Below are 55,301 nucleotides of genomic sequence, written 5' to 3' on the forward strand. Positions count from 1 at the left end.
TCGGCGGCGCTGATCCGGGACCGGCGCTCGGCATCCAGCGACAGGATCTGCGGCGAGGCCGGGGGCAGGTTGCGCAGGCCCAGGGCCGCGTCGAAGGCTGCGGGGTTCTCGCGGATGGCGCGGATGTCGTGCATGACGGTTCCTCATCAGGTTCACGCGGCCCCAGATAGCGCAAGCCCAGGCAGGGCGAAAGCCTTCAGGCTCGCGCCCGCTCCAGCATGGCCCGCAGGACCGGAAAGAACCGCTCGGCGCCCGGATAGCCCTCGAACCGCGTCACCTCCAGCCCGTCCCGCAGCAGGATGAAGCTGGGCGTCAGCCAGGGCTTGCGATCCAGCGCCAGCCCGTCGGGATAGGGCCCGTCCACATCGACCATCATCAGCGGGGCGGCCCGGCCCTCGGGGTGACGGGCATAGACCGGCCCGATATCGCGGTCCCAGGCGGCGCAATGGACGCAGCCCCGGCGCCGCACCATCATCAGCCGCAGCCCGTCCCCGGCCCGCGCCGGTCCCGCCAGCCCCGCCGCGATGGCGGCCAACAGGGTTCGTCGTGTCAGCATCGGCCCTCCGTCGCGGCGGACCCTAGCGTTCGCCCAAGGCTGCGGCAAGCGCGTCATGCGCGGTTCTTTCGTGGACAAAGATCCACGGGGGTTGACGGTCGGCGCGCCATCGGTCCAAGACCGACCGGCGACGGGGCAGTCGGCCCCTGCGGTCACGGGCGGGAACGCATGGATGATCTGACCACGGCCCTGGTCCAGGGCGACCGGCGCGCCCTGTCGCGCGCCATCACGCTGATCGAAAGCACGCGCGCCGACCACCGGGCCCGGGCGCTTGCGCTGCTGTCGGACCTGCCCGGCCGCCAGGCGCTGCGCATCGGGCTGTCGGGTACGCCGGGGGTGGGCAAGTCCACCTTCATCGAGGCGTTCGGCAAGATGCTGACCGGGCAGGGGCTTCGCGTCGCGGTCCTGGCGGTCGACCCCAGCTCGGTCCGCTCGGGCGGCTCCATCCTGGGCGACAAGACCCGGATGGAGACGCTGGCGCGCGACCCCATGGCCTTCATCCGCCCCTCGCCCTCGCGCGCGGAACTGGGCGGCGTCGGCCGCCGCACGCGCGAGACGGTGCGCCTGTGCGAGGCGGCGGGCTTCGACGTGGTGCTGATCGAGACCGTGGGCGTCGGGCAGTCCGAGACCCTGGTGGCCGAGATGTCGGACCTGTTCATCCTGTTGCTGGCCCCGGCCGGCGGCGACGAATTGCAGGGCGTCAAGCGCGGCATCATGGAGATCGCCGACATCATCCTGGTCAACAAGGCCGACGGCGCGCTTCACGACACCGCGCTGCGCACCGTGGCCGATTACGCCGGCGCGCTGCGGCTGATGCGCAAGCGGCCCTACGACCCCGAGGGGTTTCCCCAGGCGCTGCCCGTCTCGGCCCAGACGGGGCTGGGGCTGGACACGGCCTGGGCGCGGATGACCGCTCTGGCCGACTGGCGGCGCGACCACGGCCATTTCGCTGCGCGGCGGGCCGAACAGGCGCGGCACTGGTCCTGGCGGACGTGCGCGCGGGCCTGCTGGCGCGGCTGGAACAGCCCGAGGTCCGCGACCGGCTGCGGCGCGCGGGCGACGCCGTCGCGCGGGGCGAAAGCGACCCCAATGCGGCGGCGGCGGATGTGCTGGACTGGCTGCGGACCTTCGATGCCTGCCCCGGCGCCGATCCCGCCGTGCGGGACGGGGCAGGGGCGGCAAGGAATCGGGGCGAAAAGGCTTGACCTTGGGCCTGGCTGCGTTTATTCCCCCGCAGACAGAATTCCGGGCGCTGCCACGCGGCGCCCTTTCATATTGCGGGCGACCGCTCAAACGAATCGAAGGAACAAGATCATGTCGCGCGTTTGCGAACTGACCGGCAAGGGCCCGATGAGCGGCAACAACGTGTCCCACGCCAACAACAAGACCCGCCGCCGGTTTCTGCCCAACCTGAACGAGGTCTCGCTGATCTCAGACAAGCTGGGCCGCACCTACCAGCTGCGCATCTCGGCCGCTGCCCTGCGCTCGGTGGACCACCGCGGGGGCCTCGACGCCTTCCTGGCGAAAGCCCGCGACGAGGAGCTGTCGGACCGCGCCCTGAAGATCAAGCGCGAGCTGGCCAAGGCCTGATCCGCGCCGGATCGCCGGGCCGACCGATTCGCGGTCCCGGGGGATTCCTGCAAAGCCCTGCCATTCGGCGGGGCTTTTGGCATTTCGGGCGGTGTCAGCCGCCCGCCGCCTGCCGCTTGCGCTGGACCTGGGCCAGCAGCGCCTCGACCTGGGGCCCCAGGGCTTCGACCACCAGCCGCACGCCGTCGGCCGAGGCGTGGACGCCGTCCCCTTGCATCATGCGCGGCAGTTCGGACTGTGGCAGCGAGAAAAGCGGCATATAAAGATTGTCATAGACCAGCGTGCCATGCCTTTGCGCCAGCCTTGGCCACAGCTCGGCCCAGGCGCGGCGCCGGGCCTCGTCCCGGTCGGGCTTGGCGATGCCCACCAGCAGCACGGGCCGACCCCCCTGTGTGGCCGCCGTCAGGATGGCGTCCAGGTTGTCCTCGGCCCCGGCCACGCCCAGGTCATAGAGCAGGTCGTTGCCCCCCAGTTCCACCATCACCGCGTCGGGGTCGTGGCGCGCCAGCGACCGTTCGATGCGGGCGCGGCCGCCCGCCGTGGTGTCGCCCGACAGGCCCCCGTTCAGCACCACCACGTCATGGCCGCGCGCGTCCAGCCAGGCCTGCAGGCGCGGCACCAGTCCGTCGGCCTGTTTCAGCCCGTAGCCTGCGGTCAGGCTGTCGCCAAAGGCCAAAAGTCGGATCTGTTCGGCCTGGGCGGCAAGGGGGGCTGCGGTCATGGCAAGAAGCAGGGCAAGGGCACGGAACGGCATGGAGGATAACCTTGGCAATCGTCAGGACAAGCGACACGGGTGTCGCGCCGGCATCCTAGCAGTGTGCCCGGCGCCGGGGACATGGACGCTGCGTCACAAGGCTTTGGACGGCGCTGCTGCCCGTATTCTGGACAGCGGGGCGTGGCAGGATTGCCGCCCTGTGCCCCCGTCACGGCGCTTTGAGTTGATTGCCCGCGACCAAGGCGTTACCGGCTGGGATGACATGCCCGAAGCCAGGACAAGATGATGAACCGCCGCCAGATGCTGATGCTTTCCGCCTCGCTCGCCGTTGCGCCTTCGCTGCTGCTGGCGCAACAGCAGGCCACCCCCGTCGCCGCCCAGGCCGAGACCCGGCGCGACCCCTATGCCCCGACCGAGGTGGCGATCCGCCCCGATTTCGAGGTGGGCAGCATCGTCGTCGTGTCCAAGGATTTCTTCCTTTATCACGTCGTGGCCCCCGGCCGGGCGATTCGCTACGGCGTCGCCGTGGGCAAGGACGAACTGGTCTGGAAGGGCCGCGCCACCGTGGGCCGCAAGACCGAATGGCCCAGCTGGAGGCCCACCCCCGCGATGATCAAGCGCAAGCCCCAGCAATACGGCAAATGGGCCGACGGGATGCCGGGCGGCCCGACGAACCCCCTGGGTGCGCGGGCGCTTTATCTTTACGACGCCAAGGGCAACGACACCTCGATCCGCATCCACGGCACGACCGAGCCGAACTCGATCGGGCGCGCGGTGTCGAACGGCTGCCTGCGCATGCGCAACGAGGCGGTGATGGACCTGTACGAACAGGTCCCGGTCGGCACCCCCGTCTACGTCTACTGATTGGACATCCGGCTGACATCGCTGTCGGATCCGGCGCTGGCCGGGTTCGACACCATCATCGACGGCCGCTCTCCCTCGGAATATGCCGAGGATCACCTGCCGGGCGCTGTCAGCCTGCCGGTGCTGTCGGACGACGAACGGGCCCGGGTCGGCACGATCTACAAGCAGGTTTCCCCCTTTGACGCGCGCAAGCTGGGCGGCGCGCTGGTCGCGGCCAATGTGGCGCGCCACATCGCAGGGCCGCTCTCGGGTCACGGCGGCGGCTGGCGGCCGCTGATCTATTGCTGGCGCGGCGGGCAGCGGTCCGGCGCCTTCGCCACCATCCTGGGCCAGATCGGCTGGCGTGTCGGCCGGATCGAAGGCGGCTACAAGGCCTGGCGCGCGCTGGTGGTCGCGCGCGTCACGGCGCCGGTCCGCTCGCCCGTGGTGGTGCTGGACGGCAATACCGGCAGCGCCAAGACCGAGATCCTGCACCGCCTTGCCGCCCGCGGCCATCAGGTCATCGACCTGGAGGGGCTGGCGAACCATCGCGGCAGCCTGTTCGGCGCCATGCCCGGCGGGCAGCCCGGCCAGAAGCTGTTCGAGGGCCGGCTGGCCATGGCGCTCGAGGCGCTGGACCCTGCGCGCCCCGTGCTGGTCGAGGCCGAAAGTTCGCGCATCGGCGACCTGAACCTGCCGCGCGGCATCTGGCAGGCCATCATCGCCGCCCCGCGCATCCGGCTTGCCGTCGCGGTCGAGGCTCGCGCCGCCTATACCGCGCAAAGCTATGCCGAGGCCGCCGCCGACCCCGAGCGCGTGGCCGGCATCGTGAACAGCCTGCGCCCGGTCCACCCCGCCGAGCGGATCGAGGGCTGGCTGCGTCTGGTCGATGCCCGCGACTGGGCGGGGCTTTCCGCCGCGCTGATGCGCGACCATTACGATCCGCGCTATGACCGGCACCGTGCCCGCCACGACGACGGCCGCGGCCGGGTGGTGGCGCTTGAGGGTCTGGACGATCTGGACGCGGCGGCGGATCGGGTCGAGGCGGCCCTGGCCGGGCTCGACTGGCAGCCCGGCGCCGGCGGCGCGGCCGGTGCCTCCGGCGGGGATATTTAGACACGAAAGAAGCGCGGGGATCAGGCGCTGTCGCGCAGAAAGCGCCGCAGCACCCGTTCCAGCTTGGCCGCGCCCAGGGGGGCCATGGCCTTGGTGTGGTCGTGGCTGATCGCTTCGTCCGACAGTCCCGCCCCCATGTTCGTGATGACCGAGATCGCCGCGCAGCGCAGACCCAGGAAGCGGGCCAGGATCACCTCGGGGACCGTGGACATGCCGACCGCATCGGCGCCCAACACCCGGGCGGCCCGGATCTCGGCCGGGGTTTCGAAGCTGGGGCCCGAAAACCAGCAATAAACCCCTTCGGGCAGGTCCAGCCCCTCGGCGCCGGCCGCCGCCATCAGCGCGTGGCGCAGGCCAGGGTCGTGGGCGTCGGTCATCGGGACGAAGCGGGCCTCGCTGGGCTCGCCGATCAGGGGGTTGGTGCCGGCGAAGGCGATGTGGTCGGACAGCAGCATCAGCGATCCGGGCGGCAGGTCGGGCCGCAGGCTGCCGGCCGCGTTCGTCAGGATCAGGCGCGGGCATCCCAGCGCCTTCAGGACCTCGAGCGCCGGGCGCATCGCATCGGCGCGGCCCGTTTCGTAGTAATGCGCCCGCCCGCCCAGGACGGCGACGCGACGGCCCTCCAGCCGGCCGATGGCCAGCCGCGGCACATGGCCCGAGACGCCGGCCTGCGGAAAGCCCGGCAGGTCGGCATAGGGGATCGCCACGCCTTCGACCGCCGCCGACAGGTGCCCCAGGCCCGACCCCAGGATCAGCCCGAATTCCGGCGCCTCCGCGCCCGCGCGGTCGCGGATCAGGCGGACAAGCTCAGCGTTCCTTGACATAGGGCTCTCCTCCGGCGCGGGGCGGGATGGCGCGGCCGACAAAGCCTGCCAGGATGATGACGGTCAGGATATAGGGCAGCGCAGTCATGAACATCGACGGGATGGTGACGATCCCCAGGTCCAGGTTCGGATAGCGGTTCGCCACCGCCTCCATCAGCCCGAACAGGAAGGTGGCGCCAAGCGCGCCCCAGGGCCGCCACTTGGCAAAGATCAGCGCCGCCAGCGCGATGAAGCCGCGCCCGGCCGTCATCTCCTTGACGAAGCCGGCCGAGATGGCGGTGGCCAGATAGGCGCCCGCGATGCCGCAGAGCACGCCGCAGATCATCACGGCGCCGTAGCGCAGCCGCGTGACCGACACGCCGGCGGTGTCGACCGAGGCCGGGTTTTCGCCGACCGCCCGCAGGCGCAGGCCAAAGCGCGTGCGGTAAAGCACCCACCAGGTCAGCGCACGATCGCAAGCCCCAGATAGACCAGGACCGAATGGCCCGAGATGAGGTCGGCGTAGATGCGCCCGACCACCGGTACCGGCCGCAGCGCCTCGGCGAAGGGCAGGGTAATCTCCGTGAACCGCGCGGTGCCGTCAAGCGACGGGGTGCGCCCACCAAGCGCAAAGATCCTTTGCCCCAGCAGCACCGTCAACCCCGAGGCCAGGAAGTTGATCGCCACGCCCGAGATCAGCTGATTGCCCCGGAAGGTGATCGAGGCGAGCCCGTGGATCAGCGACAGCACCAGCGACCCTGCGATGCCCGCCGCCAGCCCTGCCCAGGCGCTGCCCGTCGCATAGGCGACCGAGCCCGAGGCAAAGGCCGCCATCAGCATCTTGCCCTCCAGCCCGATGTCGAACACGCCCGCCCGTTCGGAATAAAGCCCCGCCAGGCAGGCCAGCAGCAGGGGCACCATCAGCCGCACGGCGCTGTCGAGGATCTGGATGACCGTCGGGAAATCCATCACGCCCCTCCGCGCCTGCGGGCGAACAGCCGTTCCAGCGGCATTCGCACCATGTTGTCCAAGGCCCCGGTGAACAGGATCACCAGCGCCTGGATGACCACGATCAACTCGCGCGGGATGGTGGTCCACAGCGCCAGCTCGCCCCCGCCCTGGTACAGGAACCCGAACAGCAGCGCCGCCAGGGCCACGCCCAGGGGGTGGTTGCGCCCCATCAGGGCCACCGCGATGCCGATGAAGCCCGCGCCCTCGACCGCGTTCAGCACCAGCCGCTCGGCCTCGCCCATGACGGTGTTGACGGCCATCAGCCCGGCCAGCGCGCCCGAGATCACCATGGCCATGACCGTGATCCGCAGCGGAGAGATGCCGGCGTAAAGCGCTGCGGGCTCGGACCGGCCGAAGGCCCGGATCTCATAGCCCAGCCGCGTGCGCCAGATCAGCAGCCAGACCAGGACGCAGGCGGCCAGCGCGATGAAGAAGGTGACGTTCGCCGGCGTGTTCTTGCCCCAGGTCACGCCCAGAGCCAGCGCCATGTCCGACAGCTTCGGCAGATGCACGGCCGCCGGAAAGCTGGCCGAGGCGGGGTCCATGCTGCCCACCGGGCGCAGCACATTGACCAGCACATAGTTCAGCACCGCCGCCGCGATGAAGTTGAACATGATCGTGGTGATGACGACATGGCTGCCGCGCCGGGCCTGCAGCCAGGCGGGGATCAGCGCCCAAAGCGCGCCGAACCCCGCCGCCCCGACCATCGCGGCGGGCAGGGCCAGGGCCCAATGCGGCCAGGGCAGGGCCAGGACCACCAGCGTGACGCCCAAGCCTCCCATCGCCGCCTGGCCCTCGCCGCCGATGTTGAACAGGCCGGCGTGGTAGGCGACCGAGACGGCAAGCCCCGTGAAGATGAAGTTCGTCGCGTAATACAGGGTAAAGCCCCAGCCATAGCTGGACCCCAGCGCGCCTTCGACCATGACCTTCAGCGCCTCGGTCGGGCTTTCGCCGATCGCCAGGATCACCAGTGCCGAGATCGCGAAGGCCAGCGCCAGCGAGATCAGCGGCGTCAGGATCACGTCGGCCCATCGCGGCATCCGCTCCATCAGCGCGCCTCCACCGGCTTTCGCCGTTTTCCAAATACCCCCGCCGGAGGCGTGCGACCGCGCATCAGGCGACCCCCTCGGGTGCGGCGCCGGGCGCGGCCGCCGGCGGGATCGCGGCTTCGGGTGGCACCACCGCGGGATCGACGCCCGCCATCAGGCAGCCCAGATCGCCGGTCGTGGCCTCGTCCGGCCGGCGCTCGCCCATGATGCGGCCGTCGAACATCACCGCGATGCGATCCGACAGCGCCAGGATCTCGTCCAGCTCGACCGAGACCAGCAGCACCGCCCGGCCCGCGTCGCGCAGCGCCACGATGCGCTTGTGGATGAATTCGATGGCGCCGATGTCGACGCCGCGGGTGGGCTGCCCGATCAGCAGCAGGTCGGGGTCGCGCTCGACCTCGCGCGCGACGACGATCTTCTGCTGGTTCCCGCCCGAGAAGTTCGCGCCGCCAGGTCCGGGTCGGGCGGGCGCACGTCGAAGCGCTTGATCTTGCCCTGCGCATCGGCGCGGATCGCGGCCTCGTCCATCAGCCAGCCCCGGTTGTATTCCGGCGCGTCGTGATAGCCGAAGGCCACGTTTTCCCAGGCCGAGAACTCCAGGATCAACCCCTCGGCCTGGCGGTCCTCGGGGACATGGCCGATGCCGGCGTGCCGCCGCGCGCGCGCGTCCGACCCCGCCAGCGGCAGCACCCGGCCGTTCAGCCGGACCTCGCCCGAAAGCCGCGCGCCGGCTTCGGGATAGCCGCCGAGGATCTCCAGCAGCTGGGTCTGGCCATTGCCGGCGACGCCGGCCAGCCCCAGGATCTCGCCGGCGCGGATGGTCAGGTCGATGCCGCGCAGCCGCTCGACGCCCTGGGCATCGACCATGCGCAGGCCGCGCACCTCCAGCACGGGCGCGCCGGGGCGGGCGGGGCCTTGTCGACGCGCAGCAGCACCTTGCGCCCGACCATCAGCTCGGCCAGCGCGGCCGGGCTCGTCTCGGCGGCCGGCCGAGGCCACCATCTCGCCGCGCCGCATCACGCTGACATTGTCGGTGATCTCCATGATCTCGCGCAGCTTGTGGGTGATCAGGATGATGGTCTTGCCCTCGTCCCGCAGGCCCCGCAGGATGCGGAACAGGTGGTCGGCCTCGGCCGGCGTCAGGACGCCCGTGGGCTCGTCCAGGATCAGGATGTCGGCCTGGCGATACAGCGCCTTCAGGATCTCGACCCGCTGCTGGTGGCCGACCGACAGGTCCTCGACCAGCGCGTCGGGATCGACCTGCAGTTCGTATTCCCGCGCCAGCCGCTGCAATTCGCCGCGCGCCCGCGCCAGCGAGGGGCGCAGCAGGGCGCCGTCCTCGGCCCCCAGGATGACGTTTTCCAGCACGGTGAAATTCTGGACCAGCTTGAAATGCTGGAACACCATGCCGATGCCCGCGCGTATCGCCGCCTGGCTGTCGGCGATGGCGACGGGCTTGCCGCCGATCAGGATCTCGCCCGCGTCTGGGCGATAGAACCCGTAAAGGATCGACATCAGCGTCGATTTTCCGGCGCCGTTCTCGCCGATCATGCCGTGGATGGTGCCGCGCGGCACGCTGAGGTCGATGCCCTTGTTCGCCTGAACCGGGCCGAAGGCCTTGGAAATCCCCCGGAGTTCGATGGCCGGGGGCTCCGGCGCCGCCATCACTGCACCGGGCAGGTGTTGTCGGTCATGTAGTCGTGCACCGCGATCGAGCCGTCGACGATGCCCTTGCTGGCGGCCTCGACAGCCTCGGTCATCTCGGGCGTGACCAGGGGCTTGTTGTTGTCGTCCATCGCCACCGACACCCCGCCCGAGGCCAGGTCCATCAGCTTGCGCCCGGGGGCGAGGTCGGCGCCGGCCTTGAACGCCTCGTAGACCGCGTTGTCCACGCCCTTGACCATCGAGGTCAGCACCTTGCCCGGATGCAGCGCGTTCTGGTTGCTGTCCACGCCGATCGACAGGATGCCGCCGTCGGCCGCCGCCTGCAGCACGCCGATGCCGGTCGCGCCCGCCGCGGCATAGATCACGTCCGCCCCCTGCGAGATCGCGCCTTGACCAGCTCGCCGCCCTTGACCGGATCGTTCCAGGCTGCGGGCGTGGTGCCGGCATAGTTCACGATCAGCGTGCCGTCGGGCCGCGCGGCCTTGAAGCCCTGGGCATAGCCGCATTCGAACTTGTGGATCAGCGGAATGTCCATGCCTCCGATAAAGCCGACGGTGCCCGATTTCGAGGCCTTGGCCGCCATCACCCCCGCCAGATACGAGCCCTGCTCCTCGGAGAACTCGATCGACTGCACGTTGGGCTGGTCCACGCTGGCGTCGATGATGACGAATTTCGTGTCGGGATAGTCGGGCGCGACCTTGGACAGCACCTCGCCAAAGGCAAAGCCGGTCATCACGATGGGATTGGCCCCGGTTTCGGACAGCCGGCGCAGCGCCTGTTCGCGCATCGCCTCGGACTGCATCTCCAGTTCCTTGTAGCTGCCGCCCGTCTCGGCCTTCCAGCGTTCGGCGCCGTTATAGGCCGCCTCGTTGAAGGATTTGTCGAATTTCCCGCCCAGGTCGAAGATCAGCGCCGGATCGGCCAGTGCCCCCAGCGGCATCAGGGTCAGGCAGGCGCTGGCCAGCAGCGATTTCATCAGGGACATTGTTCGAACCTCAACCTGTTGCGGGCGATTCAGCCCGGGATCCAGGGGATTAGGGCGCATGGGCCCTGGTCCGTCAACCGGCTACAGCGCCCGGTCCATCAGGATCGCGTCGATGCCGGGCGCGTAATAACCCCGCCGCCGTCCCGCCTCGGCCCAGCCCTCGCTGCGGTAAAGCGCAAGCGCGGCCGGATTGTCGGACGCCACCTCAAGAAAGGCGCGTCCGGCGCCGCGCTCGCGCGACCTTGCGTAAAACCCGGCCAGCAGCGCGCGCGCCAGTCCCTGGCGGCGGGTCTCGGGGGCGACGGCCAGGGTCAGAAGCTCGGCCTCGTCGGCGACGGCGCGGCCGATCAGGAAGCCTTGCGGCAGGTCGATCAGGAAATTCGGCGGGCTGTCCAGCAGCCCCTCGATCTCGGTCGCGGACCAGGGGCGGGGGTGGGCGGCAAAGCAGCGCGCATGCAGTGCGGCCAGGGCTGCGGGGGTCATGCCAGGATGACCGGCCCCCGGTCGCGCGCGGGGGCGGCATCGGCGGGGCGCAGATAGATCGGCGCGGGCCGGGGCAGGCCGGGCTGGTCGCGCCGGGCCAGGGCGATGCGGGCGATGGCCACCGCCGGCGGGTGGCGCTGCAGCAGGATCGGGGGCCCGGGCGGCAGCATGTGCAGCGGCCCCTGCGCCGGCCGGTCAGCGGCGTCCCTGGGCCCGAAGTCCTGCCAGATCACCTCGCCCGCGCGGGCGGGCAGGGCGACGCGGCAGGGGCGCGGCAGGTCCAGGGCGGCGGCCTCGGTTGCGCTGACACCCACGGCGGGGATGCGCAGCGACAGCGCCAGGCCGCGCGCGGCGGCCACCGCGATGCGGACGCCGGTGAAATTGCCCGGGCCGGTGCCGACGCCCACGACCGACAGGTCGCGCCAGTCCACGCCCGCCTCGGCCAGCAGTTCGGCCAGCAACGGGAACAGCCGCTCGGCCTGGCCCTTGGCCATGTCCTCGTGCCGGGCGGCCAGGATGCGGGTGCCGCTGACCAAAGCGGCCGCGCAATGCGCGGCCGATGTGTCGAACCCCAGGGCCAGGCCGTCAGCCAACGGGCCGGACCTCGGTCACTTCGGGGATATAGTGGCGCAGCAGGTTCTCGATCCCCATCTTCAGCGTCAGGGTCGAGGACGGGCAGCCGGCGCAGGCGCCCTGCATGTGCAGATAGACCACACCGCGGTCGAAGCCGTGAAAGGTGATGTCGCCGCCGTCCTGGGCCACGGCCGGGCGTACGCGGGTGTCCAGCAGTTCCTTGATCTGCTCGACGATGCCGGCGTCGGGACCGGCCTGATCGTTATGGGCGCTTTGGGCCACGCCCTCGATCGCCGGGGCCCCGGACTGGTAATGTTCCATGATCGCGCCCAGGACCGACGGCTTGAGGTGGTCCCAGACGGCGCTGTCGGCCTTGGTGACGGTCACGAAGTCCGAGCCCAGGAAAACCCCCGTGACGCCCGGCACGGCAAAGATGCGGCGCGCCAGCGGGCTGGCGGCGGCGGTGCCGGCCTCGGTGAAATCGGCGGTCCCGCTGCCCAGAACGGTTTCGCCCGGAAGGAACTTCAGCGTGGCGGGGTTCGGGGTGGTTTCGGTCTGGATGAACATGGAGGCACTCCTTTGCCGGGGATATGGGGACCCGAGGGGGGGCAAGTCAAGGGAGAGCCCCGCGCCGCGGCCCCTTAAGCCGGAGGGTGGGCGGCGATGATCCAGAAGACCGCCAGGTTCAGCGCCGCGTGGCCCAGGGCACCCGCGCCCGCGCTGCCGGAACTGAGCCGCGCCCCCATCGCGGGCACGGCCAGCAGGGCCGCGGCCAGCAGCATGTTCACGTTGTTGCAGGCATGGGCGATGCGCGCCTGTCCCGCCATCGGCGCCAGGTGCCACAGCACGAACAGCCCCAGCGGCGCCAGCGCGCGGCCCCAGTCGCCCCGGCCCAGGCCTGGGATCAGCGCGCCGCGCCAGAACCCTTCCTCGAGAAAGCCGTTCAGCAGCGCCGAGGCGACGACCGCCGCCATGACCAGCGGGGAAAGCCGGTCCAGGCAGTCCCGCCCCATCCACAGGGCAAGCCCCAGCAGCGCCGCGAAACCCAGGACCGTCCAGCGTGCCGGCCTGCCGATGCGCCAGGGCCAGCGCCCGCGCCAGACCAGCGCCGCGATCAGCAGCAGCCAGTAGACGCCCATCCCGATCAGATAGCCCGTCAACGGATGCCGGGTCAGCGACAGCAGGTGGAACAGCCCGGCCATGGGCGGGATCAGCGCCAGCGCGATCCAGCCCAGTCGGCGGTCCATCAGGTGATCTTTTCCAGCCGCTCGCGCGAGATGTCGCCCGGCACGATGGTGATGGGGCAGGGCAGCGTCGCCACCTCGCGCATCAGGCGCGTGACCAGCGGCCCCGGCCCCGAACTGTCGGCCGAGGCGGCCAGCACCACGATGCCGATTTCCGGGTCGTCGCCGATCTGGGCCAGAAGCTCGGTCGCGGGCTCGCCCTCGCGGATGACCAGCTCGGGCTCGACCCCGGGGCGGTCGCGCATCCATTTGGCAAAGACCTCGAAATGGGCCTGGATGCGTTCATAGGCCTCGGCCCGCATGACCTCGGCCACGCCCATGCCATGCTGGATTTCCGAGGCGGGGATGACGGCCAGCACCTGCACCCCGCCGCCCGTCTTGGCCGCGCGCATGGCGGCAAAGCGGATGGCGTTCAGACATTCGCGGGTGTCGTCCAGAACGACCAGGGATTTCCGCATGTTTCAGGCGACCGGCTGCAAGGATGATGGGCAAAGACTGGCCGAAAGGACACGGTCGCGCAAGTCCGTTGCGCTTTGCCCCTTGCGTTCGTTCCCATTTTCGCCCCGCTATGCTAGGGCAAAAAACAAGGCACACAGGCAAAAGCGCGGGAATCCCATTGTGACCATTCACCAGGATTGGGACAAAGCCGACCGCCGTGACCTCGCTTCGGTCCCCGGGTTCGAGCTTGCCTGGATCGCCCGCGAACCGGATTCGGGCCGGATCGGCATGACGCCGGGCAAGCGGGTCTTCGACATCGTGCTGGCGCTGGTGCTGCTGGTGCCGCTGTCGGTGGTGATGGTGGTGGTGGCGGCGGTGCTGCTGCTGATGCAGGGCAGGCCGCTGTTCTACGTCGCGCCGCGCATGCGCGCCCCGGGGGAACAGTTCAAGCTGCTCAAGTTCCGCACCATGCTGCGCCAGGACGGCGATTCGGGGGCGACGGGTGCGCACAAGCACTGGCGCATCACCCGGGTCGGGCGTTTCCTGCGGCGCACGCGCATCGACGAACTGCCGCAGCTGTTCAACATCCTGCGCGGCGACATGAGCTTTGTCGGACCGCGCCCGCCGCTGCGCGAATATGTCGAGCGGTTCCCCGCGCTTTACGCCGTGGTGCTGCAGGACCGGCCGGGCGTCACCGGCCTTGCGACGATGATCTATCACGCCCACGAAGACCGCATCATGGCGCGCTGCACCACCGCCGAGGCGACCGAGGCCGCCTATTACCGGCGCTGCCTGCCGACCAAGCTGCGGCTGGACATGATCTATCAGCGCCGGCGCAACCTGCGCGTGGACCTGTGGATCATCTGGCACACCATCATGACCGTGCTGATCCCGAACTGGCAGGGGCGCGGTCGCCGCCGGGCGCCGTCGGGAAAAGTGCCGGCGTCGCCCAAGGCCAATGCCACCGCCGCCAAGGCGCATGCGCTGGTGATCCCGCCCCGTGCGGTCGTGGCGCCAAGCCCGCTCGAGGCCAACCGCATCCCTGCGGAATAACCTCTCCTCAGGCGAAGGGATCGGCGGGATAGCCCACGCCGGTCAGGTAAAGTCCCTGCGGCGGGCAGACCGGGCCGCAGGCCGCGCGGTCGCGCGCCGCCAGGGCCTCGGCCACGCGGTCGGGGTGCCAGGCGCCCGCCCCCACCCGTTCCAGCGTGCCGACGATGGACCGCACCTGGTTGTGCAGGAAGGACCGGGCCCGCAGGTGAAAGCGGTATTCGTGGCCCCGCGGAATGGGAAACTCCTCGATCCTGATGGCGTCCAGCGTCTTCACCGGGCTTTTCGACTGACACATGGTCGACCGGAAGGTGGTGAAGTCGTGGCGGCCCAGCAGATGCGCCGCGCCCGCGCGCATGGCCTCCAGATCCAGCGGGCTCAGCACCTGCCAGACCCGGCCCCGGTCATGCGTGACCGGCGCGCGCCGGGCGACCAGGCGAAAGCTGTAGCGCCGCTCCTGGGCCGAGAATCGGGCATGGAAATCCTCGTCCACGCGCGCGGCGGCCAGGATGGCGACAGGGGCGGGCTTCAGGTGCCAGTTCAGCGCCTCGGACAGGCGGAACGGGTCCCAGTCGCGGGCGAGGTCGGCATGGGCGACCTGCCCGGTGGCGTGGACCCCCGCGTCGGTGCGGCCGGCGGCCGCGATGCGCGCGCCCTGGGCAAAGCCCGGGTCCAGCCGGGCCAGCGCCGCCTCGATCGCGCCCTGCACACTGGGCTGTTCGGCCTGCGCCTGCCAGCCGGCAAAGGGCGTGCCGTCATAGTCGATCAGCAAGGCAAAACGCGGCATCAGCGTCTCGTCGGCTCGCGCGGGATCAGCAGGTCGTCGAGCGTCATCGGCCGCTCGAGTTCGGCCGGCTCGGAGGACTCGGCCGGGGCAGGGGGCCGCACGCCTTCGCGGGCCAGCCGGTCGCGCAGCACGCTGATCTCGATATCCAGGTCGGCGCGGTCGCCCTCGACCAGCTTGCGGGTGCGGGCGGCGAACTGCGATTCCAGGTCGCCCAGCAGGGTTTCGTAATCCTGGCGCGCGCGCGGGTCGCGGGTCTGGGCATAAAGGTCGGCGAACTTCACCGTCGCATCGCGGGCGCCCTGCAGATAGACGCCCATGTAGCGCCGGGTCGCGGCGATGTCGCCCGGGTCCTGTTCGATGCGCTGGAACAGGTCGCGCGCGGTGGCCGCGAACATGGCGACCCGGGAGTCCAGCCGGCGGTCGCCGGTGCGCAGGATCGCGTCCTGCATGGCCTTCAGATGCGCCTCGCCTTCGGCGATGATGCGGTGGGCGCGGTCCTGCTGGACGCTGTCGATGCCCTCCATCCCCTTGTCGCGCATCGGGTCGGGGCCAAAGGCCAGCCAGTGCAGCACGCCGCCCGCGACGCCGATGACGGCGGCGCCAAGCTCGGCGCCCGGCACCCAGGACCCCACGCCCAGCGCCACGCCGGTCAGGATGCCGCCGAACAGCTTGCGCGGCCAGGCGGGGCGGCGGGCGACGGCGCGGGCGTCATAGGCCGCCTCGGCCCGCAGCCCTTCGCGCGTCAGGGCCATCCCCAGCGCCAGCCCGCCGAAGGCCGCAAGATGCGCGGCAAGGCCCAGCGGCCCCTGCCAGAAGGCGCTCAGCAGGAACGGGATCCCCATGAGGGTGATCCAGCGGGTGCGCGATTCCAGCGGATGGCGCAGGTCGCGCGGGCGGGGCAGGGGGCGGCGGTCGTCCGGCCGGGCCTGCGGCGAATGGGGGCCCGTGTAGCGTTTCGCCATGATCAGCCCGCGCCCCCGAACGAGGCGTAAAGCACCAGCCCCATCAGCAGGAAAAAGGACAGGCGCTGTGTCGCTTTGCGGGACATGGGTTTCCTTTCGCGGCCAGTCGTTCGCCTGCCAGCATATAGGACGGCCCCGGCCCGAACAAAAGGCCGGGCCGGGCAGGCCGGTCGAACAGGGAAGGGAAATGGAGCGGGTGATGCGGAGTGAACCCACGTATTCAGCTTGGAAGGCTGCTGCTCTACCATTGAGCTACACCCGCGTCAGGGCTTTCTATAGGCAAGCGGACACAGGCTTGCAAGCGTCGTGCGCCGTCCCCCTGCCGCCAGCTTGACGGCGGCGGGGGCGCACGGCAAGCAAGGTCCATGATCGACGTTCGTCCCGTGGCCAATACGATCGGCAGGCTGGTCATCACGCTGGGGGCGGCGATGATGCTGCCGGCTGTCGTCGATTGGTGGGCGGGCGATCCGCATTGGAAGAGCTTTCTGGAATCGGCGATCCTGACTGCGCTGGCCGGCGCCTTCATCACGCTGTCCACCCGGGACGTGGACCGCACCCTGACCATGGAGCAGGCCTTCCTGATGACCGCCGCGATCTGGGCGGTGCTGCCGGCGGCGGGGGCCGTGCCCTTCATGATCGGCGCGCCGCATGCCAGCTTCACCGACGCCTATTTCGAGGCGATGTCGGGCCTGACCACGACCGGCACCACCGCCTTCGTCGGGCTGGACCATCTGCCCAAGGGCACGAACCTGTGGCGCGCCTTCCTGAACTGGGCGGGGGGCTTGGGGATCATCGTCGTCGCCATGATCTTCCTGCCGGTGATGAAGGTCGGCGGCATGCAGTTCTTCAAGTCCGAGGGCTTCGACACGCTGGGCAAGATCCTGCCCCGCGCCTTCGACATCGCGCGCGAGACGACGGCCGTCTATTTCGCGCTGACCTGCACCTGCATGGTGGTCTATATCCTGCTGGGCATGACCGGGTTCGACGCGCTGGTGCTGGCGCTGTCGACCTGCTCGACGGGCGGCTTTTCAAACTACGACAGCAGCTTCGCGCCCTTCATCGGGCCGGCGGAATATGCGGCCTCGTTCTTCATGATCCTGGCCTCGCTGCCCTTCATCCGCATGGTGCAGCTGATCCGGGGCTCGGCCCAGCCCTTGTGGCGCGACATCCAGGTGCGGGCCTATCTGCGCTGGACGGCCTATGCCATCACGGCCATCGTGGTCTATCGGCTGCTGTGGCTGGACGCCAAGGACCCGCTTCATGTCCTGCGCGAGACGACGTTCAACGTCATCTCGACCTTCTCGGGGACGGGCTTTGCCTCGACCGACGTACAGCTTTGGGGGCATTTCCCCTTTGTGATCCTGGTGATCGTCGGGCTGATCGGGGGCTGCACCGGCTCGACATCCTGCTCGGTCAAGGTATTCCGCTATCTGGTGCTGATCCAGGCGGTCAAGACGCAGCTGCGCCGGATGCAGTCGCCGCACCGCATCTTTCCGCTGCTTTACGACAGCCGCCCGCTGGACGAGGACGTGGTGGATTCGGTCATGGCCTTCTTTACCCTGTTCATGCTGACCTTCGGCCTGCTGATCGTGGGGCTGGCGATGACCGGGCTGCATCCCCGCACCGCGCTGACCGGGGCCTGGACGGCCATCGCCAACGTGGGCGTGATCTGGGGGCCCGAGCTTAGCCCGAACGGCGCGGTCAGGGACATCCCGACCGCCGCCAAATGGCTGATGAGCCTGGGCATGTATGTCGGCCGGCTGGAGCTGCTGACCGTGCTGGTCATTCTGATGCCCCGGTTCTGGCGCGCCTGAAGGGGGTCAGTTCGCCGCCGGGTCGCCGGCGCCGGGCGCGGCTACGGTGGCGCCGGGGGCAAAGCGCATCAGGCTGTCGGCGATCTCGGCGCTCAGCGGCGGACGCCTCCTCGGGGTCCTGGGCGGGCCAGTCAGGACGAAGCCCTGCACCATGCCGTCGACGACCCGGCCCTCGGCATGGCCGATATGGGTGTCGTTCCGCCCGTGCAGGGTGACGGCGCCGCGTTCCACCCGGCGCTCGGGACTGGGCACCCAGCCAAGCGCGGTGACGAGGCCGGCCAGGTCCAGCATCTCCTGCTGCCCGCCGGGCTGGCTGAACAGGATCAGCGCCGCGCCGGACCCGTCCTTGGGCCCATAGATCGACAGCGTCCGTTCCGAGCGGTCGAACTGCAGCCTGTCCATCGGCGCGGGCAGTTCCAGCCCGGTGTGGTCGTCGCGCAGCTGCGTCAGACCGATCTCGGCCCGCCAGGCCTCGCGCCGGCGGATCAGCTCGGCCATGGCCGTCGCGGTGTCGGGCGAGGCGCGCAGCCGCACGATTTCCTCGGCGATGGCCTTTTGCGTCATCGGCCCGTCCTTGCCGTCGATGGGGCCGTCGTAATGCCCGGCCCACCGCAGGGCGCGCTGGATTTCCTCAAGCGGCGGCATGGGCACGGGCGCGGCATCGGGGCCGGGCGGCGGCCCCAGGTCGGGCTTGGCGCCGATGACCGCGATCTCGCCCAGCTTGTCGCCCTCGGTCAGATAGGCGTCGCGCGTCACGGCGTCGGCGTTGCGCAGGGCGCGCAGCCAGGCCTTGCCCGTGACTTCGTCCATCGGCCGAAGGCCACGGCCAGGCGGCCGTTTGGCAGGGACCACAGCGCGGCATCGGGCAGGGTCTCGCGCCATTTGGCCAGCATCTTTCGGTCCTTCAGCTCGGTCTGGTGGTGGAAGCGATGCGGATGAAGAACTGTTCGGGCGGCGGGGCAGGCTCGGCTGCGGCCGGTTCGGCGGCAGCGGGCAAGGCCGCAGGGGCCGCGGGCGCGTCTTCTCCTGCCAGGTCGCCCAGCACCGGCTCGGCCATGCCGACGGCTGCTGCGCCGGTCGCGGGCGCCGCGTCCTGCGGCAAGGTCGAGGGGCTGCCCGCCGCCGGCGCCTCGGCCGGGGCCGGGGTCGCGGCCGAGGCTCCCGCCAGGGGCGTCAGGGCGCGGCCTTCGGCGGCCGACAGGAAGCTGTCGCCCGGCACTTTGCGCTCGGTCTTCAACTGCTCCAGCCGGGTCTCGGCCTCGGCCCGGGGCATCGGACCCAGCGCGATCGCCACCCAGTTGTCGCCGGCCGGGAACGTCACCACGTCGGGAAACTGCGTCGCCCAGCCTTGGGCGGCCGCCTGGGCCGCGTCCGCGCCGCGCTTGGCCTCGATGCGGATCACCACATCCTCGGCCCATGCGCCTGGCGCCGCGCCGACCAGCGGCAGCGCCGCACCCAAGACGAAAGCAAAGCGCCGCATCCGTGTCCCTCTCATTGACCCTGCGCCGCCCTCTGCCTAGAAGGCGGCAGACATTTCCTGCCAGTTATGCCGAAGGATGCAGCGATGACCAGCCCCCAGGACAATCAGACGGCGAAACCCGTCTGCTTTCAGGACGTGATCCTGCGGCTGCAGTCCTATTGGGCGGGGCAGGGCTGCGCCGTTCTGCAACCCTATGACATGGAGGTGGGCGCGGGCACCTTCCACCCGGCGACCACGCTGCGCAGCCTTGGCGCGCGGCCTTGGGCTGCGGCCTATGTCCAGCCCTCGCGCCGCCCGACCGACGGCCGCTATGGCGAGAACCCGAACCGGCTGCAGCACTATTACCAGTACCAGGTCATCATCAAGCCCAGCCCTGCGAACCTGCAGGACCTGTATCTGGGCAGCCTCAAGGCCATCGGCCTGGACCCGATGATCCACGACGTGCGCTTCGTCGAGGACGACTGGGAAAGCCCGACGCTGGGCGCCTGGGGCCTGGGCTGGGAGGTCTGGTGCGACGGCATGGAAGTCAGCCAGTTCACCTATTTCCAGCAGGTCGGCGGGCATGACTGCAAGCCGGTCTCGGGCGAGCTGACCTATGGGCTGGAACGGCTGGCCATGTATGTGCTGGGGGTCGAGCATGTCATGGACATGCCCTTCAACCATCCCGAAAGCCCCATTCCGCTGAGCTATGGCGACATCTTCCGCCAGGCCGAGCGGGAATATTCGCGCTGGAACTTCGACCAGGCCGATACCGACACGCTGCTGCAGCACTTCAAGGACGCCGAGGCGGAATGCGACCGCATCCTGACCGCGTCCGAGACCGACGCCGCCGGCCGCACGATCCCGATGGCGCATCCGGCCTATGACCAGGCGATCAAGGCCAGCCACCTGTTCAACCTTCTGGACGCGCGCGGCGTGATCTCGGTCACCGAGCGTCAGGCCTATATCGGCCGCGTCCGCGCGCTGGCGAAACGCTGCGCCGACCTGTTCGTGACCACCTCGGCCGCGACGGGCGAGGCGCTGCCCGCCTTTCCGGCAGGGGCCTGAATGAACGGCCGCATTCCCGCGCTGGTCCTGATCTGCGCCGCAGTCGCTGCGGGCGTGGGCGTCTGGTATGCGCAGGAATACGGCTTTTACGACCGGCTGGACCCGGCCGGCGTGACGCTGACCGTGATGGCCCAGGGCAAGCCCGTGCCCCTGGCCGCGCGCGAGGTGCAGGCCATCGACGCCGACAGCTCGCCCATCCGCTGGCGCGCCTGCTTTCGGCTGACCGGCGCCCTGCCCGAGGGGGCCGAGCCCTTTTCCCAGCCGACGCCCCTGATCGGGCCGCGCTGGTTTTCCTGCTTCGACGCCGGCCGGATCGACGCCGACCTGAAATCCGGCGCGGCGCAGGCCTATCTTGGCCAGCCCGAGGTTCGCCCCGACGTCGACCGCGTGATCGCGGTCTATCCCGACGGGCGCGCCTACGGCTGGCAGCAATTCAACGACAAGACCCCCGAACGCGGAGTGATGGACTGATGCCCGACCTTCTGATCGAGCTTTTCTCGGAGGAAATCCCGGCGCGGATGCAGGCCCGTGCCCGCGAGGACCTGAAGAAACTCGTCACCGACGGGCTGGTCGAGGCCGGGCTGACCTATGCCTCGGCCGGCGCCTTCTCGACCCCGCGCCGGCTGGCGCTGGCGGTCGAGGGCCTGACCGCCCACAGCCCGACCACGCGCGAGGAACGCAAGGGCCCGCGCACCGACGCGCCCGACGCGGCGCTGCAAGGCTTCCTGCGCTCGACGGGGCTCAGCAAGGATCAGCTGGAGGCCCGCGACGACAAGAAGGGCCAGGTCTGGTTCGCCGTGATCCAGAAGCCCGGCCGCCCGGCGTCCGATATCGTGGCCGAGGTGCTGGAAGCCGCCATCCGCAATTTCCCCTGGCCCAAGTCGATGCGCTGGGGCGCGGGCAGCCTGCGCTGGGTGCGCCCGCTGCATTCCATCATCTGCCTGCTCTCGGACGAATCTGGCGCGACCGTGGTGCCGTTCCAGATCGAGGGCATCGCCGCCGGCAACACGACGCGCGGCCACCGCTTCATGGCCCCCGGTGCCTTCACCGTCTCGGGTTTCGACGACTACGCCGCCAAGTTGCGCCGCGCCAAGGTCATGCTGGACAGCCACGAACGCGAAGCCGCGATCCGGCAAGAGGCCGCGAATCTCGCCTTTGCCCGCGGCTGGGAGATCGTTCCGGACGAGGGGCTGCTGTCCGAGGTCGCCGGTCTGGTCGAATGGCCGGTGGCCCTGATGGGCGCCATCGAGGACCGCTTCCTGTCCCTGCCGCCCGAGGTTCTGCAAACCTCGATGAAGGAACACCAGAAGTTCTTCTCGGCCCGCAATCCCAAGACCGGCCGGATCGAGGGCTTCGTGACGGTCGCCAATATCGAGACCCCGGACCACGGCGACACCATCCTGAAGGGCAACCAGCGCGTGCTGGCCGCGCGTCTGTCCGACGCGGCCTTCTTCTGGGACAACGACCTGCGCGAGGCGCGGGCCGGGATGGCGGCCTGGTCCGAGGGGCTGAAATCGGTCACATTTCAGAGCAAGCTGGGATCGCAGGCGGATCGGGTGGCGCGCATCGCAGCCCTGGCACGCGAGATCGCCCCGCTGGTCGGGGCCGACCCGGATCAGGCCGAGGACGCCGCGAGGATCGCGAAGCTCGACCTGCGCTCGGCCATGGTCGGCGAGTTCCCCGAGCTGCAAGGCACCATGGGCCGCTATTACGCGCTGGAGGCCGGCAAGGATGCCGAGGTCGCCGACGCCGCCCGCGACCACTACTCGCCGCTTGGGCCGTCCGACGCCGTGCCGACGGCGCCGGTTTCGCTGGCGGTGGCGTTGGCTGACAAGCTGGACACTTTGACCGGGTTCTGGGCGATTGACGAGAAACCCACGGGGTCGAAGGACCCCTTCGCCCTGCGCCGCGCGGCGCTGGGGGTGATCCGGCTGGTGCTGGGGAATGGGGTGCGGGTTGAAGTTCGTCAAGGAAATTATTGATCGCGAAAGCTAGTTCCCAACCATCGCCGAGGCTCGGCAAAGCTTTGAACCAAGAGCATTATCGAACTGCGGCGAAATCTAGCGTGCGCACCAAGCCGAAGGTAGGTTTGAGCCCTTAGCTGCCCTTGGTTATGACCACGCGATGCGTCATAGCAGAGGCTGTGACAACATGCCGGTTTTGACTTGGACAGCCAAACGCTTCTGCGGTGACAGGCGCCAAGAAGCTGCCAATATAAAGCGGCGGCGATACTTCATCGTGACGAGGTAATTGAGTGGCTGGCATCCGTGCCTAACGACCTCCTCGCCTTCCTCCACGACCGCCTCAAAGTCTACCTCCGCGACCAAGGCATCCGCCACGACATCATCGACGCCGTTCTCAGTATGCCCGGCAATGACGACCTCGTGCTCCTGGTCAACCGCGCCACCGCCCTGAACGACGTCTTGAAGACCGAGGACGGCACCAACCTGCTGCAAGGCCTGAAACGCGCCGGCAACATCCTCGCCCAGGCCGAGGACAAGGACGGCGTCGAATACAGCTTCGGCGCCGATCCGAAGTTCGCGGAAACCGATCAGGAACGCGCCCTCTTCGCCGCCCTCGACAAGGCCGAGCCCGCGATCCGCGAGGCCGTGCGGCTCGAGGACTTCCAGGCCGCGACCCAGGGCATCGCCACGCTGCGCGCGCCGATCGACGCCTTCTTCGAGGCGGTGCAGATCAACACCGACAACCAGGTCCTGCGCCGCAACCGCCTGAACCTCTTGTCTCGCATCCGCGAGGCCGGCCGCCTGATCGCCGATTTCGGCAAGATCGAGGGCTGAGCCGCTCACCGTTGGGCAAATACCCCGGGGGGTCCGGGGGCGGCGCCCCCGGTCCGGCGCTGCCCCTCGTTTCCGCGCTTGCAGCATGTCCCGGCGCGCGCCTAAGGTGACGCGATCATGACCGCCCTGTTTGAATCCGACGCCATCATCGAAATCACCCCCTCGGCGGGGGTTTCGACGGCGCGCCACGGCTGGCGCGCGAAATGCCTGCAACGGCTGGTGCGAATGGACCGCCGGGCCGACCAGCTTTGCGCGGTCGGCCGACGCGGTGCGCGCCATCGCGGCCGGGCAGATGCCGGAGCGATCCTACCTGGCAGCGATGGTCGAGCGCGCGAACGGGCTGGTCAGCGTGCGGCCCTCGGCGGTCGATCCGGCCTGGGGCGGGCCGGGGACGGTCCTGAACGTGGGCATCAACGACGCGCTGCACCGCCGGCTGGTCGAAAGCCACGGCCAGGCGGCGGCCGATGCGCTGTATCTGGGCTTCGTGCAGGCCTATGCCATCCACGTCGCGCGGCTGGACCCGGACATGTTCTCGGACAGCGAAGGCGGGCTTGCCGCCGCCCTGCGCGCCTATGAGGCCGAGACGGACGAGGAATTCCCCCAGGATCCCGCCCGCCAATTGGCCGAGGTGCTGCGCAGCATGGCGCGCGCCTGGGACGGGCCGACCGCGCGGCTGCTGCGCCAGGCCAAGGGCGCGCCCCCCATCGCGCCGCTTGGGCTGGTCGTGCAGGACATGGCGCTGGCCATGGGGCCGGGCGTCACCGGCTCGGGCACGATCCAGTTCATCGACAGCGTGACCGGCACCCCCCGCATCACCGGGCGCTTTCGCGGCCAAAGCCAGGGCCGTACCCGCGGCGCCGGGGCCGAGACGCTGTATCTGACCCGCGACCCGCGCGGCCCCAGCTTCGAGGAAGCCGCGCCCGAGGTCTTTGCCGACCTGGTCCGGTTCGGCGTCGCCGCCCGCGAACGCCTGCGCGAGGAGATGCAGATCGAATTCGTCGTGACCGACGGGCGGCTGTCGATCATCGACGCGACGCGGGTGGCGCGCAATTCGCGCGCCAGCGTGCGCATCGCCACGGCGCTTGCCCGCGACGGCATCATCCCCCCGGCCGAGGCGGTGATGCGGGTCGAGCCGCGGGCGCTCTCGGACCTCTTGCATCACCAAGTCGATCCGCGTGCGCCGCGCGACATCCTGGCGCGGGGCATCAACGCCAGTCCCGGCGCTGCCACCGGCCGCATCGTTTTCACCGCCGCCGCCGCCCAGGCCGCCGAGGCGCGGGGCGAACGCGCGGTCCTGGTCCGGCGCGAAACGGTCCCCGAGGACATCCGGGGTATGCACGCCTCGGTCGCGGTCCTGACCGAACGCGGCGGCATGACCAGCCACGCGGCCGTCATCGCGCGCGGCCTGGGGCTGCCCTGCATCGTGGGCGCCAGCGGCATCAGCATCGACACCCGCGCCCGCACCCTGCAGGTCGGCCCCCGCATCCTGCACGAGGGCGAGGAGATCACCATCGACGGCACCTCGGGCGAGGTGCTGGCCGGCGCGGCCGAGATGCTGGAGCCGGCGCTGGACGACAGCTTCACCCAGCTTCTGGACTGGGCGGACGACCACTGCCGGATCAAGGTCCGGGCCAATGCCGACACGCCCGAGGACGCCCGCACCGCCCGCACCTTCAACGCGCAGGGCATCGGGCTTTGCCGCACCGAACACATGTTCTTCGACGACGAGCGCCTGCCCGCCATGCGCGAGATGATCTTTGCCGACAAGCCCGAGGATCGCCGCCTGTCGCTGGAGCGCCTGCTGCCGATGCAGCGCAGCGACTTTGCCGCGCTGTTCGAGATCATGGCCGGGCTGCCCGTCACCATCCGCCTGTTCGACCCGCCGCTGCACGAATTCCTGCCCCACGACCGCGAAGGGATGCGCGAACTGGCCGAATCGCTGGACCTGCCGCTGTCGGACGTGACCCGGCGGGTCGAGGCGCTCAGCGAATTCAATCCGATGCTGGGGATGCGCGGCGTGCGGCTGGGCATCACCGTCCCCGAGATCTATGACATGCAGGCCCGCGCCATCTTCGAGGCGACGATCCTGGCCAGCCGCAACGGCGCGCCGGTGGTGCCGGAAATCATGATCCCCCTGGTCAGTGCCCGGCGCGCAGGTCGAACTGGTCAAGAACCGCATCGACGCCGTCGCCGCCGCCGTCAGGAACGAGACGCGCAAGGACTTCACCTATCGCCTGGTTGTATGGCGCAGCCACTGAGTGCCGCCAGCGGGCGGGCGATTTCGCCGACAGCGGCCTCTGTCCTTCGGCACGACGATGACGCACGATGACCTATGCCTATCGCCGACGATGCCGGCCGCTTCATGGGCACCTATGTCGGGCAGGGCGTCTATGCCGAGGACCCGTTCCACATCCTGGATTGCGAGGGCGTGGGCGAGCTTGTCGCCATCGGCACCGAACGGGCGCGCAGCCGCGCGCCGGGGATCACCATCTCGGTCTGCGGGGAACATGGCGGCAACCCCGAATCAATTGCCTTCTGCCTGCGGGCGGGTGTGAACTATGTCTCGTGCTCGCCCTTCCGGGTGCCGGTGGCGCGCCTTGCCGCGGCGCAGGAATCGATTCTGATGGCCCGCGAAGCGGCCCGAAACGAGCCGATCACCAAGTCGTAAGCAGGCGACCTTTTGGCTGGAACCCGCCCGTTAACCTTTTCGGCGTCGGCAGGTTTCCGCTAAAATCCTCGATTTAGCGGCTTTTTTCCCCTTTCACCAAGATGTGGGGTAGATCGGCGCATCCGGTTTCGGCCCATTGGCGCCAGAAAGGGCCCGCAGCGGTCCGATGACGAAACCGACCGGACAGTGACCGGAACCCAGTAACAGGACAAACATGCCGACACCTCAGTCATGGCTGGCGCGCGTTGCCTTGTGTGTTGCCGTCGCGCTTTCTTCAGTCGTGGCCGCCCCTGCCTTCGCGGACACCCAAGCCCAACGCCAGGGCGCGCAAGCCCAGCAAAAGACCAAGCGCCTGGCCGCCACGCCGGCGGCAAGCATCTCGACCCGCGACCTGCAGTGCCTGTCCGAGGCGCTGTATTTCGAAGCCCGCGGCGAGGGCGCTCAAGGCCAGCGCGCGGTGGCCGAGGTCATTCTCAACCGCGTGGATCATCCCCGGTTCCCGAAAAGCGTCTGCGGCGTCGTGAACCAGAGCGGTCAGTTCACCTATAAGAAGACCCGCATTCGCGAACGCGGCGCCTTTGCCCGCGCCCAGCAGATCGCCCAGGCCGCACTGTCGGGCGCGCCGCGCAACCTGACCGATGGCGCGACCTATTTCCACACCCGGGCGGTCAAGCCGTCGTGGTCGCGCAAGTTCGAACGGACGGCGCGCATCGGCAGCCACGTGTTCTATCGCTCGGACCGCCGGCTGGCGTCGAACTGACGCAATCCTGCCATGCCACCTGCGGTCCCGTCCTTGCGGCGGGGCCGTTTTTCGTCGATGAGAAGGCGCATGGACCAGCCCGACCGCATCCACCTGCGCGATTACATCGTCTCGACCGAAATCGGCGCCTTCCAGACGGAACGCGGCCTGAACCAGCGTCTGCGCTTCAACATCGACGTGGCGTTGGCCAGCCCGGTCGCCGGCGCCGGGGACGAGGTCGACCGCATCCTCAGCTATGACATCCTGACGGGGGCGGTATCGGCGGGGCTGGCGGATCGCCGCTATGACCTGCTGGAAACCCTGGCCGAACAGATCGCGGCCCTGATCCTGGCGCATCCCGGCGCGGCCGAGGTCGCGGTGACGGTGGAAAAGCTGGACCGCGTGCCGGGGGCGCTGGGCGTGACGCTGGTGCGCAACCGGGCGCGGGTGGCCGCCGAACCGGCCAAGGCGCCGATCCGGGTGGTCTTTCACGGCGTCGACAGGGACTTGCCGCCGGGGGCGGTGGCGCTGGTGCCCGACGCCCCCCGCCTGCCGCTGCCCCAGGGCGGCCACGCGCGCGAGTCGCGCTGCTGGCGCTGGACCAGGCCGCCTGGGCGCTGGCCGGCCGTCTGGGCCTGACCGTCGCCGACAGCCGGACCGAGCTTGACTGGGCTGCCGCCGAGGCGCGCGCCGTCGTCTGGGCCCCCGCGCGCATGGCGCGCGACGTGCCCGACCTGCGCCCGAGCCCACGGCCCTGGCGCTGTGGCTGGCGCAGAGGCTCGGGGCTACGCGGCTGGACTGGGCCCTGCGCGACGGCGAGGCGCCGCCCGCGCCCCCCGCAGGTTTTTCCATCCCGACCGGGCGGCTGTGAGCGGCCTTTGCTTTGCCGGCCGCCGGGGCTAGGAACGGCGCATGAGCGACTATTTCCGTCCTATTCCCTGCGACCACGGCCGCTGGCGCCTTGCCGGCGGCTGGGTGCGCTTTTCGCAACTGGAACTACTGGCGCGGGGCCAGCCCCCCCGTGTGGTCGACAGCGCCCCGCCCGAGGTGCTGGAGGCGCTGACCGCGCCACGCCCCGCGGTGTTGGGTCTGTCGCTGGACCGCCCCCGGACATGGGCATCGTGAACGCCACGCCCGACAGCTTTTCGGACGGCGGCCGCTATGACGGCGCGACCCACGCCCGCGCGCTGGTCGCGCAGGGCGCCGCGATCCTGGACGTGGGCGGCGAATCGACCCGCCCCGGCGCGGCCGAGGTGCCGGTGCCCGACGAAACCGCCCGGATCCTGCCGGTCATCGGCGCCGCGCGCGGCCTGGCCCCGTCTCGGTCGATACCCGCAAGGCGGCGGTCGCCCAAGCCGCCATCGCGGCGGGGGCAGAGATGGTCAACGATGTCTCGGGACTGGATTTCGATCCCGGCATGGCGGGGGTGGTGGCGCGGGCGGGCGTCGCGCTGTGCCTGATGCACGCGCAGGGCATCCCCGAGACGATGCAGGACAATCCCACCTATGGCGACGTGCTGCTGGACGTCTATGACGCGCTGGCCGAACGCATCGCCCGGGCCGAGGCGGCGGGAATCCCCCGCGACAGGATCGTGATCGACCCGGGCATTGGTTTCGGCAAGACCCAGGCGCATAATGCGATCCTGCGACGGATCTCGTCTTCACGGTCTGGGCTGCGCGGTGCTGCTGGGGGTGTCCCGCAAGGGCTTCATCGGCGCCATCGGCGGCGCGGCGCGCGCGGCGGACCGGGCCGCCGGGACGCTGGCGGTGACGCTGGCGGGGGTCGCGCAGGGCATACAGATCCACCGCGTCCATGACGTGGAAGAAACGAGGCAGGGTCTGGCGCTGTGGCGCGCCGTGACCGGGGGGGACGAATGAGCAGCAGGAAACTTTTCGGCACCGACGGCGTCCGGGGCCGCGCCAACAGCCATCCGATGACGGCCGAGCTGGCGCTGCGCCTGGGCTCCGCCGCCGGGCGCTATTTCCGCCGGGGCGGGCAGGACCATCACCGCGTCGTCATCGGCAAGGACACCCGTCTGTCGGGCTACATGCTGGAAAACGCGCTGACGGCCGGGCTGACCAGCACGGGCATGAACGTCTTGCTGCTGGGGCCGGTGCCGACGCCCGCCGTGGGCTATCTGACGCGGTCGATGCGGGCGGACCTGGGCATCATGATCTCGGCCAGCCACAACCCGGCGGCGGACAACGGCATCAAGTTCTTCGGCCCCGACGGCTTCAAGCTGTCGGACGAGGCCGAGGCCGAGATCGAGCGCATCGTCGCGGGTGCCATCGACCTGGCGCAACCCCAGAACATCGGTCGCGCCAAGCGCATCGACGACGGCCGCGGGCGCTGGACTATGCCGACGCCTTCATGGCCGCCGGCCAGCGGCTGGGCGCGAAGATGTATCACATGCGCCTGGCGCCGCCATCGCGCCGCGCCGGACGTGCTGTGGGAACTGGGGGCCGAGACCCGCTGGGCGTTCATCCGAACGGCAACAACATCAACGAGGGCGTGGGCTCGACCCACCCCGAGGCCTGCGCGCGGGCGGTGCTGGAGCACGGCGCCGACCTGGGCATCAGCCTGGACGGCGACGCCGACCGGGTGATGATCATCGACGAAAAGGGCCAGGTGGCGGACGGCGACCAGATCATGGCGCTGCTGGCGGGCCGCTGGGCGGACCAGGGCCGGCTGCGCGGCGGCGCGCTGGTCGCTACGGTCATGTCGAACCTGGGGCTGGAGCGGTTCCTGCAGGACCGCGGGTTGCGGCTGGAGCGCACCGCCGTCGGCGACCGCTACGTGGTCGAGCGGATGCGCGGCGCGGGCTTCAACCTGGGGGGCGAGCAGTCGGGCCATATCGTGATGACCGACTATGCCACCACCGGCGACGGGCTGATCGCGGGGTTGCAGTTCCTGGCGGCGCTGTCGGACAGCGGCCGGCGCGCCTCGGACCTGGTGGCGCAGTTTCAGCCGGTGCCGCAGATGCTGAAGAACGTGCGCTATGCCCAAGGCGCCGACCCGCTGTCGGCCGAGGCCGTCAAGGCCGAGATCGCCCGGGCCGAGGCGCGGCTGAACGGCCAGGGCCGCGTCCTGATCCGCAAGTCGGGCACGGAGCCCCTGATCCGCGTGATGGCCGAGGCCGAGGACGAGCATGTCCTGCGCGAGGTCGTCGACGGCATCGTCGCGGCGGTCGAGAAGGCGGCCTGAACCCTGCGGCGGCGTCCCTGGTGGCGCCGCCGTCACTTGGGTATTTGAAAAACGGAGAAAGCCTGCCGCCGACCGGTCAGAGCGCCGTCGGATCGTAATCGTAGAGCCAGGCGAAGCGTTCGATCAGGCGGGCGGGCGCAAGCGTCGAGACGGCGCGCAGCCCGGCATGGGCCACGGCGCGGGCCGGGCCCTGCAGGTGGTAATTGCGGGCATTGTCGTTCGCCGCCTTGACGATGCGCTGGCAACGGGGCTGGCGCAGCGCCTGATAGCGCGCCAGGGCCGGGGTCAGCGCGTCCTCGGAAAGGCAGCGCGCCAGCACGGCGGCATCCTCGATCGCCATGCAGGCCCCCTGCGCCATGTGGGGGCGCATCGGATGGCAGGCGTCGCCCAACAGACCAGCGCCGGGCCTTGCCCCGCGGGGCGCTGCCAATGTGCAGCGACGGGATGGCGGAACAGGCCCCACAGGCTGACCTGATCGACCGCCGCCAGCCAGTCCGGCAGCCGGTCCGCCGAAATGGCCGAAGGCCGCGCGCAGATCGGCGGGACGCCCGGCTGGGACCAGCCCTCGTCCCGCCAGTCGGGGCGTTCGACCACGGCGACGATGTTGCGCATTCCCTGGCCCACGGGATAGCTCACGAGATGCCGCCCCGGGCCCATGAAGACCTGGGCGGCGGGTTGGGCCCCCGGCTCGGCCGGGATCACGGCGCGCCAGGCGGTCTGGCCGGTGAAGAAGGGAATTTCGGGCCCGTTCAGCAGGGGACGCATGCGGCTTTTCACCCCGTCGGCCCCGACGACCAGGTCGGCCTGCGGCGGCGTGGCGATATCCTGGTCCAGAAGGATGCGGGCGCCGGCGTCCCGGGCGGCATCGGCCAGCAGCTCCAGAAGCCGCGCGCGGTGGACCAGGCGAAAGCGGTCCTTCGGCCGGTACCGCGCAAAGTCCAGCCTGGCGACCAGCCGGGCCGAGGAATCGCGCAGCTCGACCCGCTCGGACGGGACCGAGACCGCCTGCAGCCGGGGCCACAGGTCAAGGGCGTCGAGGATGCGCAGAGCATTGGGAGAGAGTTGCAGCCCCGCGCCAACCTCGCGCAGCGCATCGGCGCGTCGTGGACGGTGACGCTTGCGCCGCGCCGGGCCAGCGCCGTCGCGGCGGTCAGGCCCGCGATTCCGGCGCCGACGATGGCAATGGACAGGGAATGCAGCTTGGACATGCGGCTTGATGGCGCAGGTGCACGGGGCACATGCGCGCCCCAGGGATCAGTCGTCGCGGTGGACGCGTTCGCGCCGCTCGTGTCTTTCCTGCGCTTCCAGCGTCATGGTCGCGATCGGACGGGCATCCAGTCGCTTCAGGCTGATCGGCTCCCCGGTCATTTCGCAATAGCCGTATTCGCCGGTCTCGATCCGGCGCAGGGCCGCGTCGATCTTGCTGACCAGCTTGCGCTGGCGGTCGCGGGTGCGCAGTTCCAGCGAGCGGTCCGTTTCCTCGGACGCGCGGTCGGCCAGGTCTGGCACGTTGCGGGCGCTGTCCTGCAAGCCTTCCAGCGTTTCGGCGGACTGGTCCAGAAGCTCCTGCTTCCAGGCGACCAGCTTGCGGCGAAAATACTCGAGCTGCCGCTCATTCATGAAAGGTTCGTCTTCGGCGGGGCGATAATCTTCGGGCAGAAAGGTCTGGGCTTTCATCGTTCCTCCGGGAGCCGGGGCTCTGTGCCAGCTCCTTGCGGCCCCCTTAAAGGAAGCCCGGCGGAATGTCACTATGCCTTTCCGGCAGGTCGGGCCGCCTGCGCTTGCGAAGCCCGGGCGAGGCTTCTAGGCTGCCGGCGTTGCACAAGGGACAGGCGGATGCAGTTTTCTTCGACCCCGGATTATGTGGTGCCGCCCGACCTGGCGGTGGCGGTCAACGCCGCGATCACGCTGGAACGGCCGCTGCTGGTCAAGGGCGAACCGGGCACCGGCAAGACCGAACTGGCGCGCCAGGTGGCAACCAGCCTGGGCCTGCCGATCATCGAATGGAACGTGAAATCAACGACCCGGGCGCAGCAGGGGCTTTACGAATACGACGCCGTGTCGCGGCTGCGCGACAGCCAGCTGGGGGACGGGCGCGTCCACGACATCGCCAATTACATCCGCAAGGGCAAGCTGTGGCAGGCCTTCGAGGCGCCGGGCAAGGTCGTCCTGCTGATCGACGAGATCGACAAGGCCGATATCGAGTTTCCGAACGACCTGCTGCAGGAACTCGACCGGATGGAGTTTCACGTCTACGAGACCGGAGAGACGATTCGCGCCCGGCACCGGCCAGTGGTCGTCATCACCTCGAACAACGAAAAGGAACTGCCGGACGCGTTCCTGCGCCGCTGCTTCTTTCACTACATCCGCTTTCCCGATGCCGAGACGCTGCAGAAGATCGTCGAGGTGCATTTCCCCCGGCTGAAACCCCGCATGCTGGACGAGGCGCTGACCCAGTTCCTTGAACTGCGCGCGGTGCAGGGGCTGAAGAAGAAGCCGTCGACCAGCGAACTGCTGGACTGGCTGAAGCTGATCCTGGCCGAGGACCTGTCCCCCGAGGACCTGAAGCGCCCGGCGGGCGAGGTGCTGCCCAAGCTGCACGGTGCGCTGCTGAAGAACGAACAGGATGTGGCCCTGTTCGAGCGGCTGGCCTTTCTGGCGCGGCGGCAGCGATGATCCGCGACCTGCGCCCCGACGACCGCGCGGCCTGGCAGCGGCTTTACGAGGGTTATCAGGCGTTCTACGGCTTTCCCGACCGGCCCCGGGGTTTCTATGACAAGGCCTTCGCCCGGCTGATGGCGCGGGATGCGCGGGATTTCCGCGGGCTGGTCTTTGATGACGGAACGGGGCTGCTGGGGCTGGTGCATTACGTCTTTCACCCGAACCTGTGGCGGGACGAGGGCGTCTGCTATCTGCAGGACCTGTTCACCGACCCGCAGGCGCGCGGGCGCGGGGTGGCGCGGGCGCTGATCGAGGCGGTCTATGCCGCCGCCGATGCGGCGGGCGTCCCCGCCGTCTACTGGCTGACGGCCGAGGACAATTATGCGGGCCGGATGCTTTACGACAAGGTGGCGCAACGCTCGCCCTTCATCCGGTATCAGCGGCGGCTGGGGTAGGGCTTTTGCCCGTCGCGGTCATTCGTGCCGGCCAAAGCTCGCACGCACATGATCCGCAAAAGCCTGCGCCGCCGAGCCGTATGACACCGTTTCGATCGGTATGAGTGACCACCAGGACGAGGACTCCGGCAACCTCGCCGATGCTGTTCATCCGCCTCTCACCGTAATCGCGCCGCGTGTCCTCCATGACTGCCGCCACCTGACCGGCGGCGGCCTCGAAGATGCGGCAGGCAATCTTGAAATCCACCCCGTGCTTTTCAATGTTGCTGGCAAGGGCCGCGGCCCGCCAGGGGCATCCATGCGAGGACAGGGCGAGCGGCACGGGGGTCCTGGAGAATGCCATGCCGTCGCGGGCGCCGACCCAGACGAGAGGCTCCGAATGAATGACCTCTCCCGGTGCCGGATCGGATTGGGCCGAGACGGTGAGGATCATGTCGATCTCTGCCGCCTCGAACCGCCGGGCCAGGATCGCGCTGGTCGACAGAAAGACCTCGACCTCGACAAGGGGATGGGTCGCGGCAAAGCGTGACAGGATCGCGGGAAGAGAGCGCACGCCGAAATCGTCGGGGGCGCCGAACCGGACCCGTCCTTCAAGCTGCGGCACCCTAAAGCGGGACAGAGCCTCGTCATTGATGCGCAGGATGTCCCTGGCATGGACAAGAAATGCCTCGCCGTCTGCGGTCAGCGTCACATGGCGCGGGTGCCGGACAAACAGGGCGCGCCCCAGCTGATCCTCAAGCCGCCTGATCTGCATGCTGACCGCCGACGGAGTCCTGAACACCCGTTTTGCCGCGACCGTGAAGTTCCCGGTCTCGGAGATGGTCACGAATGTCTTCAGAAGGTCGGTCTCGAGAAGATTGTTCTGCTGCGGTTGCATGGCCCGTCTCGATCAATTTTCCTGAACGATACACTAAGAACTATGCGCTGTATTGAAGAATATCCAACCTACACCGCCAACCTACAAGACCAGGAACTGGCCCGCGTACAATAGAGCGCTTAAGCGTCGGGGTTCGCTGACGATATGGTTTGACCCCGCCATGACTTGGGAAGCCGAGCCCACCGGCAAGCGTGGCCGCCAGCACGACTATAGCGATGCCGCCATCCAAACCTGCCTGACGATGAAGGTTTTGTTCGGCCTGGCGCTAAGACAGACCACTGGGTTCGTCGAGAGCCTGCTACGGCTGATCGGTCTGGACTGGGCGGTGCCGGACTTCAGCACGCTTAGCCGTCGCCAGAAAACCCTGAAGGTCAGCATTCCCTATCGTGGGTCGGATGGGCCGCTGCACCTGCTGGTCGACAGCACTGGCATCAAGGTTGAAGGCGAAGGCGAGTGGAACGCCCGCAAGCATGGCGGCGCTAAACGCAGGGTCTGGCGCAAGATCCACATCGGAATTGACGAGAAATCCTTGGAAGTCCGGGCAGCTGGATTCACCACGAGTGGGATCGGTGATGCGCCCATACTACCTGAGCTGCTGGACCAGATCCCGCCCGATCAGGAGATCGCCACCGTCACCGCCGACGGTGCCTTCGACACGCGCAAGTGTCATGATGCCATCGCTGCCCGGGGCGCCGCCGCAATCATTCCGCCCCGAAAGAACGCCAAGCCCTGGAAGCCCGACACCGCCGGGGCCATCGCTCGGAACGAAATCCTGCGCACATCGAAGCGCGTCGGTCGGACCATCTGGCGACGATGGAGCGGCTATCACCGCCGAAGCCGGGCCGAGACCAAGATGCACTGCGTCAAGTTGCTGGGCCAACGCCTGTCCGCGCGGGACTTCGACCGTCAGGTGGCCGAGTTCCAAGTCAGGGTCGCGGTCCTGAACAGCTTCACCCGCTCGTGAAGTTCCCGGTCTCGGAGATGGTCACGAATGTCTTCAGAAGGGTCCGGTCTTCAGACGGTCGGTTCGAGAAGATTGTTCTGCTGCGGTTGCATGGCCCGTCTCGATCAATTTTCCTGAACGATACACTAAGAACTATGCGCTGTATTGAAGAATATCGCCATGCGACCTTGACCTCAACAAAGGAGGTCAGGATGGCCAAGGAAACATGCACCATGAACCCGCCCTCACGTAACCCGTGGATCGGAACTGCCCTGCGTGGCTCGTTTTCGCGGCTGCGAGGACTGTTTGAAACCTATCGTCAGAACAGGGAGAGGCGCGACGCGTTCCTGAACTTGCTTCGCCTGGACGACCAGATTCTGGACGATATCGGCGTGAGCCGGGCAGAGGTGGCATGCGCTGCCCGCCTGCCGCTTCGATTGAACGCATCAGATATGCTGGCAGCCAAGGCGCACGCACGACGGAAGGGGTGGATCGGCTAGCGCAGGACGCACCCAGCCCTGGCAGGCCGCAGGACAGCGGCCGATTGCGTTCCGAAGCGCACATCGCAACCCGCAACGAAAAAGCCCGCCTTGCGGCGGGCCGGTCGGTCGGGTCGGGCTGTATTCAGCGCAGCCCGGTTTCGTCCAGCAGGCCCTTTTTCTTGGCCTCGTAGTAATAGCCGCGAGAATACCATTTCACCGCGCCGTCGTAATTGCCGCCGGCCACCAGATAGGCGCCGCGCAGGTATTTCACGCCGTATTTCAGGTTGGTTTCCGCATCCAGCAGGCCCGAGGCGCCGCCCTTGTAGCCCATGCCCCGCGCGGTGGCGGGCAGCATCTGCATCAGCCCGTAATAGGGGCCGTTGCGGGCGCCGGGACGATGGCGCGATTCGCGGATGATGACGCGGTGGACCAGATCGACCGGGACCTGGTATTCGGTCGCATATTTGTCGATCAGCCGGCGCAGTTCGGGCGTCTCGTTGGGATGCAGGCGCATCGTCTGGGCCGCCGAGACGCGGGGTTCGACCAGATAGCGGCGGTCGGGATCGACGCGGTTGTCGCCACAGGCGCCCAGAGCAAATATACCGCCCAGTGCCAGCACTTGGATCAACGCTTTCATCTGTGCCCTCGTTTTATCCTTGCCGTCGATTAGCCACAGCGGCGGCATCCTGGGAATCGAAAGTTTCGGGCCGCGCCGATGAGGAGCGGCCCGTCGGCGGTTTCCCGCCATCAATTCATGGTTGAATCGGTAAGGATCCGCCGATGCGGCTTCAGACGTGGATGGCGCCGTCACCGCAGGCCAGGGCCGCCTCGCGCACCGCTTCCGAACAGGTGGGGTGGGCGTGGCAGGTCAGCGCGATATCCTCGGCCGAGGCGCCGAATTCCATCGCCACGCAGACCTCGCGGATCAACTCGCCCGCGCCGGGGCCGATGATGTGGCAGCCCAGCACCCGGTCGGTTTCGGCATCGGCGATCATCTTGACGAAGCCCTCGGCCTGGAACAGGGCCTTGGCGCGCGCATTGCCCATGAAGGGGAACTTGCCGACCTTGATCTTGCGGCCGGTTTCCTTGGCGGCTTCCTCGGTCAGGCCGACCGATGCGACCTCGGGGGTGGTGTAGATCACGCCGGGGATCACGTCGTAATTCACATGCCCGTGCTTGCCGGCGATGACCTCGGCCACTGCCATGCCCTCGTCCTCGGCCTTGTGGGCCAGCATCGGGCCGGGCACCGCGTCGCCGATGGCGTAGATGCCCTTCACGCTGGTCTGCCAGTGGCCGTCCACCTTGACGAAGCCGCGCTCGGTCAACTCGACCCCGACCTTGTCCAGGCCCAGACCCGCGACATAGGGGCGGCGGCCGGTGGCGACCAGAACCGTTTCCGCCTCGATCACGTGCTCGCTGTCGTCCTTGCGCAGGGTATAGGCGACCTTGGCGCCGTCCTGGCCGGTCGTGACGCCCGAGACCGCCGCGCCCAGCACGAATTTCAGCCCCTGCTTGGTCAGGATCTTCTGGAACTGCTTTTGCACCTCGCCGTCCATGCCGGGCGTGATGATGTCCAGGAATTCGACCACCGTGACCTCGGCCCCAAGCCGCGCATAGACCGAGCCGAGCTCAAGCCCGATGACGCCCGCGCCGATCACCACCATGGATTTCGGGATCTGGGGCAGCGCCAGCGCGCCGGTGGAATCGACCACCACGCCGCCGGCATTGTCGACCTCGACGCCCTTCAGCGATGCGGGTTCGGAGCCCGAGGCGATGACGATGTTCTTCGTCTCGTGCACCGTATCGCCGACCTTGACCTTGCCCGGCCCCTCGATCTCGGCCCAGCCCTTGATCCAGTCGATCTTGTTCTTCTTGAACAGGAACTCGATGCCCTTGGTGTTGCCGGCGACCGTCTCGGCCTTGTAGCCCTGCATCTTGGTCCAGTCGACGGTGACATGGGCGCCGGTCAGGCCCATCTTGTCGAAGTTCTCATGCGTCTCGTGCAGCAGGTGGCTGGCGTGCAGCAGCGCCTTGGACGGGATGCAGCCCACGTTCAGGCAGGTGCCGCCCAGGGTCTCGCGGCCCTCGACGCAGGCGACCTTCAAGCCCAGCTGGGCTGCGCGGATGGCGCAGACATAGCCCCCGGGGCCGGCCCCGATCACGATCAGGTCATAGGTGGACATTCAGGTCTCCTTGCAGCAGCACGGCGCCGTCCGCGCCGCTTCGGTTCAGGTCAGCAGGCTGGCGACGATCATCACCAGCGTCGAAAGAAAGCCCACCGCCCAGATCAGCGAACGCCAGGGCGACCAGCCCCAGGCATAGGCCGGAACGTAAAGCAGGCGGGCGAACAGATAGAGCCAGGCGCAGACCGCCGTGACCAGGCTGTCGGTGTCCGTGACCATCACCAAGAGCACGGCGATGGTGAACAGGATCAGCCCTTCGAAATGGTTGTCGACGGCGCGCCGCAGCCGCCCGGTCAGGACCGAGAACTGCGGCTGGCTGTCGCGCGGGCTGGCGTTCCAGTCCAGCCCCACGTCCCGGTTCATCGCGGCCCCCGCAAGGCCGATCTGCGCCGCCTGCAGCAGCGCGGCCAGCGCGAGGGCCGTGGTTTCGGCAGCCATCAGACCGTCTCCACGAAATGGTAATCCGCCGACAGGACGCCGGCCCGGCTGTTGAAGACACCGGCGGCGCCTTGCAGATAGTCCCGCGCCCGGGTGGCGTCCGCCACCTGGTACAGCGCCCAGGCATTGCGGTCGTCCTCGTGCCACAGCTGCAGCAGGGACAGGCTGTTGTTGCCGCGATCCTCGGCGTCCTGGTCGAACTGGCTGCGAAAGGCGGCGAAATCCGCGACGGTATAGTGGGCGATCATCTGGGTCATGGCTTCACTCCTGGGGTCGGGTCGAGGGCCGGCCGGCACGGTCGGCAGGCGGGCCCTGGCGCGGCTCAACCAGACAGGCCGGAAAGAGTTGCGCCACCCCGAAGGGAAAGGGGGCGGCGCCTGGCCGCCCCCGATGCTGTTACAGGTCCATCAGCAGGCGGCGGGGATCCTCCAGCGCCTCTTTCACGCGGACCAGGAAGGTCACGGCGCCCTTGCCGTCGACGATGCGGTGGTCATAGCTCAGCGCCAGATACATCATCGGGCGGATGACGATCTGGCCGTTCACGACCACCGGTCGTTCCTGGATCTTGTGCATGCCCAGGATGCCCGACTGCGGCGGGTTCAGAATGGGCGAGGACATGAGCGAGCCATAGACACCGCCGTTCGAGATGGTGAAGGTGCCGCCCTGCATTTCCGCCATGGTCAGCTTGCCGTCGCGGCCCTTGGCGCCCAGTTCGGCGATCTCCTTCTCGATCTGGGCGAAGCTCTTGCGGTCGGCGTCGCGCACCACCGGAACGACCAGGCCGTTCGGGGTGCCGACGGCGACGCCCATGTGGACGAAGTGCTTGTAGACCACATCGCCGCCGTCGATCTCGGCGTTGACCTCGGGGACTTCCTTCAGGGCGTGGCAGCAGGCCTTCACGAAGAAGGACATGAAGCCCAGCTTGACCTTGTGCTTCTTCTCGAACTGGTCCTTGTAGCTGTTGCGCAGGTCCATGACGCCCGACATGTCCACCTCGTTATAGGTGGTCAGCATGGCGGCGGTGTTCTGCGCGTCCTTGAGCCGGCGGGCGATGGTGGCGCGCAGGCGGGTCATCTTGACGCGCTCCTCGCGCGCGGCATCCTCGGCCGAACTCGGGGCGCGGGGCGCCGCGGCCGGGGCAGGGGCGGCCGAAGGCGCGGGCGCCGAGCCGGCGCGGGCGACATCTTCCTTCATGACGCGGCCGTCGCGGCCCGTGCCCGTGACCGCGTCGCGGCTGACGCCGGCCTCGGCCATGGCCCTCTTGGCCGAGGGCGCGTCCTCGACATCGGCGCGGGGCTTCGGCGTCTCGGGACCGGCGCCGGGGGATTCCACCGCAGCGGCCTTCTTCGCCTCGGGCTCGGCCTTGGAGGGCGCGGGCGCCGCGCCGGCCGCGCCTTCGGTGATGATGGCAAGCCGGGCAGTCGCATCAACGGTCGTGCCTTCATCGGCCAGGATCTCGGCCAGCACGCCGGCGGCGGGGCTAGGCACCTCGACCGAAACCTTGTCGGTTTCCAGTTCGCACAGCATCTCGTCCTGGGCGACGCTGTCGCCGACCTTCTTGAACCAGGTGGCGACGGTGGCTTCGGTGACGCTTTCGCCCAGGGTGGGCACCATCACGTCGATGGATTTTCCGCTCATCTTCTTCTGTCCTTCCTGGGGCTTCGCGCCCGCATCGTGCTTGGGCAACATTTCCTCGGGGCCCGCGTTGCCGACCTCGGCGATCTGGGCCAGCAGGGCGTTCGGGGTGACGGTCTCGCCCTCGGGGGCAACGATCTCGGCCAGCTTGCCGGCGACGGGCGAGGGAACCTCGACCGTCACCTTGTCGGTTTCCAGCTCGCACAGCATCTCGTCGACTGCCACGCTGTCGCCCGGCTTCTTGAACCAGGTGGCGACGGTCGCCTCGGATACCGATTCCCCCAGCGCGGGGACGCGCACTTCCACGGCCATCGTCATGCCCCGATCGTGATGGCTTCGTTGACCAGCGCCTCTTGCTCGGCCTTGTGGCGCGAGGCAAGGCCGGTCGCCGGCGAGGCCGAGGCGGCACGGCCCACATAGCGGGCGCGGCCGTGCTTGGCGCCGATGCGCGACAGCACCCATTCCAGGTTCGGCTCGACGAAGGTCCAGCCGCCCATGTTCTTGGGTTCTTCCTGGCACCAGACGATCTCGGCGTCCTTGAAGCGGTCAAGTTCCTTGGACATCGCCTGCGCGGGGAAGGGATAGAACTGTTCCAGGCGCATCAGATAGACGTCGTCGGCCCCGGCGGCGTCGCGTGCAGCCAGCAGGTCGTAATAGACCTTGCCCGAGCAGATCACCACGCGCCGGATCTCGCTGTCGGGCTTCAGCGTCAGCGAGGCGGTGCCGCGCTGCGCGTCGTCCCACAGCACCCGGTGGAAGGTCGAGCCGGTGGTGAACTCGTCCGCCGTCGAGACCGCCTGCGGGTGGCGCAGCAGCGATTTCGGCGTCATCAGGATCAGCGGCTTGCGGAACGGGCGCTTCAGTTGGCGTCGCAGGATGTGGAAATAGTTCGCGGGTGTCGTGCAGTTCGCGACGATCCAGTTGTCCTCGGCCGACATCTGCAGCCAGCGCTCAAGCCGGGCCGAGCTGTGTTCGGGCCCCTGACCCTCGAAGCCGTGGGGCATCATCACCACCAGGCCCGACATGCGCAGCCATTTCTTCTCGCCCGAGTTGATGAACTGGTCGAACATGATCTGCGCGCCATTGGCGAAGTCGCCGAACTGCGCCTCCCACAGGACCAGGCTGTTGGGTTCGGCCAGCGAATAGCCGTATTCAAAGCCCAGCACCGCATATTCCGACAGCATCGAGTCGATGACCTCGTAGCGCGCCTGCCCGCCCCGGATGTGGTTCAGCGGATAGTAGCGTTCCTCGGTGACCTGGTCGATGAAGGCCGAATGGCGTTGCGAGAAGGTGCCGCGGGTTGAATCCTGGCCCGCCAGGCGCACCGGATGCCCCTCGACCAGCAGCGAGCCGAAGGCCAGCGCCTCGCCCGTCGCCCAGTCGAAGCCCTTGCCGGTTTCGAACATCTGCTTCTTGGCTTCCAGCAGGCGGCCGACGGTCTTGTGCAACTCGAACCCTTCGGGCACGCGGGTCAGTGCGGTGCCAAGCTCGGCCATGGTCTCGGGGCTGATGCCGGTGTTGCCGGCGTTGTATTCGGCGCCCTCGGCCTCGAGCCCCGACCACTTGCCGTCCAGCCAGTCGGCCTTGTTCGGCTTGAAGTTCTTGCCGACCTCGTATTCCTCGTTCAGATGGGCCTGGAACGCGGCCTTCATCTCCTCGATCTCGCCCTCGGGGACAAGGCCGTCGGCGACCAGGCGCTCGGTGTAAAGCTGCAGCGTGGTCTTGTGGCCCTTGATGGTCTTGTACATCGCCGGGTTGGTGAACATCGGCTCGTCGCCTTCGTTGTGACCGAAGCGGCGATAGCAGAAGATGTCGATCACGACGTCCTTCTGGAACTTCTGGCGGAACTCGGTCGCGACCTTGGCGGCATGGACCACGGCCTCCGGATCGTCGCCGTTGACGTGGAAGATCGGCGCCTCGACCATCAGGGCGATGTCGGTCGGATAGGGCGAGGTGCGGCTGAAATGCGGCGCCGTGGTAAAGCCGATCTGGTTGTTCACGACGATATGGATGGTGCCGCCGGTGCGGTGGCCGCGGATGCCCGAAAGCTGCAGGCATTCCGCCACGACCCCCTGGCCCGCAAAGGCCGCGTCGCCGTGCAGCAGGATCGGCAGGACCGAGGTGCGGTGCGTCTGGTCGGACAGCTGGTCCTGCTTGGCGCGGACCTTGCCCAGCACGACCGGGTTCACCGCCTCCAGGTGCGAGGGGTTCGCGGTCAGCGACAGGTGCACGGTGTTGTCGTCGAAGGTCCGGTCCGAGGAGGCGCCGAGGTGGTATTTCACGTCGCCCGAGCCGTCCACGTCGTCGGGCTTGTAGCTGCCGCCCTGGAATTCGTGGAAGATCGCCCGATAGGGCTTGTTCAGCACGTTCGCCAGCACCGACAGGCGGCCGCGGTGCGGCATGCCGATCACCACCTCCTTGACGCCAAGCGCGCCGCCGCGCTTGATGATCTGCTCCATCGCGGGGATCAGCGCCTCGCCGCCGTCCAGGCCGAAGCGCTTGGTGCCCATGTACTTGACATGAAGGAACTTTTCAAAGCCCTCGGCCTCGACCAGCTTGTTCAGGATGGCGCGGCGCCCCTCGCGGGTGAAGGCGATCTCCTTGCCGTAACCCTCGATCCGCTCCTTCAGCCAGGCCGCTTCCTCGGGGTTCGAGATGTGCATGAACTGGATGGCGAAGGTGCCGCAATAGGTGCGCTTCATCAGATCCACGATCTGGCGGATCGAGGCGACCTGCAGGCCCAGCACGTTGTCGATGAAGATCGGCCGGTCCATGTCGGCGTCGGTGAAGCCGTAGGTTTCGGGCTTCAGTTCGCCGTGGTCGGGGATCTCGCGCATGCCCAGCGGGTCAAGGTCGGCATGCAGGTGGCCGCGGATGCGGAAGGCGCGGATCAGCATGATGGCGCGCACGCTGTCCAGCACCGCGCGCTTGAGCTGGTCGTCGCTCAGGCTGACGCCCTTTTCGGCGGCCTTGCCGGCGATCTTGTCCAGCGCCGCCTTGGCCTCGGCCTTGGGCAGCATCGGCCATTCGCCGGTCAGCGCCGAGGTGGCTCGTCGCTGGGCGCGGGCGGCCAGTCGGCCCGGCGCCAGCTGGCGCCCTTGGCTCGCGCGTGACGGTCGTCTCGTCATCGCCCAGGCTGCGGAAGAAGGCATCCCAGGCCGCGTCCACCGCCGAGGGGTCCTTGGCCCACTGGCCATAGAGCTTTGGCGGATAGTTCGGGTTCGAACCGGCCAGAGCTGGAGGCGTGGCAGGTCGCGTTGGCGGACTGATCGTTCATTTCTGATCGTCCAGTTGCTTGCCGTCGCGCTCTGGCGGCTGGTGAAGGTGCAGAATGGCCATCTGCGGGTCGGCGGGTCGTGCGGGCGGGGTCATGGTCCGTCACGCACAAAGAATATCGATCTTGGCGGCACCCGGGTCGTCGAAGAATGCCAGGGGCAGCCGCATCAGGTGGTCGAACAACCCGGCCTTCCACTGCAACGCACGGACTGGCCTGCTGGTCGGCGTCCGGCGGCGCATTGCCGGGGTGATAGATCAGCCGCCAGCCCGCGTCGTTGCGGTTGACGGTGCGCACCGCGTGCGGCGGCAGGCCGGTGGTCCGGTGCAGGTCGGTGCGGGCCGGCACGCCGCCGCGCAACACGTCCTCGGTCGGGCCACGGCCGCAGGCCGCGACCAGCAGCGCCGTCAGCAAAAGGACGCAGGCCGCGCCCCTGCGGGGGGGCGAGCCAAGGTCCGAACTGGCGATCCTGCGATCCAACACATCACCTGCGGTTGCTCTGTGGCCCCAAGGTAGGCAGGGGCCACAGCTAAGTCAAAAGTCCTACGAAGACGTTACCGTTCCCCCGAAAAGGGGGCGCGGCTTAGCGCCCGATGGCCTTCAGCACCGCTTCGCCCAGACCCGCCGGGCTGTCGGCGACGATGATTCCGGCCGATTTCATGGCCTCGATCTTGCTTTCCGCGTCGCCCTTGCCGCCCGAGACGATGGCGCCGGCATGGCCCATGCGGCGGCCCTTCGGCGCGGTGCGGCCCGCGATGAAGCCGGCCGTTGGTTCCATATCATTCTGTTCAAGCCTCGTTGGCCGGGTCCCCGGCGTTCGCCTCTTCCTCGGCCAGTTGCTCCGCCACGGCCTTCGGAAGCTTGGCGAGTGGGCGGTCAGCGAACATCTGCAGCACGTCGATATGCTCCATGCCCTTGATCGGGTCGCCGCCGATGCCGACGGCCGAGGACTGGCCCAAGCCCACGTCCGAGGTCTGCTTCACCGCCTCATAGGTCAGGGTGCCGGAACGCGACACAACGCCGACCGAGCCGCGCTTGAAGATGGAGCCCGGCATGATGCCGATCTTGCATTCGTCGGGGGTCATGATGCCGGGGCAGTTCGGGCCGATCAGCCGCGACTGGCTGCCCTGCAGGGCGCGCTTGACCTTCATCATGTCAAGGACCGGGATGCCTTCGGTGATGCAGACGATCAGCGGGATTTCCGCGTCGATGGCTTCCAGGATCGAGTCGGCCGCGAAGGGCGGCGGGACATAGATCACGCTGGCGTTGGCGCCGGTTTTCGCCACGGCCTCGTGGACCGAGTTGAACACGGGCAGGCCCAGGTGCTCGGACCCGCCCTTGCCCGGCGTCACGCCGCCGACCATCTGGGTGCCGTAGGCGATCGCCTGTTCGGTGTGGAACGTCCCCTGCGAGCCGGTCAGGCCCTGGCAGATGACTTTGGTGTCTTTGTTGACGAGAACGGCCATAATGGCTCCCTCTAATTCATATGTCGCATGTTGGTCGCGACGCTCGCGACCATGGGGCTCAGTCGGCTTTTCTGATCGAGAAAGTGTTCGTTCCGTCGGATCTCGTTCCATAGAAATTCATCTTCACGCCATTGGCGACAAAGCTGAAACTGGACGGATTGCTGCTCGTGTTCTGGTAGCCTGCGGCCTCGAGGGCGCGCACCCAGACCTGGCCGGTCTCTTGCAGGCCGCCCATGGCAACACCGGAGATGCCGTCGTGGTCCGCGAAGCAACCTTTCCCGGGAACCAGCTTGATGCCCTCTTTGCTGAGAAGGCCCTTGCCGGCCGGTGCGAGATAGACTCCGGAACCGATCATGGCATTGCGCTGGGTATAGCCCAGTGCCCGGATCGCCGCGTAATTCGGCTGTTTGCCCGAAGCAGCGGCAATGCATTCCGGAATGAAGGTGTTCACCACCGGACGGTATTCACGGTCAAGCTTGCTGCTTTGCTCGGGAGACAGGCTCATCGAACAGGCGGCAAGCAGGACCGTAAGCGATGCAATGACGGAACGCCCTTTCATCTCAGCCCTTCACCGCCTTGACGATCTTCTGCGCCGCGTCCGACAGGTCGTCCGCCGCGATCACGTTCAGGCCGGATTCACCGATGATCTGCTTGCCCAGATCGACGTTGGTGCCCTCAAGCCGCACGACCAGCGGGACCTGCAGGCCGACTTCCTTCACCGCGGCAATGATGCCTTCCGCGATGATGTCGCAGCGCATGATGCCGCCGAAGATGTTGACCAGGATGCCTTTGACGTTCGGGTCCGAGGTGATGATCTTGAACGCCTCGGTGACCTTTTCCTTGGTGGCGCCGCCGCCGACGTCAAGAAAGTTCGCAGGCTCGGCGCCGTAGAGCTTGATGATGTCCATGGTGGCCATCGCCAGGCCCGCGCCGTTCACCATGCAGCCGATCTCGCCGTCCAGCGCGATGTAGTTCAGGTCGAACTTCGAGGCCGCGAGCTCCTTCGGGTCTTCCTCGGTCTCGTCGCGCAGCGCCAGGATGTCGGGCTGACGATAAAGCGCGTTGTTGTCGAAGCCCATCTTGGCGTCGAGGCACTTGAGGTTGCCTTCCTTGGTCACGATCAGCGGATTGATCTCCAGCATCTCCATGTCCTTCTCGATGAACATGCGATACAGGTTCTTGATCAGCGCCACGCATTGCTTGACCTGGCCGCCGGTCAGACCCAGGGCAAAGGCCACGCGGCGGCCGTGGAAATCCGACAGCCCCGAGGCGGGGTCGACGCTGAAGCTGACGATCTTTTCGGGCGTCGAGGCCGCGACTTCCTCGATGTCCATGCCGCCTTCGGTCGAGGCGACGAAGCTGATGCGCGAGGCGCCGCGGTCGACCAGCAGCGCCAGATACAGCTCGCGCTCGATGTCGCTGCCGTCCTCGATGTAGATGCGGTTGACCTGCTTGCCGGCCTCGCCGGTCTGGTGCGTGACCAGGGTGCGGCCCAGCATCTGGCGGGTCAGTTCCTCGGCCTCGGCCACGGATTTCGCCAGGCGGACGCCGCCCTTTTCACCGGCTGCGGCTTCCTTGAAATGGCCCTTGCCGCGACCACCGGCGTGGATCTGCGCCTTGACGACCCAGAGCGGCCCGTCGAGTTCGCCTGCGGCGGACTTCGCCTCGTCGGCCTTGGTCACGACCCGGCCGTCCGAGACCGGCGCGCCGTAGTGACGCAGCAGCGCCTTGGCCTTTTCAGGATGGTCATGCTGTATCTCCGCAATTGTCGGTTGGCGGGCTTGTGGCATATCCGGGCGGGGGGCCAAAGCGATAAGCGCCGCAAAATGCATAAAAGGCGCGTGTTTTGCGGCTTTGTGATCACGCCCTTTCAGGCTGTGATCACAAAGCCGCTGTACTGTTAACGCAAGCATTCCCGAACCGCGCTGTCCGCACGAGTCGGCACGAAAAAGGCCCCGCGGCGGATGCGGGGGCCTGTCCCGGAGCGGGTCTGGCGATCCGGCCAGGCTGGCGTCGATGCCCTTGCAGGCCGCGACCAGGCCCTTGACCGCATCCACCGACTTGTCGAACATCGCCTGTTCGTCGTCGTTCAGCGTGATGTCGATGACCTTTTCGATGCCGTTCGCGCCGATCACGGTCGGCACGCCGACATAAAGCCCGTCAAGGCCGTAGGCGCCGTCCACATAGGCCGCGCAGGGCAGGACGCGCTTCTGGTCCTTCAGATAGGCCTCCGCCATCTCGATGGCCGAGGTGGCCGGGGCATAGAAGGCCGAGCCGGTCTTCAGCAGGCCGACGATCTCGGCACCGCCGTCGCGGGTGCGCTGGATGATCGCGTCCAGTTTGTCCTGCGTGGTCCAGCCCATCTTGACCAGGTCGGGCAGGGGGATGCCCGCGACGGTCGAATAGCGGGCCAGCGGCACCATGGTGTCGCCATGGCCGCCCAGCACGAAGGCCGTCACGTCGCGCATCGAGACGCCGAATTCCAGCGACAGGAAATGGCGGAAGCGGGCCGAGTCGAGCACGCCGGCCATGCCGACGACCTTTTCATGCGGCAGGCCGCTGAACTCGCGCAGCGCCCAGACCATGGCGTCCAGCGGGTTGGTGATGCAGATGACAAAGGCGTTCGGGGCGTGCTGCTTGATGCCTTCGCCGACCGATTTCATGACCTTGAGGTTGATGCCCAGAAGATCGTCGCGGCTCATGCCCGGCTTGCGCGGGACGCCGGCGGTCACGATGCAGACGTCGGCGCCGGCGATGTCGGCATAGTCGTTGGCGCCCTTCATCACCGCGTCGAAGCCCTCGGACGGGCCCGATTGCGCGATGTCCAGCGCCTTGCCCTGGGGCGTGCCCTCGGCGATGTCGAACAGGACGACGTCGCCCAGTTCCTTCATCGCAGCCAGATGCGCCAGCGTGCCGCCGATCTGTCCCGCACCGATAAGTGCGATCTTGGGTCGGGCCATGGTCAACCTCCGATTTCCATGATGGTTCGGGCGGTGGGGTAGTCCCTTGGAATGGGAATCGCAAGCCTCGGACGCGGTGCGACGGGCGATTTCGCGGCGCCGCAGCACGGCTTGGCCCGCTTTTCCGGCAGGTTAGCGATAGCAGCCGCCGCTGGCCGATGCGATTGCAACCCGCCCGCCCTTGGCCTAGCCATGCCGGGCAATGGGCGGGGGGACGCATGGGGCTGGATATCTGGGGCTGGACGCTGGCCATCGTCGCGGCCTTCGCGGTCGGGCTGGCCAAGGGCGGGCTGTCGATGGTGGGCGTGATCGCCGTGCCGCTGATGGCGCTTGTCATGTCGCCGGTGCAGGCGGCGGGCATCCTGCTGCCGGTCTATGTCGCTTCGGACATCGGCGGGCTCGTGGCCTTTCGCCGCGACTTCGACCGGCGGGTGCGGCAACGCTGCTGCCGGGCGCCGTCGCAGGCATCGGGCTGGGCTGGGCCACCGCCCATCTGGTCGAGGAACGCCACGTCGCCCTGATCGTCGGCATCATCGGACTGGCCTTCGCCCTGAACGCCCTGCTGCGGCCGCGCGCCGCCGCCCAGGCGCGGCCGCCCCGCCTGGGGGCAGGCACGTTCTGGGGGCTGGTGTCGGGCTATACCAGCTTTGTCAGCCATTCGGGCGCGCCGCCCTATCAGGTCTATGCCCAGCCGCTGCGGATGGAGCCGCTGACCTTTGCCGGCACCACCACGATCTTTTTCGCCATCTGCAATGCGGTCAAGCTGGTGCCCTATGCGTTGCTCGGCCAGCTCTCGGCGCATAACCTGACGGTCGCGGCGGTGCTGATGGTGCCGGGCGTCGCCGGGGTCGCCTGCGGGCTGTGGCTGATCCGGCGCATGTCCGCCGGTTTCTTCTATGGCTTCATCACCTGGGCCCTGGCGCTGGTGTCGGCCCGGCTGATCTGGTCGGCGCTTTAAAGGCCGGGCTCGGGCGGTTCGGCCAGCATCCCCTGGATCCGGGCATTGACGATGCGCTGGGCGTTGAACTCGGCCCGGCCGATGGCGGGGTTCAGCCGCAGCCGGGCGATGCCCGCCGTCACCGCATCCGCAAAGCGCAGGATCGAATCGTCGCGTTCCTCGTTGCGGTTCATCCGGTCGTAGAATTCCTGGTTGTGGCGCTCGGCGCTCGGGCGGTCCGCCGGAGTCCAGCCCCGGCCGCGCAGTTTCTTCAGCGCGAAATGTTCGGGCGTGCGCACGACATAGTGGTTGATCTGCCCCATCCGCCAGCCGAAATCCCGCTGCCCCAGCATGCGGCTGCGGGGAAAGTCCTCGCCATCCAGCCAGCGGCGGGTGGGCGGATAGTCGGAACTCAGCGCCTCGCCCCGGCCGTTCAGGAAGCGGGCGGCGTCGTTGTCGGGCAGGGGCTTCAGCAGGGGCCGGTTGATGCCCACGTCGGCGAACCCCGCGACCCGGTCGGTCACCCGAAACAGCATCTTGATTTCCTGGTTGGGGTCGAAGCCCCGGGCCGAGGCGCCCGTGAAATCGGCCGAGATCAGCCGTCCCGGGAAAAGCCCGTTCCCGTTGTCGCCGAAGACCCGCCATTGCAGCAGGATGCCGTCGTGGTCGCCCACCCGCTCCAGCAGCGCCGGCAGCGTGCCGTCGCCCACGCGGATGTTCAGGAACTCGTCGGCGTCGATCCACAGCACCCAGTCGCCCGGACGCAGCACGCCCGCGCGATTGGCATGGCGCGCCGCGTTGATCTGCGGCCCCACGCCGGGCGGAACGGTCAGCAGCCTGTGCTCCACCTCGCCGGCATCCGACAGGGCGTCCAGCAGCTCTGTCGTGCCATCGTCTGAATCGTTGGAATAGATGACGATCCGGTCAAATCCGATCGCCTTGTGATAGGCGACCCACTCCAGCAGAAAGGGCGCCTCGTTCTTCATGGCGCTGAACAGGGTGAAACTCATTACATCGATCCTCGGAAAGCCCCTCAACGTGACCAAACGGCGCGGCCGCTTGCAAAGTTGCCTTTTGGGTCAGTTCCAGGACCGGATCAGTTTCTTCTGCGCTGCGGCGAAAGGGTGCTTGCGATTCGCGACGTTTCCATGCAGCGTCGCGCAAGAATATTACGTGAGGCCCGCATGACCCGTCCCTATCGTTCCGTTCTGTACATCCCTGCGGCCAATGCCCGCGCCATGGAAAAGGCCCGCTCGCTGCCTGCCGACGCCATCATCTTCGACCTCGAGGACGCGGTGGCGCCTTCGGAAAAGGCCGCGGCGCGCGACCTTCTCAGCCAGGCGCTGCTGTCCGACTATGGATCCCGGGCGCGGATCGTCCGCATCAACGGGCTGGACACGCAATGGGCCGAAGGCGACGCCCGCGCCTTTGCCCGCGGCGCCGACGCGGTGCTGATCCCCAAGGTCAGCCGCTCGGCCGACCTGGACCGGGTGGCGGACCTGGTGCCCGACACGCGCTGTGGGCGATGATGGAAACGGCCGAGGGCATGCTGAACGCGGCCGAGATCGCGGCCCATCCCCGGCTGGCCGGCATGGTCATGGGCACCAACGACCTGGCCAAGGAACTGGGCGCACGCTTTCGTCCCGACCGCCTGCCGATGATGGCCGGGCTGGGCCTGTGCCTGCTGGCCGCGCGGGCGCACAGGCGGGTCATCGTGGACGGGGTGTTCAACGCCTTCAAGGACGATGACGGGCTGCGCGCGGAATGCGAACAGGGCCGCGACATGGGGTTCGATGGCAAGACCCTGATCCACCCCGCCCAGCTTGCCGTCGCCAACGCGGTCTTTGCCCCGACCGAGGCCGAGGCCGACCTGGCCCGGCGCCAGCTCGCCGCCTTCGCGAGGCCAAGGCCCAGGGAAGGGCGTCGCCGTGGCGATGGCCGCATCGTCGGAACTGCATGTCGAACCGCCCGCGCGGCGCTGGCCCGGGCCGAGGCGATTGCGAAGCTGGCCGGTTAGGGGCAGGCTGCCGTCGGAACATCCAGCAAGAGGATAGCCAGATGTTGATCCTGATCCTGGGCCTCGCCTTGTGGTGGGGCGCGCATTTCTTCAAGCGGCTCGCCCCCGCCCGCCGGGCCGAGATGGGCGACAAGGGCAAGGGCCTGGTCGCCGGTGCCTTGGCGGTCGCGGTCCTGCTGATGATCTGGGGCTACCGGATGGCGGACGGGCCCTATTGGTGGGGCGCCTCGGCGCCGCTCAAGGGGATCAACAACCTGCTGGTGCTGGCCGCCTTCTACCTGTTCGCGGCGGACGGGATGAAGACGCGGATCACCGCGCGGGTTCGCCATCCGCAACTGACGGGCTTTGCGCTGTGGGCCTTCGCGCATCTGCTGCCGAACGGCGACCTGCCCAGCTTTGTCCTGTTCGGCGGCCTGCTGGTCTGGGCGCTGGCGGAAATGGCGGTCATCAACCGCGCCCAGCCGCGCTGGACGCCGCCGGCCGGGCCTTTTCCCGTCCGCAAGGAAATCATGGCCGGGGTGGGTGCCGTCGTCCTGATGCTGGTCGTCGGACTGATCCACCGCTGGCTGGGCTACAACCCGTTTGGAGGCTGACATGCCAAGGATCTATCGCCTGCTGTCCGACGACGACACCTCGGCCTTTTGCCACAAGGTCAGCGAGGCGCTGTCCAGGGGCTGGGAACTGCACGGCGGCCCCGCCTATGCCTTCGACGCGGCGCGCGGGGTCATGCGCTGCGCCCAGGCCGTCACCAAGCAGATCGAGACCGACTATCACCCCGACATGAAGCTGGGACGCCAATGACCAAGACCAACGCCGGCCGCTTCTTCGAGGATTACCGCCTGGGCCAGGTGATCCGCCACGCCGTCCCCCGCACCTTGGCCGAGGGCGAGCGCGCGCTGTATCACGCGCTCTATCCGGCCCGGCATGCGCTGTATTCCAGCGACGAATTCGCCGCCGCCTGCGGGCTGGAAAGCAGCCCGATGGACGACCTGCTGGCGTTTCACATGGTCTTTGGCAAGACGGTGCCCGACATCAGCCTGAACGCGGTGGCGAACCTGGGCTATGCGCAGGGGCGCTGGCTGGCGCCGGTCTGGCCGGGCGATACGCTGCGGGCGGAATCGCAGGTGATCGGGCTGCGGCAGAACTCGAACGGCGCATCGGGGGTGGTCTGGGTGCACACCCGCGGCCTGAACCAGATGGATCAGGTGGTTCTGGACTATGTGCGCTGGGTCATGGTGCGCAAGCGCGACCAGGACGCGCCCGCGCCCGACGCCGTGGTGCCGGACCTGGCCCTCGCGGTTCCGCCCGAAGCGCTGATCGTCCCCGAAGGTCTGGACTTTACCGGCTATGACTTCGAACTGGCGGGCGAGCCGCACCGCTGGGGCGACTACGCCTTGGGCGAGATCATCGACCATGTGGACGGCGTCACCATCGAAGAAGCCGAGCACATGCTGGCCACCCGCCTGTGGCAGAACACCGCCAAGGTGCATTTCGACGCCACCTTCCGCGACGACGGCCGCCGGCTGATCTATGGCGGCCATGTCATCAGCATGGCCCGCGCGCTGTCCTTCAATGGCCTCGCCAATGCGCAGATGATCGTCGCGCTGAACGGCGGCGCCCACGCCAACCCCTGTTTCGCGGGCGACACCATCCGCGCCTGGTCCGAGGTGCTGGACAAGGCCCCGACCGGGGCGCCGGGGGTGGGGGCGATCCGGCTGCGGCTGGTCGCGCACAAGGGCGATGCGGGCGACCGCGCCCTGCGCGACGAGGGCGGCAAATACGCGCCGCAGGTGCTTCTGGACCTGGATTACTGGGCGTTGATGCCGCTTTGACAGCGCATTCGTGACGGAATCGCTTGGGTTTCTGCGTTGCGGCAACGCCATGCCGCGTGATACCGCAAACAGCGGCCAGCCTGTGATCACAGCGTGCGGTAGCGTGATCACAAAGGTCGAATTTTTGTGATATTCCCCCTTTCGTCTCGCCTCCGCCCGTGACAGATGCGACAAAACCACTAGAAGCAGACCCAATTTCTCGGCCAGCCCTCGCCGCCAGCCGCCCCAAGGATCGGGCTGAGCCGCCAGGGCCCCTGAACGCAGGAGAGCGCACCATGGCTGACGTCAACCGGGGCAACCGGCCGCTGTCACCGCATCTGCAGGTCTATCGCCTGCCCCTTGCCGCCGTTACCTCGATCATGACCCGGATCACCGGGCACGCGCTGGTCGCCGGCATCGTGCTGATCGTCTGGTGGCTGGTCGCCGCCGTCTCCTCGGGCGGGGCGTTCGCCGTCGCCGACTGGGTGGTGCGGTCCTGGCTGGGCTTCATCATCCTGACCGGCTCGATGTGGGCGCTGTGGTTCCATCTGCTGGCCGGCGTGCGTCACCTGCTTTACGACGCGGGCCACCTGCTGGGGATCAAGGAATCCGAACGGGCCAGCCAGGTCCTGATCGTGGGCTCGGTCGTGCTGGCGCTGCTGACCCTTGTCATCTTCTTCATGTTCTAAGGGGACCGCCATGCATTACATCACCCCCCGCAAGGCCGCCGAAGGGCTTGGCGCGGCGCATGAGGGCACGCAGGCGCACTGGGCGCTGACCATCTCCTCGGTCGCGCTGCTGATCCTGACGCCGCTGTTCATGATCACCATCGCGCGCGCCATCGGCCTGCCGCGCGAACTGGTGCTGGCCTATTTCGCCCGCCCGCTGCCGGCGCTGATCACGGTGCTGTTCGTCATCGTGGGCATGCTGCACTTCATCCGCGGCACGCGCATCATGATCGACGACTATTTCCGGGATACGACCCGCCGGGTCGCGATCATCCTTTCCGTCATCTTCGGCTGGGCGGTCATCGCCGCCGCCGTCTACGCGCTGGCCCGGATGGGCCTGGGCGCGATCGTCGTTCTCTGAGGTCCGCAATGGCAGCTTATACATACGAAACGCACGACTATGACGTGGTGGTCGTGGGCGCCGGCGGGGCCGGTCTGCGCGCGACGCTGGGCATGGCCGAACAGGGGCTGCGCACGGCCTGCGTGACCAAGGTGTTCCCGACCCGCAGCCACACCGTCGCCGCCCAGGGCGGCATCGCGGCATCGCTGTCGAACATGGGCCCCGACAACTGGCAGTGGCACATGTACGACACCGTCAAGGGCTCGGACTGGCTGGGCGACACCGACGCCATGGAATACCTGGCGCGCGAGGCCCCGAAGGCGGTCTATGAGCTGGAACATTACGGCGTGCCGTTTTCCCGGACCGAGGAGGGCAAGATCTATCAGCGCCCCTTCGGCGGCCACACCACGGAGTTCGGAGAAGGCCCGCCGGTGCAGCGCACCTGCGCCGCCGCCGACCGCACCGGCCACGCCATCCTGCACACGCTTTATGGCCAGTCGCTGAAGGAAAAGGCCGAGTTCTTCATCGAATACTTCGCGCTGGACCTGATCGTCACCGACGGCGCCTGCACCGGCGTGGTCTGCTGGAAGCTCGATGACGGCACCATCCACGTCTTCAACGCCAAGATGGTTGTGCTGGCGACGGGCGGCTATGGCCGGGCCTATTTCAGCGCGACCAGCGCCCACACCTGCACCGGCGACGGCGGCGGCATGGTGGCGCGCGCCGGCCTGCCCCTGCAGGACATGGAATTCGTGCAGTTCCACCCGACCGGCATCTATGGCTCGGGCTGCCTGATCACCGAGGGCGCGCGCGGCGAAGGCGGCTACCTGACGAACTCGGAAGGCGAGCGCTTCATGGAGCGCTATGCGCCCACCTACAAGGATCTGGCGTCGCGCGACGTGGTCAGCCGCTGCATCACGCTGGAGATCCGCGAAGGCCGCGGCGTGGGCGAGCACAAGGACCACATGTTCCTGAACCTGCAGCACCTGCCGCCGGAAAGCCTGGCCGAGCGTCTGCCGGGGATTTCGGAATCCGCCCGCATCTTTGCCGGCGTCGATGTCACGCGCGAACCGATCCCGATCCTGCCGACCGTGCATTACAACATGGGCGGCATCCCCACCAACTATTGGGGCGAGGTGCTGAACCCGACCGAGGACGCGCCCGATGCCGTCTTCCCCGGCCTGATGGCGGTGGGCGAGGCGGGCTGCGCCAGCGTGCACGGCGCGAACCGGCTGGGCTCGAACTCGCTGATCGACCTGGTGGTGTTCGGGCGGGCCGCCGCGATCCGCGCCGGCAAGGTGATCGACCGCAAGGCGGCGATCCCCACGACCAACCGGGCCGAGGTGGACAAGGCGCTGGAGCGCTTCGACCGCATCCGCAACGCCAACGGCGGCACCCCCACGGCGGAACTGCGGCTGGAGATGCAGAAGACCATGCAGGCCGATGCCGCCGTCTTCCGCACCGACAAGACCCTGGCCGAGGGCGTCGAGAAGATGGAAGCCATCGCCGCGCGGATGAACGACATCAAGGTCACCGACCGCAGCCTGATCTGGAACAGCGACCGATGGAGACGCTGGAACTGACCAACCTGATGCCGAACGCGCTGGCGACCATCGTCGCGGCCGAGGCGCGCAAGGAAAGCCGCGGCGCCCATGCGCACGAGGACTGGCCCGAGCGGGATGACGCCAACTGGCGCAAGCACTCGCTTGCCTGGATCGAAGGCAACGATGTTAAACTGGCCTATCGGCCCGTCCACCTCGAGCCTTTGACCACGCAAGACGAGGGCGGGATCGATCTGAAAAAGATCGCACCCAAAGCGAGGGTTTATTGATGCGCCTTTCCCTGAGCCTGCCCCTGACCCTGACGGTTGCTGCCCTGGCCCTTTCGGGCTGCGTGCAGAACCCCGGCACGATGCCGCCGACGGCGATCGTGCCGCCGGTCGTCACCCCGAACCCCGATGCAGCCGTGCGCAGCTCGGCCCGGGTGGTCGTCAACCGCGAGATGGCCAAGCGCCTGCCGGGGGCGAATGTCGCGCCCTATACCGACTGCGTGCTGCAGAACGCGACCACGGCGGAACTGGCCGACATCGCGCAATCCGCCGACGCGAGCGGCGCCGTCGCCTCGGTCGTGGGCCGGCCGGCCACGACGCAGTGCATCGCCGGAGCCGCTGCAGCGGCCAAGCGGACGGTCTGATGCGGCGCGCGGGCGCCCCGGCGGTGCTGGCCCTGCTGGCGCTGGGGGCCTGCACGCCGCTGACGGTCGAGCAGGCCGAACGGGCCTGCCTTGACAGCGCCCGCGACGCCACCGGCCCGCGCACCGAGATGGGCGTGGGCGTTGGCTCGCACGGGGCGCGCGGCGGTTTTGTCCGCGTGGGCGTCTCATCGGACTATATCATGGGCCGCGATCCGGCCCAGGTGTTCCAGAACTGCGTGAAGCGCCGCTCGGGGCAGATGCCCAACCGACCGCTTTACGAC

Annotated in this window: 48 protein-coding genes, 1 tRNA gene and 14 pseudogenes (2 of these 63 cut by a window edge); 29 read left to right on the top strand and 34 right to left on the bottom strand. The window is 68.4% G+C overall.

The annotated features are described in order from the left end of the window. Nucleotides 1-134, bottom strand: a pseudogene (gene serS / locus DPM13_RS11500) (serine--tRNA ligase); it reaches 1,157 nt to the left of the window's first position. A gap of 62 nt (nucleotides 135-196) precedes the next feature. Next, nucleotides 197-556 carry a SoxS protein gene (locus DPM13_RS11505; protein WP_112888059.1) on the bottom strand — a complete coding sequence of 120 codons (360 nt, stop codon included), beginning with the start codon at nucleotides 554-556 and terminating at the stop codon, nucleotides 197-199. Nucleotides 557-724: 168 nt separating this feature from the next. Between DPM13_RS11505 and meaB the strand changes: the two are divergent. Further along, nucleotides 725-1,761: pseudogene (gene meaB / locus DPM13_RS11510) on the top strand (methylmalonyl Co-A mutase-associated GTPase MeaB). 145 nt (nucleotides 1,762-1,906) lie between these two features. Further along, a complete protein-coding gene (rpmB, locus tag DPM13_RS20855) occupies nucleotides 1,907-2,146 on the top strand; it encodes a 50S ribosomal protein L28 (RefSeq protein WP_262983347.1) in 240 nt (79 codons plus the stop codon). Between the two features lie 94 nt (nucleotides 2,147-2,240). Here the strand turns inward: rpmB and DPM13_RS11520 are convergent, their stop codons facing one another. Further along, entirely contained in the window at nucleotides 2,241-2,900 is a 660-nt protein-coding gene (locus DPM13_RS11520) for an arylesterase (RefSeq protein WP_080621789.1), read from the bottom strand. Nucleotides 2,901-3,146: 246 nt separating this feature from the next. Here DPM13_RS11520 and DPM13_RS11525 point away from each other — a divergent pair, with 246 nt between their 5' ends. Next, complete coding sequence (locus tag DPM13_RS11525; RefSeq protein WP_080621790.1) at nucleotides 3,147-3,725, top strand: L,D-transpeptidase; 579 nt, start codon at nucleotides 3,147-3,149, stop codon at nucleotides 3,723-3,725. Further along, nucleotides 3,726-4,820, top strand: a complete 1,095-nt coding sequence (mnmH, locus tag DPM13_RS11530; RefSeq protein ID WP_112888061.1) for a tRNA 2-selenouridine(34) synthase MnmH — start codon at nucleotides 3,726-3,728, stop codon at nucleotides 4,818-4,820. A 20-nt stretch (nucleotides 4,821-4,840) separates the two neighbouring features. On the opposite strand, the gene DPM13_RS11535 is transcribed toward mnmH, so the two are convergent. From DPM13_RS11535 to DPM13_RS11580, 10 genes and pseudogenes are all read right to left on the bottom strand, one after another. Continuing rightward, complete coding sequence (locus DPM13_RS11535) at nucleotides 4,841-5,644, bottom strand: purine-nucleoside phosphorylase (protein ID WP_028719940.1); 804 nt, start codon at nucleotides 5,642-5,644, stop codon at nucleotides 4,841-4,843. Beyond that, a pseudogene (locus DPM13_RS11540) lies at nucleotides 5,628-6,592 on the bottom strand (ABC transporter permease). The gene DPM13_RS11535 and the pseudogene DPM13_RS11540 overlap by 17 nt, the downstream one beginning before the upstream one ends. Continuing rightward, entirely contained in the window at nucleotides 6,592-7,683 is a 1,092-nt protein-coding gene (locus DPM13_RS11545; RefSeq protein WP_028719938.1) for an ABC transporter permease, read from the bottom strand. The pseudogene DPM13_RS11540 and the gene DPM13_RS11545 overlap by 1 nt, the downstream one beginning before the upstream one ends. A gap of 64 nt (nucleotides 7,684-7,747) precedes the next feature. Further along, nucleotides 7,748-9,348, bottom strand: a pseudogene (locus tag DPM13_RS11550) (ABC transporter ATP-binding protein). Continuing rightward, nucleotides 9,348-10,333: pseudogene (locus DPM13_RS11555) on the bottom strand (BMP family lipoprotein). The pseudogenes DPM13_RS11550 and DPM13_RS11555 overlap by 1 nt, the downstream one beginning before the upstream one ends. A gap of 81 nt (nucleotides 10,334-10,414) precedes the next feature. After that, the gene (locus tag DPM13_RS11560; protein ID WP_080621795.1) at nucleotides 10,415-10,816 is read right to left on the bottom strand and encodes a GNAT family N-acetyltransferase; all 402 of its coding nucleotides are present in this window, start codon (nucleotides 10,814-10,816) and stop codon (nucleotides 10,415-10,417) included. Beyond that, nucleotides 10,813-11,409, bottom strand: coding sequence for a tRNA (adenosine(37)-N6)-threonylcarbamoyltransferase complex dimerization subunit type 1 TsaB (gene tsaB, locus DPM13_RS11565; protein ID WP_112888062.1), 597 nt, complete (start codon nucleotides 11,407-11,409; stop codon nucleotides 10,813-10,815). Before tsaB ends, DPM13_RS11560 begins: the two co-directional genes overlap by 4 nt. Then, nucleotides 11,402-11,956 carry a NifU family protein gene (locus DPM13_RS11570; protein ID WP_028719934.1) on the bottom strand — a complete coding sequence of 185 codons (555 nt, stop codon included), beginning with the start codon at nucleotides 11,954-11,956 and terminating at the stop codon, nucleotides 11,402-11,404. The genes tsaB and DPM13_RS11570 overlap by 8 nt, the downstream gene beginning before the upstream one ends. 74 nt (nucleotides 11,957-12,030) lie before the next feature. Beyond that, nucleotides 12,031-12,636: a CPBP family glutamic-type intramembrane protease gene (locus DPM13_RS11575; RefSeq protein ID WP_112888063.1), complete on the bottom strand. Its 606-nt coding sequence runs from the start codon at nucleotides 12,634-12,636 to the stop codon at nucleotides 12,031-12,033. Next, nucleotides 12,636-13,091, bottom strand: coding sequence for a universal stress protein (locus DPM13_RS11580; RefSeq protein ID WP_028719932.1), 456 nt, complete (start codon nucleotides 13,089-13,091; stop codon nucleotides 12,636-12,638). The genes DPM13_RS11575 and DPM13_RS11580 overlap by 1 nt, the downstream gene beginning before the upstream one ends. A 160-nt stretch (nucleotides 13,092-13,251) precedes the next feature. On the opposite strand from DPM13_RS11580, the gene DPM13_RS11585 reads away from it, so the two are divergent. Then, a complete protein-coding gene (locus DPM13_RS11585; RefSeq protein ID WP_028719931.1) occupies nucleotides 13,252-14,124 on the top strand; it encodes a sugar transferase in 873 nt (290 codons plus the stop codon). Between the two features lie 7 nt (nucleotides 14,125-14,131). On the opposite strand, the gene truA is transcribed toward DPM13_RS11585, so the two are convergent. The 3 genes from truA to DPM13_RS11600 form a co-directional block, all read right to left on the bottom strand. Beyond that, complete coding sequence (gene truA, locus DPM13_RS11590) at nucleotides 14,132-14,908, bottom strand: tRNA pseudouridine(38-40) synthase TruA (RefSeq protein ID WP_112888064.1); 777 nt, start codon at nucleotides 14,906-14,908, stop codon at nucleotides 14,132-14,134. After that, the gene (locus tag DPM13_RS11595) at nucleotides 14,908-15,870 is read right to left on the bottom strand and encodes a 5-bromo-4-chloroindolyl phosphate hydrolysis family protein (RefSeq protein WP_112888065.1); all 963 of its coding nucleotides are present in this window, start codon (nucleotides 15,868-15,870) and stop codon (nucleotides 14,908-14,910) included. Before DPM13_RS11595 ends, truA begins: the two co-directional genes overlap by 1 nt. Nucleotides 15,871-16,058: 188 nt before the next feature. Then, a tRNA-Gly gene (locus tag DPM13_RS11600) sits at nucleotides 16,059-16,132 on the bottom strand. 103 nt (nucleotides 16,133-16,235) lie between these two features. On the opposite strand from DPM13_RS11600, the gene DPM13_RS11605 reads away from it, so the two are divergent. Continuing rightward, a complete protein-coding gene (locus tag DPM13_RS11605) occupies nucleotides 16,236-17,684 on the top strand; it encodes a TrkH family potassium uptake protein (protein ID WP_112888066.1) in 1,449 nt (482 codons plus the stop codon). Between the two features lie 6 nt (nucleotides 17,685-17,690). Here DPM13_RS11605 and DPM13_RS23220 read toward each other — a convergent pair whose 3' ends face one another. Together DPM13_RS23220 and DPM13_RS23225 are read right to left on the bottom strand one after the other, a co-directional pair. Then, entirely contained in the window at nucleotides 17,691-18,494 is an 804-nt protein-coding gene (locus DPM13_RS23220) for a peptidoglycan-binding domain-containing protein (protein WP_223251974.1), read from the bottom strand. A gap of 94 nt (nucleotides 18,495-18,588) precedes the next feature. Beyond that, on the bottom strand, nucleotides 18,589-19,164 hold the full coding sequence (locus DPM13_RS23225) for a hypothetical protein (RefSeq protein ID WP_223251975.1): 576 nt from the start codon (nucleotides 19,162-19,164) through the stop codon (nucleotides 18,589-18,591). A gap of 84 nt (nucleotides 19,165-19,248) precedes the next feature. Between DPM13_RS23225 and DPM13_RS11615 the strand changes: the two genes are divergently transcribed. The 8 genes and pseudogenes from DPM13_RS11615 (at nucleotide 19,249) to glmM (ending at nucleotide 29,620) form a co-directional block, all read left to right on the top strand. After that, a complete protein-coding gene (locus DPM13_RS11615) occupies nucleotides 19,249-20,211 on the top strand; it encodes a glycine--tRNA ligase subunit alpha (protein ID WP_080621802.1) in 963 nt (320 codons plus the stop codon). After that, a complete protein-coding gene (locus tag DPM13_RS11620; RefSeq protein ID WP_080621803.1) occupies nucleotides 20,212-20,682 on the top strand; it encodes a DUF6446 family protein in 471 nt (156 codons plus the stop codon). Further along, nucleotides 20,682-23,009, top strand: a pseudogene (gene glyS, locus DPM13_RS27035) (glycine--tRNA ligase subunit beta). The gene DPM13_RS11620 and the pseudogene glyS overlap by 1 nt, the downstream one beginning before the upstream one ends. A gap of 117 nt (nucleotides 23,010-23,126) precedes the next feature. Then, nucleotides 23,127-25,677 (top strand): annotated as a pseudogene (locus DPM13_RS11635) (putative PEP-binding protein). 280 nt (nucleotides 25,678-25,957) lie between these two features. Further along, complete coding sequence (locus tag DPM13_RS11640) at nucleotides 25,958-26,437, top strand: cell wall hydrolase (RefSeq protein ID WP_317616304.1); 480 nt, start codon at nucleotides 25,958-25,960, stop codon at nucleotides 26,435-26,437. Nucleotides 26,438-26,506: 69 nt separating this feature from the next. Beyond that, entirely contained in the window at nucleotides 26,507-27,055 is a 549-nt protein-coding gene (locus DPM13_RS11645; RefSeq protein WP_223251977.1) for a dihydroneopterin aldolase, read from the top strand. Between the two features lie 273 nt (nucleotides 27,056-27,328). Then, nucleotides 27,329-28,293, top strand: a pseudogene (gene folP / locus DPM13_RS11650) (dihydropteroate synthase). Continuing rightward, nucleotides 28,290-29,620, top strand: a pseudogene (gene glmM, locus DPM13_RS11655) (phosphoglucosamine mutase). Before folP ends, glmM begins: the two co-directional pseudogenes overlap by 4 nt. 76 nt (nucleotides 29,621-29,696) lie before the next feature. Here the strand turns inward: glmM and DPM13_RS26060 are convergent. From DPM13_RS26060 to dksA, 4 genes are read right to left on the bottom strand one after another with little or no spacing between them, the layout of a single operon-like run. After that, nucleotides 29,697-29,990: a Rossmann-fold NAD(P)-binding domain-containing protein gene (locus tag DPM13_RS26060; RefSeq protein ID WP_112888067.1), complete on the bottom strand. Its 294-nt coding sequence runs from the start codon at nucleotides 29,988-29,990 to the stop codon at nucleotides 29,697-29,699. Then, the gene (locus tag DPM13_RS26065) at nucleotides 29,906-30,385 is read right to left on the bottom strand and encodes a Rossmann-fold NAD(P)-binding domain-containing protein (protein ID WP_189654643.1); all 480 of its coding nucleotides are present in this window, start codon (nucleotides 30,383-30,385) and stop codon (nucleotides 29,906-29,908) included. The genes DPM13_RS26060 and DPM13_RS26065 overlap by 85 nt, the downstream gene beginning before the upstream one ends. Nucleotides 30,386-30,393: 8 nt before the next feature. After that, nucleotides 30,394-30,828, bottom strand: coding sequence for an FAD-dependent oxidoreductase (locus tag DPM13_RS27040; protein ID WP_112888069.1), 435 nt, complete (start codon nucleotides 30,826-30,828; stop codon nucleotides 30,394-30,396). A 46-nt stretch (nucleotides 30,829-30,874) separates the two neighbouring features. Continuing rightward, nucleotides 30,875-31,297, bottom strand: coding sequence for an RNA polymerase-binding protein DksA (dksA, locus tag DPM13_RS11675; RefSeq protein WP_028720374.1), 423 nt, complete (start codon nucleotides 31,295-31,297; stop codon nucleotides 30,875-30,877). Nucleotides 31,298-31,456: 159 nt separating this feature from the next. On the opposite strand from dksA, the gene DPM13_RS11680 reads away from it, so the two are divergent. Further along, nucleotides 31,457-32,296 (top strand): AAA family ATPase, encoded by an 840-nt coding sequence (locus tag DPM13_RS11680; RefSeq protein ID WP_112888070.1) that lies wholly within the window; start codon nucleotides 31,457-31,459, stop codon nucleotides 32,294-32,296. Further along, nucleotides 32,293-32,736 carry a GNAT family N-acetyltransferase gene (locus DPM13_RS11685; protein WP_080621809.1) on the top strand — a complete coding sequence of 148 codons (444 nt, stop codon included), beginning with the start codon at nucleotides 32,293-32,295 and terminating at the stop codon, nucleotides 32,734-32,736. Before DPM13_RS11680 ends, DPM13_RS11685 begins: the two co-directional genes overlap by 4 nt. Here the strand turns inward: DPM13_RS11685 and DPM13_RS11690 are convergent. Then, nucleotides 32,708-33,613, bottom strand: a complete 906-nt coding sequence (locus DPM13_RS11690) for a LysR family transcriptional regulator (protein WP_112888071.1) — start codon at nucleotides 33,611-33,613, stop codon at nucleotides 32,708-32,710. The genes DPM13_RS11685 and DPM13_RS11690 overlap by 29 nt on opposite strands. Nucleotides 33,614-33,674: 61 nt before the next feature. On the opposite strand from DPM13_RS11690, the gene DPM13_RS11695 reads away from it, so the two are divergent. Then, nucleotides 33,675-34,577: an IS5 family transposase gene (locus tag DPM13_RS11695; RefSeq protein WP_112888760.1), complete on the top strand. Its 903-nt coding sequence runs from the start codon at nucleotides 33,675-33,677 to the stop codon at nucleotides 34,575-34,577. 191 nt (nucleotides 34,578-34,768) lie between these two features. Beyond that, on the top strand, nucleotides 34,769-35,056 hold the full coding sequence (locus tag DPM13_RS20860; RefSeq protein ID WP_189654644.1) for a DUF1127 domain-containing protein: 288 nt from the start codon (nucleotides 34,769-34,771) through the stop codon (nucleotides 35,054-35,056). Nucleotides 35,057-35,180: 124 nt separating this feature from the next. Here DPM13_RS20860 and DPM13_RS11705 read toward each other — a convergent pair whose 3' ends face one another. The 10 genes and pseudogenes from DPM13_RS11705 to mdh all read right to left on the bottom strand — a co-directional run. After that, complete coding sequence (locus DPM13_RS11705) at nucleotides 35,181-35,675, bottom strand: lytic transglycosylase domain-containing protein (RefSeq protein ID WP_112888761.1); 495 nt, start codon at nucleotides 35,673-35,675, stop codon at nucleotides 35,181-35,183. Between the two features lie 151 nt (nucleotides 35,676-35,826). After that, nucleotides 35,827-37,221 carry a dihydrolipoyl dehydrogenase gene (lpdA, locus tag DPM13_RS11710; RefSeq protein WP_112888073.1) on the bottom strand — a complete coding sequence of 465 codons (1,395 nt, stop codon included), beginning with the start codon at nucleotides 37,219-37,221 and terminating at the stop codon, nucleotides 35,827-35,829. Nucleotides 37,222-37,266: 45 nt separating this feature from the next. Continuing rightward, nucleotides 37,267-37,659, bottom strand: coding sequence for an MAPEG family protein (locus DPM13_RS11715; protein ID WP_112888074.1), 393 nt, complete (start codon nucleotides 37,657-37,659; stop codon nucleotides 37,267-37,269). Further along, nucleotides 37,659-37,916, bottom strand: coding sequence for a hypothetical protein (locus tag DPM13_RS11720; protein ID WP_112888075.1), 258 nt, complete (start codon nucleotides 37,914-37,916; stop codon nucleotides 37,659-37,661). The genes DPM13_RS11715 and DPM13_RS11720 overlap by 1 nt, the downstream gene beginning before the upstream one ends. Nucleotides 37,917-38,055: 139 nt before the next feature. Further along, on the bottom strand, nucleotides 38,056-39,606 hold the full coding sequence (gene odhB, locus DPM13_RS11725; RefSeq protein WP_112888076.1) for a 2-oxoglutarate dehydrogenase complex dihydrolipoyllysine-residue succinyltransferase: 1,551 nt from the start codon (nucleotides 39,604-39,606) through the stop codon (nucleotides 38,056-38,058). 2 nt (nucleotides 39,607-39,608) lie between these two features. Further along, a pseudogene (locus tag DPM13_RS11730) lies at nucleotides 39,609-42,571 on the bottom strand (2-oxoglutarate dehydrogenase E1 component). Nucleotides 42,572-43,151: 580 nt separating this feature from the next. Next, a pseudogene (gene sucD / locus DPM13_RS11735) lies at nucleotides 43,152-44,034 on the bottom strand (succinate--CoA ligase subunit alpha). Between the two features lie 58 nt (nucleotides 44,035-44,092). Further along, a complete protein-coding gene (locus DPM13_RS11740; protein ID WP_099648812.1) occupies nucleotides 44,093-44,593 on the bottom strand; it encodes a hypothetical protein in 501 nt (166 codons plus the stop codon). Nucleotide 44,594: 1 nt separating this feature from the next. Then, on the bottom strand, nucleotides 44,595-45,824 hold the full coding sequence (gene sucC, locus DPM13_RS11745) for an ADP-forming succinate--CoA ligase subunit beta (RefSeq protein ID WP_112888762.1): 1,230 nt from the start codon (nucleotides 45,822-45,824) through the stop codon (nucleotides 44,595-44,597). A gap of 210 nt (nucleotides 45,825-46,034) precedes the next feature. After that, nucleotides 46,035-46,994 (bottom strand): annotated as a pseudogene (gene mdh, locus DPM13_RS11750) (malate dehydrogenase); the annotation flags it as partial. A gap of 218 nt (nucleotides 46,995-47,212) precedes the next feature. On the opposite strand from mdh, the gene DPM13_RS27045 reads away from it, so the two are divergent. Next, nucleotides 47,213-47,515, top strand: a complete 303-nt coding sequence (locus DPM13_RS27045) for a TSUP family transporter (protein ID WP_397246453.1) — start codon at nucleotides 47,213-47,215, stop codon at nucleotides 47,513-47,515. After that, nucleotides 47,467-47,952 (top strand): sulfite exporter TauE/SafE family protein, encoded by a 486-nt coding sequence (locus DPM13_RS11755; protein ID WP_397246365.1) that lies wholly within the window; start codon nucleotides 47,467-47,469, stop codon nucleotides 47,950-47,952. The genes DPM13_RS27045 and DPM13_RS11755 overlap by 49 nt, the downstream gene beginning before the upstream one ends. Here the strand turns inward: DPM13_RS11755 and DPM13_RS11760 are convergent. Beyond that, nucleotides 47,949-48,941, bottom strand: coding sequence for a glycosyltransferase family 2 protein (locus tag DPM13_RS11760; RefSeq protein WP_112888077.1), 993 nt, complete (start codon nucleotides 48,939-48,941; stop codon nucleotides 47,949-47,951). The genes DPM13_RS11755 and DPM13_RS11760 overlap by 4 nt on opposite strands. A 138-nt stretch (nucleotides 48,942-49,079) precedes the next feature. Here DPM13_RS11760 and DPM13_RS11765 point away from each other — a divergent pair. From DPM13_RS11765 to DPM13_RS11805, 9 genes and pseudogenes are all read left to right on the top strand, one after another. Then, nucleotides 49,080-49,948: pseudogene (locus DPM13_RS11765) on the top strand (HpcH/HpaI aldolase/citrate lyase family protein). A gap of 41 nt (nucleotides 49,949-49,989) precedes the next feature. Then, nucleotides 49,990-50,541 carry an NnrU family protein gene (locus DPM13_RS11770; protein ID WP_028718087.1) on the top strand — a complete coding sequence of 184 codons (552 nt, stop codon included), beginning with the start codon at nucleotides 49,990-49,992 and terminating at the stop codon, nucleotides 50,539-50,541. A gap of 1 nt (nucleotide 50,542) precedes the next feature. After that, nucleotides 50,543-50,749 carry a DUF1737 domain-containing protein gene (locus DPM13_RS11775; RefSeq protein WP_028718086.1) on the top strand — a complete coding sequence of 69 codons (207 nt, stop codon included), beginning with the start codon at nucleotides 50,543-50,545 and terminating at the stop codon, nucleotides 50,747-50,749. Next, nucleotides 50,746-51,780: a MaoC family dehydratase gene (locus DPM13_RS11780; RefSeq protein ID WP_112888078.1), complete on the top strand. Its 1,035-nt coding sequence runs from the start codon at nucleotides 50,746-50,748 to the stop codon at nucleotides 51,778-51,780. Before DPM13_RS11775 ends, DPM13_RS11780 begins: the two co-directional genes overlap by 4 nt. 275 nt (nucleotides 51,781-52,055) lie before the next feature. Beyond that, entirely contained in the window at nucleotides 52,056-52,448 is a 393-nt protein-coding gene (sdhC, locus tag DPM13_RS11785; RefSeq protein ID WP_028718084.1) for a succinate dehydrogenase, cytochrome b556 subunit, read from the top strand. A 10-nt stretch (nucleotides 52,449-52,458) separates the two neighbouring features. Then, on the top strand, nucleotides 52,459-52,848 hold the full coding sequence (locus tag DPM13_RS11790; RefSeq protein WP_112888079.1) for a succinate dehydrogenase, hydrophobic membrane anchor protein: 390 nt from the start codon (nucleotides 52,459-52,461) through the stop codon (nucleotides 52,846-52,848). Nucleotides 52,849-52,856: 8 nt separating this feature from the next. Next, nucleotides 52,857-54,658: pseudogene (sdhA, locus tag DPM13_RS11795) on the top strand (succinate dehydrogenase flavoprotein subunit). After that, nucleotides 54,658-55,020, top strand: coding sequence for a hypothetical protein (locus DPM13_RS11800; RefSeq protein WP_223251978.1), 363 nt, complete (start codon nucleotides 54,658-54,660; stop codon nucleotides 55,018-55,020). Before sdhA ends, DPM13_RS11800 begins: the two are co-directional and overlap by 1 nt. Continuing rightward, nucleotides 55,020-55,301, top strand: the 5' portion of a protein-coding gene (locus tag DPM13_RS11805; protein WP_028718080.1) for a hypothetical protein. Its footprint extends 24 nt past the window's final position; only the first 282 of its 306 coding nucleotides appear in the window; its start codon is at nucleotides 55,020-55,022; its stop codon lies off the right edge, out of view. The genes DPM13_RS11800 and DPM13_RS11805 overlap by 1 nt, the downstream gene beginning before the upstream one ends.

Source organism: Paracoccus mutanolyticus, from assembly GCF_003285265.1.
GTDB lineage: Bacteria > Pseudomonadota > Alphaproteobacteria > Rhodobacterales > Rhodobacteraceae > Paracoccus > Paracoccus yeei.

Excerpts from the sequence above, each read along its gene's own strand:
- DPM13_RS11505 (WP_112888059.1), bottom strand. The coding sequence starts at position 556 with ATGCTGACACGACGAACCCTGTTGGCCGCCATCGCGGCGGGGCTGGCG.
- rpmB (WP_262983347.1), top strand. The coding sequence starts at position 1,907 with ATGAGCGGCAACAACGTGTCCCACGCCAACAACAAGACCCGCCGCCGG.
- DPM13_RS11520 (WP_080621789.1), bottom strand. The coding sequence starts at position 2,900 with ATGCCGTTCCGTGCCCTTGCCCTGCTTCTTGCCATGACCGCAGCCCCC.
- DPM13_RS11525 (WP_080621790.1), top strand. The coding sequence starts at position 3,147 with ATGAACCGCCGCCAGATGCTGATGCTTTCCGCCTCGCTCGCCGTTGCG.
- DPM13_RS11535 (WP_028719940.1), bottom strand. The coding sequence starts at position 5,644 with ATGTCAAGGAACGCTGAGCTTGTCCGCCTGATCCGCGACCGCGCGGGC.
- DPM13_RS11545 (WP_028719938.1), bottom strand. The coding sequence starts at position 7,683 with ATGGAGCGGATGCCGCGATGGGCCGACGTGATCCTGACGCCGCTGATC.
- DPM13_RS11560 (WP_080621795.1), bottom strand. The coding sequence starts at position 10,816 with ATGACCCCCGCAGCCCTGGCCGCACTGCATGCGCGCTGCTTTGCCGCC.
- DPM13_RS11570 (WP_028719934.1), bottom strand. The coding sequence starts at position 11,956 with ATGTTCATCCAGACCGAAACCACCCCGAACCCCGCCACGCTGAAGTTC.
- DPM13_RS11575 (WP_112888063.1), bottom strand. The coding sequence starts at position 12,636 with ATGGACCGCCGACTGGGCTGGATCGCGCTGGCGCTGATCCCGCCCATG.
- DPM13_RS11580 (WP_028719932.1), bottom strand. The coding sequence starts at position 13,091 with ATGCGGAAATCCCTGGTCGTTCTGGACGACACCCGCGAATGTCTGAAC.
- truA (WP_112888064.1), bottom strand. The coding sequence starts at position 14,908 with ATGCCGCGTTTTGCCTTGCTGATCGACTATGACGGCACGCCCTTTGCC.
- DPM13_RS11595 (WP_112888065.1), bottom strand. The coding sequence starts at position 15,870 with ATGGCGAAACGCTACACGGGCCCCCATTCGCCGCAGGCCCGGCCGGAC.
- DPM13_RS11605 (WP_112888066.1), top strand. The coding sequence starts at position 16,236 with ATGATCGACGTTCGTCCCGTGGCCAATACGATCGGCAGGCTGGTCATC.
- DPM13_RS23220 (WP_223251974.1), bottom strand. The coding sequence starts at position 18,494 with ATGGACGAAGTCACGGGCAAGGCCTGGCTGCGCGCCCTGCGCAACGCC.
- DPM13_RS23225 (WP_223251975.1), bottom strand. The coding sequence starts at position 19,164 with ATGCGGCGCTTTGCTTTCGTCTTGGGTGCGGCGCTGCCGCTGGTCGGC.
- DPM13_RS11615 (WP_080621802.1), top strand. The coding sequence starts at position 19,249 with ATGACCAGCCCCCAGGACAATCAGACGGCGAAACCCGTCTGCTTTCAG.
- DPM13_RS11620 (WP_080621803.1), top strand. The coding sequence starts at position 20,212 with ATGAACGGCCGCATTCCCGCGCTGGTCCTGATCTGCGCCGCAGTCGCT.
- DPM13_RS11645 (WP_223251977.1), top strand. The coding sequence starts at position 26,507 with ATGGACCAGCCCGACCGCATCCACCTGCGCGATTACATCGTCTCGACC.
- DPM13_RS26060 (WP_112888067.1), bottom strand. The coding sequence starts at position 29,990 with ATGCGCCCCCACATGGCGCAGGGGGCCTGCATGGCGATCGAGGATGCC.
- DPM13_RS26065 (WP_189654643.1), bottom strand. The coding sequence starts at position 30,385 with ATGCGTCCCCTGCTGAACGGGCCCGAAATTCCCTTCTTCACCGGCCAG.
- DPM13_RS27040 (WP_112888069.1), bottom strand. The coding sequence starts at position 30,828 with ATGTCCAAGCTGCATTCCCTGTCCATTGCCATCGTCGGCGCCGGAATC.
- dksA (WP_028720374.1), bottom strand. The coding sequence starts at position 31,297 with ATGAAAGCCCAGACCTTTCTGCCCGAAGATTATCGCCCCGCCGAAGAC.
- DPM13_RS11680 (WP_112888070.1), top strand. The coding sequence starts at position 31,457 with ATGCAGTTTTCTTCGACCCCGGATTATGTGGTGCCGCCCGACCTGGCG.
- DPM13_RS11685 (WP_080621809.1), top strand. The coding sequence starts at position 32,293 with ATGATCCGCGACCTGCGCCCCGACGACCGCGCGGCCTGGCAGCGGCTT.
- DPM13_RS11690 (WP_112888071.1), bottom strand. The coding sequence starts at position 33,613 with ATGCAACCGCAGCAGAACAATCTTCTCGAGACCGACCTTCTGAAGACA.
- DPM13_RS20860 (WP_189654644.1), top strand. The coding sequence starts at position 34,769 with ATGGCCAAGGAAACATGCACCATGAACCCGCCCTCACGTAACCCGTGG.
- DPM13_RS11705 (WP_112888761.1), bottom strand. The coding sequence starts at position 35,675 with ATGAAAGCGTTGATCCAAGTGCTGGCACTGGGCGGTATATTTGCTCTG.
- lpdA (WP_112888073.1), bottom strand. The coding sequence starts at position 37,221 with ATGTCCACCTATGACCTGATCGTGATCGGGGCCGGCCCCGGGGGCTAT.
- DPM13_RS11715 (WP_112888074.1), bottom strand. The coding sequence starts at position 37,659 with ATGGCTGCCGAAACCACGGCCCTCGCGCTGGCCGCGCTGCTGCAGGCG.
- DPM13_RS11720 (WP_112888075.1), bottom strand. The coding sequence starts at position 37,916 with ATGACCCAGATGATCGCCCACTATACCGTCGCGGATTTCGCCGCCTTT.
- odhB (WP_112888076.1), bottom strand. The coding sequence starts at position 39,606 with ATGGCCGTGGAAGTGCGCGTCCCCGCGCTGGGGGAATCGGTATCCGAG.
- DPM13_RS11740 (WP_099648812.1), bottom strand. The coding sequence starts at position 44,593 with ATGAAAGGGCGTTCCGTCATTGCATCGCTTACGGTCCTGCTTGCCGCC.
- sucC (WP_112888762.1), bottom strand. The coding sequence starts at position 45,824 with ATGCCACAAGCCCGCCAACCGACAATTGCGGAGATACAGCATGACCAT.
- DPM13_RS27045 (WP_397246453.1), top strand. The coding sequence starts at position 47,213 with ATGGGGCTGGATATCTGGGGCTGGACGCTGGCCATCGTCGCGGCCTTC.
- DPM13_RS11760 (WP_112888077.1), bottom strand. The coding sequence starts at position 48,941 with ATGAGTTTCACCCTGTTCAGCGCCATGAAGAACGAGGCGCCCTTTCTG.
- DPM13_RS11770 (WP_028718087.1), top strand. The coding sequence starts at position 49,990 with ATGTTGATCCTGATCCTGGGCCTCGCCTTGTGGTGGGGCGCGCATTTC.
- DPM13_RS11775 (WP_028718086.1), top strand. The coding sequence starts at position 50,543 with ATGCCAAGGATCTATCGCCTGCTGTCCGACGACGACACCTCGGCCTTT.
- DPM13_RS11780 (WP_112888078.1), top strand. The coding sequence starts at position 50,746 with ATGACCAAGACCAACGCCGGCCGCTTCTTCGAGGATTACCGCCTGGGC.
- sdhC (WP_028718084.1), top strand. The coding sequence starts at position 52,056 with ATGGCTGACGTCAACCGGGGCAACCGGCCGCTGTCACCGCATCTGCAG.
- DPM13_RS11790 (WP_112888079.1), top strand. The coding sequence starts at position 52,459 with ATGCATTACATCACCCCCCGCAAGGCCGCCGAAGGGCTTGGCGCGGCG.
- DPM13_RS11800 (WP_223251978.1), top strand. The coding sequence starts at position 54,658 with ATGCGCCTTTCCCTGAGCCTGCCCCTGACCCTGACGGTTGCTGCCCTG.